The sequence below is a fragment of the uncultured Caulobacter sp. genome, assembly GCF_947036865.1.
Lineage (GTDB): Bacteria > Pseudomonadota > Alphaproteobacteria > Caulobacterales > Caulobacteraceae > Caulobacter.
The window spans coordinates 1-55,531 of sequence record NZ_CAMQSF010000021.1; the positions used below are offsets into that span (position 1 = coordinate 1).

At 69.8% G+C, this 55,531-nt stretch carries 53 protein-coding genes; 21 read left to right on the plus strand and 32 right to left on the minus strand.

The annotated features are described in order from the left end of the window. Positions 1-562 precede the first annotated feature (562 nt). The 6 genes from Q0V34_RS12555 to sdhC all read right to left on the minus strand — a co-directional run bounded on the left by Q0V34_RS12555 (position 563) and on the right by sdhC (position 5,700). The gene (locus Q0V34_RS12555) at positions 563-883 is read right to left on the minus strand and encodes a 2Fe-2S iron-sulfur cluster-binding protein (protein WP_297512346.1); all 321 of its coding nucleotides are present in this window, start codon (positions 881-883) and stop codon (positions 563-565) included. A gap of 27 nt (positions 884-910) precedes the next feature. Next, on the minus strand, positions 911-2,149 hold the full coding sequence (locus Q0V34_RS12560; RefSeq protein WP_297512349.1) for an FAD-dependent oxidoreductase: 1,239 nt from the start codon (positions 2,147-2,149) through the stop codon (positions 911-913). A gap of 141 nt (positions 2,150-2,290) precedes the next feature. Then, positions 2,291-3,073, minus strand: a complete 783-nt coding sequence (locus Q0V34_RS12565; protein ID WP_297512352.1) for a succinate dehydrogenase iron-sulfur subunit — start codon at positions 3,071-3,073, stop codon at positions 2,291-2,293. 7 nt (positions 3,074-3,080) lie between these two features. Continuing rightward, positions 3,081-4,868, minus strand: coding sequence for a succinate dehydrogenase flavoprotein subunit (gene sdhA, locus Q0V34_RS12570; protein WP_297512355.1), 1,788 nt, complete (start codon positions 4,866-4,868; stop codon positions 3,081-3,083). Further along, entirely contained in the window at positions 4,868-5,326 is a 459-nt protein-coding gene (sdhD, locus tag Q0V34_RS12575) for a succinate dehydrogenase, hydrophobic membrane anchor protein (RefSeq protein WP_297512496.1), read from the minus strand. The genes sdhA and sdhD overlap by 1 nt, the downstream gene beginning before the upstream one ends. After that, positions 5,293-5,700, minus strand: coding sequence for a succinate dehydrogenase, cytochrome b556 subunit (sdhC, locus tag Q0V34_RS12580; protein ID WP_297512358.1), 408 nt, complete (start codon positions 5,698-5,700; stop codon positions 5,293-5,295). Before sdhC ends, sdhD begins: the two co-directional genes overlap by 34 nt. Positions 5,701-5,880: 180 nt before the next feature. Here sdhC and Q0V34_RS12585 point away from each other — a divergent pair, with 180 nt between their 5' ends. Then, positions 5,881-7,320 (plus strand): sensor histidine kinase, encoded by a 1,440-nt coding sequence (locus Q0V34_RS12585; protein WP_297512361.1) that lies wholly within the window; start codon positions 5,881-5,883, stop codon positions 7,318-7,320. 7 nt (positions 7,321-7,327) lie between these two features. Here Q0V34_RS12585 and Q0V34_RS12590 read toward each other — a convergent pair whose 3' ends face one another. Both Q0V34_RS12590 and zapE read right to left on the minus strand, forming a co-directional pair. After that, positions 7,328-7,912 (minus strand): NUDIX domain-containing protein, encoded by a 585-nt coding sequence (locus Q0V34_RS12590; protein ID WP_297512364.1) that lies wholly within the window; start codon positions 7,910-7,912, stop codon positions 7,328-7,330. Between the two features lie 10 nt (positions 7,913-7,922). Beyond that, positions 7,923-9,041 carry a cell division protein ZapE gene (gene zapE, locus Q0V34_RS12595; RefSeq protein WP_297512367.1) on the minus strand — a complete coding sequence of 373 codons (1,119 nt, stop codon included), beginning with the start codon at positions 9,039-9,041 and terminating at the stop codon, positions 7,923-7,925. Between the two features lie 86 nt (positions 9,042-9,127). Between zapE and tsaE the strand changes: the two genes are divergently transcribed. The 6 genes from tsaE to trxA all read left to right on the plus strand — a co-directional run bounded on the left by tsaE (position 9,128) and on the right by trxA (position 18,445). Further along, on the plus strand, positions 9,128-9,574 hold the full coding sequence (tsaE, locus tag Q0V34_RS12600) for a tRNA (adenosine(37)-N6)-threonylcarbamoyltransferase complex ATPase subunit type 1 TsaE (protein ID WP_297512370.1): 447 nt from the start codon (positions 9,128-9,130) through the stop codon (positions 9,572-9,574). Then, complete coding sequence (gene amgK / locus Q0V34_RS12605) at positions 9,564-10,655, plus strand: N-acetylmuramate/N-acetylglucosamine kinase AmgK (RefSeq protein ID WP_297512498.1); 1,092 nt, start codon at positions 9,564-9,566, stop codon at positions 10,653-10,655. The genes tsaE and amgK overlap by 11 nt, the downstream gene beginning before the upstream one ends. Next, positions 10,652-11,377, plus strand: coding sequence for an N-acetylmuramate alpha-1-phosphate uridylyltransferase MurU (gene murU / locus Q0V34_RS12610; protein ID WP_297512373.1), 726 nt, complete (start codon positions 10,652-10,654; stop codon positions 11,375-11,377). Before amgK ends, murU begins: the two co-directional genes overlap by 4 nt. After that, positions 11,374-14,361, plus strand: coding sequence for a double-strand break repair protein AddB (gene addB, locus Q0V34_RS12615; protein WP_297512376.1), 2,988 nt, complete (start codon positions 11,374-11,376; stop codon positions 14,359-14,361). The genes murU and addB overlap by 4 nt, the downstream gene beginning before the upstream one ends. Positions 14,362-14,524: 163 nt before the next feature. After that, positions 14,525-17,992, plus strand: a complete 3,468-nt coding sequence (gene addA, locus Q0V34_RS12620; protein ID WP_297512379.1) for a double-strand break repair helicase AddA — start codon at positions 14,525-14,527, stop codon at positions 17,990-17,992. Between the two features lie 120 nt (positions 17,993-18,112). Then, on the plus strand, positions 18,113-18,445 hold the full coding sequence (gene trxA / locus Q0V34_RS12625; RefSeq protein WP_297512382.1) for a thioredoxin: 333 nt from the start codon (positions 18,113-18,115) through the stop codon (positions 18,443-18,445). 176 nt (positions 18,446-18,621) lie between these two features. Here the strand turns inward: trxA and Q0V34_RS12630 are convergent, their stop codons facing one another. The 7 genes from Q0V34_RS12630 to Q0V34_RS12660 all read right to left on the minus strand — a co-directional run bounded on the left by Q0V34_RS12630 (position 18,622) and on the right by Q0V34_RS12660 (position 26,704). Beyond that, a complete protein-coding gene (locus Q0V34_RS12630; protein ID WP_297512385.1) occupies positions 18,622-19,938 on the minus strand; it encodes a folylpolyglutamate synthase/dihydrofolate synthase family protein in 1,317 nt (438 codons plus the stop codon). Positions 19,939-20,009: 71 nt separating this feature from the next. Beyond that, a complete protein-coding gene (accD, locus tag Q0V34_RS12635) occupies positions 20,010-20,936 on the minus strand; it encodes an acetyl-CoA carboxylase, carboxyltransferase subunit beta (RefSeq protein ID WP_297512387.1) in 927 nt (308 codons plus the stop codon). 12 nt (positions 20,937-20,948) lie between these two features. Then, positions 20,949-21,776, minus strand: coding sequence for a tryptophan synthase subunit alpha (gene trpA, locus Q0V34_RS12640; RefSeq protein WP_297512390.1), 828 nt, complete (start codon positions 21,774-21,776; stop codon positions 20,949-20,951). Positions 21,777-21,936: 160 nt separating this feature from the next. Next, complete coding sequence (gene trpB, locus Q0V34_RS12645; RefSeq protein ID WP_297512393.1) at positions 21,937-23,157, minus strand: tryptophan synthase subunit beta; 1,221 nt, start codon at positions 23,155-23,157, stop codon at positions 21,937-21,939. Between the two features lie 13 nt (positions 23,158-23,170). Beyond that, positions 23,171-23,812: a phosphoribosylanthranilate isomerase gene (locus Q0V34_RS12650; protein WP_297512396.1), complete on the minus strand. Its 642-nt coding sequence runs from the start codon at positions 23,810-23,812 to the stop codon at positions 23,171-23,173. A gap of 49 nt (positions 23,813-23,861) precedes the next feature. Then, positions 23,862-24,131, minus strand: coding sequence for an usg protein (locus tag Q0V34_RS12655; protein WP_297512399.1), 270 nt, complete (start codon positions 24,129-24,131; stop codon positions 23,862-23,864). Between the two features lie 299 nt (positions 24,132-24,430). After that, positions 24,431-26,704 (minus strand): NADP-dependent malic enzyme, encoded by a 2,274-nt coding sequence (locus Q0V34_RS12660; RefSeq protein ID WP_297512402.1) that lies wholly within the window; start codon positions 26,702-26,704, stop codon positions 24,431-24,433. 251 nt (positions 26,705-26,955) lie between these two features. Here Q0V34_RS12660 and dapB point away from each other — a divergent pair, with 251 nt between their 5' ends. Genes dapB through Q0V34_RS12680 form a run of 4 tightly spaced genes read left to right on the plus strand, consistent with a single transcriptional unit; the run spans position 26,956 to position 31,585 of the window. Next, positions 26,956-27,729 carry a 4-hydroxy-tetrahydrodipicolinate reductase gene (dapB, locus tag Q0V34_RS12665; protein ID WP_297512405.1) on the plus strand — a complete coding sequence of 258 codons (774 nt, stop codon included), beginning with the start codon at positions 26,956-26,958 and terminating at the stop codon, positions 27,727-27,729. Between the two features lie 53 nt (positions 27,730-27,782). Then, on the plus strand, positions 27,783-30,998 hold the full coding sequence (locus tag Q0V34_RS12670) for a YdbH domain-containing protein (protein WP_297512408.1): 3,216 nt from the start codon (positions 27,783-27,785) through the stop codon (positions 30,996-30,998). 35 nt (positions 30,999-31,033) lie between these two features. Further along, positions 31,034-31,213, plus strand: a complete 180-nt coding sequence (locus tag Q0V34_RS12675) for a YnbE family lipoprotein (RefSeq protein ID WP_297512411.1) — start codon at positions 31,034-31,036, stop codon at positions 31,211-31,213. A gap of 15 nt (positions 31,214-31,228) precedes the next feature. Further along, positions 31,229-31,585, plus strand: a complete 357-nt coding sequence (locus Q0V34_RS12680) for a YdbL family protein (RefSeq protein ID WP_297512414.1) — start codon at positions 31,229-31,231, stop codon at positions 31,583-31,585. 4 nt (positions 31,586-31,589) lie between these two features. Here Q0V34_RS12680 and Q0V34_RS12685 read toward each other — a convergent pair whose 3' ends face one another. Then, positions 31,590-33,170, minus strand: coding sequence for an alpha-L-arabinofuranosidase C-terminal domain-containing protein (locus Q0V34_RS12685; protein ID WP_297512417.1), 1,581 nt, complete (start codon positions 33,168-33,170; stop codon positions 31,590-31,592). A 113-nt stretch (positions 33,171-33,283) separates the two neighbouring features. Here Q0V34_RS12685 and Q0V34_RS12690 point away from each other — a divergent pair, with 113 nt between their 5' ends. Then, positions 33,284-34,159, plus strand: coding sequence for a DMT family transporter (locus Q0V34_RS12690; protein ID WP_297512420.1), 876 nt, complete (start codon positions 33,284-33,286; stop codon positions 34,157-34,159). Here Q0V34_RS12690 and cysQ read toward each other — a convergent pair. Both cysQ and Q0V34_RS12700 read right to left on the minus strand, forming a co-directional pair. Next, positions 34,156-34,935 (minus strand): 3'(2'),5'-bisphosphate nucleotidase CysQ, encoded by a 780-nt coding sequence (gene cysQ, locus Q0V34_RS12695; RefSeq protein ID WP_297512422.1) that lies wholly within the window; start codon positions 34,933-34,935, stop codon positions 34,156-34,158. The two genes, Q0V34_RS12690 and cysQ, sit on opposite strands and share 4 nt — an antisense overlap. Beyond that, positions 34,932-35,123, minus strand: a complete 192-nt coding sequence (locus Q0V34_RS12700) for a DUF3553 domain-containing protein (protein ID WP_297512425.1) — start codon at positions 35,121-35,123, stop codon at positions 34,932-34,934. Before Q0V34_RS12700 ends, cysQ begins: the two co-directional genes overlap by 4 nt. A gap of 65 nt (positions 35,124-35,188) precedes the next feature. Here Q0V34_RS12700 and chpT point away from each other — a divergent pair, with 65 nt between their 5' ends. From chpT to Q0V34_RS12715, 3 genes are all read left to right on the plus strand, one after another. Further along, positions 35,189-35,875 carry a histidine phosphotransferase ChpT gene (gene chpT, locus Q0V34_RS12705; RefSeq protein WP_297512427.1) on the plus strand — a complete coding sequence of 229 codons (687 nt, stop codon included), beginning with the start codon at positions 35,189-35,191 and terminating at the stop codon, positions 35,873-35,875. 115 nt (positions 35,876-35,990) lie between these two features. Further along, positions 35,991-36,368 (plus strand): response regulator, encoded by a 378-nt coding sequence (locus Q0V34_RS12710; protein WP_297512431.1) that lies wholly within the window; start codon positions 35,991-35,993, stop codon positions 36,366-36,368. Continuing rightward, complete coding sequence (locus Q0V34_RS12715; protein WP_297512434.1) at positions 36,365-37,192, plus strand: protein-glutamate O-methyltransferase CheR; 828 nt, start codon at positions 36,365-36,367, stop codon at positions 37,190-37,192. Before Q0V34_RS12710 ends, Q0V34_RS12715 begins: the two co-directional genes overlap by 4 nt. A gap of 77 nt (positions 37,193-37,269) precedes the next feature. On the opposite strand, the gene Q0V34_RS12720 is transcribed toward Q0V34_RS12715, so the two are convergent. The 4 genes from Q0V34_RS12720 to Q0V34_RS12735 all read right to left on the minus strand — a co-directional run bounded on the left by Q0V34_RS12720 (position 37,270) and on the right by Q0V34_RS12735 (position 39,983). Continuing rightward, on the minus strand, positions 37,270-37,404 hold the full coding sequence (locus tag Q0V34_RS12720; protein WP_297512436.1) for an entericidin A/B family lipoprotein: 135 nt from the start codon (positions 37,402-37,404) through the stop codon (positions 37,270-37,272). Positions 37,405-37,498: 94 nt separating this feature from the next. After that, a complete protein-coding gene (locus tag Q0V34_RS12725) occupies positions 37,499-39,193 on the minus strand; it encodes a histidine kinase dimerization/phosphoacceptor domain -containing protein (RefSeq protein WP_297512439.1) in 1,695 nt (564 codons plus the stop codon). Further along, entirely contained in the window at positions 39,190-39,795 is a 606-nt protein-coding gene (locus tag Q0V34_RS12730; protein WP_297512442.1) for a sigma-70 family RNA polymerase sigma factor, read from the minus strand. The genes Q0V34_RS12725 and Q0V34_RS12730 overlap by 4 nt, the downstream gene beginning before the upstream one ends. A gap of 2 nt (positions 39,796-39,797) precedes the next feature. Next, complete coding sequence (locus Q0V34_RS12735; RefSeq protein WP_297512500.1) at positions 39,798-39,983, minus strand: NepR family anti-sigma factor; 186 nt, start codon at positions 39,981-39,983, stop codon at positions 39,798-39,800. A 227-nt stretch (positions 39,984-40,210) separates the two neighbouring features. Here Q0V34_RS12735 and Q0V34_RS12740 point away from each other — a divergent pair, with 227 nt between their 5' ends. Next, on the plus strand, positions 40,211-41,017 hold the full coding sequence (locus Q0V34_RS12740) for a response regulator (protein ID WP_297512445.1): 807 nt from the start codon (positions 40,211-40,213) through the stop codon (positions 41,015-41,017). A gap of 82 nt (positions 41,018-41,099) precedes the next feature. Here the strand turns inward: Q0V34_RS12740 and Q0V34_RS12745 are convergent, their stop codons facing one another. The 3 genes from Q0V34_RS12745 to Q0V34_RS12755 form a co-directional block, all read right to left on the minus strand. After that, positions 41,100-41,363, minus strand: coding sequence for a hypothetical protein (locus Q0V34_RS12745; protein ID WP_297512448.1), 264 nt, complete (start codon positions 41,361-41,363; stop codon positions 41,100-41,102). Between the two features lie 518 nt (positions 41,364-41,881). Next, positions 41,882-42,352: an OmpA family protein gene (locus Q0V34_RS12750; protein ID WP_297512450.1), complete on the minus strand. Its 471-nt coding sequence runs from the start codon at positions 42,350-42,352 to the stop codon at positions 41,882-41,884. An 89-nt stretch (positions 42,353-42,441) separates the two neighbouring features. After that, positions 42,442-42,786, minus strand: coding sequence for a YMGG-like glycine zipper-containing protein (locus tag Q0V34_RS12755; protein ID WP_297512452.1), 345 nt, complete (start codon positions 42,784-42,786; stop codon positions 42,442-42,444). 120 nt (positions 42,787-42,906) lie between these two features. Between Q0V34_RS12755 and Q0V34_RS12760 the strand changes: the two genes are divergently transcribed. Next, complete coding sequence (locus Q0V34_RS12760; RefSeq protein WP_297512454.1) at positions 42,907-43,758, plus strand: diacylglycerol kinase family protein; 852 nt, start codon at positions 42,907-42,909, stop codon at positions 43,756-43,758. After that, the gene (locus tag Q0V34_RS12765; RefSeq protein ID WP_297512456.1) at positions 43,755-44,552 is read left to right on the plus strand and encodes a metallophosphoesterase; all 798 of its coding nucleotides are present in this window, start codon (positions 43,755-43,757) and stop codon (positions 44,550-44,552) included. The genes Q0V34_RS12760 and Q0V34_RS12765 overlap by 4 nt, the downstream gene beginning before the upstream one ends. Positions 44,553-44,556: 4 nt before the next feature. Here the strand turns inward: Q0V34_RS12765 and Q0V34_RS12770 are convergent, their stop codons facing one another. The 4 genes from Q0V34_RS12770 to Q0V34_RS12785 form a co-directional block, all read right to left on the minus strand. After that, positions 44,557-44,724 carry a DUF1328 domain-containing protein gene (locus tag Q0V34_RS12770; RefSeq protein WP_297512458.1) on the minus strand — a complete coding sequence of 56 codons (168 nt, stop codon included), beginning with the start codon at positions 44,722-44,724 and terminating at the stop codon, positions 44,557-44,559. Between the two features lie 94 nt (positions 44,725-44,818). Continuing rightward, positions 44,819-45,436, minus strand: coding sequence for a superoxide dismutase (locus Q0V34_RS12775; RefSeq protein ID WP_297512461.1), 618 nt, complete (start codon positions 45,434-45,436; stop codon positions 44,819-44,821). Positions 45,437-45,654: 218 nt separating this feature from the next. Beyond that, a complete protein-coding gene (locus Q0V34_RS12780; protein WP_297512463.1) occupies positions 45,655-46,053 on the minus strand; it encodes a hypothetical protein in 399 nt (132 codons plus the stop codon). Further along, positions 46,050-46,394 carry a hypothetical protein gene (locus Q0V34_RS12785; RefSeq protein ID WP_297512465.1) on the minus strand — a complete coding sequence of 115 codons (345 nt, stop codon included), beginning with the start codon at positions 46,392-46,394 and terminating at the stop codon, positions 46,050-46,052. The genes Q0V34_RS12780 and Q0V34_RS12785 overlap by 4 nt, the downstream gene beginning before the upstream one ends. A gap of 228 nt (positions 46,395-46,622) precedes the next feature. Between Q0V34_RS12785 and Q0V34_RS12790 the strand changes: the two genes are divergently transcribed. Both Q0V34_RS12790 and aac(6') read left to right on the plus strand, forming a co-directional pair. Continuing rightward, on the plus strand, positions 46,623-48,461 hold the full coding sequence (locus Q0V34_RS12790; protein WP_297512467.1) for an HWE histidine kinase domain-containing protein: 1,839 nt from the start codon (positions 46,623-46,625) through the stop codon (positions 48,459-48,461). Continuing rightward, positions 48,458-48,898, plus strand: a complete 441-nt coding sequence (gene aac(6') / locus Q0V34_RS12795; RefSeq protein WP_297512468.1) for an aminoglycoside 6'-N-acetyltransferase — start codon at positions 48,458-48,460, stop codon at positions 48,896-48,898. Before Q0V34_RS12790 ends, aac(6') begins: the two co-directional genes overlap by 4 nt. Before the next feature lie 12 nt (positions 48,899-48,910). On the opposite strand, the gene Q0V34_RS12800 is transcribed toward aac(6'), so the two are convergent. Then, positions 48,911-50,107 carry a CaiB/BaiF CoA-transferase family protein gene (locus Q0V34_RS12800; protein ID WP_297512470.1) on the minus strand — a complete coding sequence of 399 codons (1,197 nt, stop codon included), beginning with the start codon at positions 50,105-50,107 and terminating at the stop codon, positions 48,911-48,913. A gap of 124 nt (positions 50,108-50,231) precedes the next feature. Between Q0V34_RS12800 and Q0V34_RS12805 the strand changes: the two genes are divergently transcribed. Then, a complete protein-coding gene (locus Q0V34_RS12805) occupies positions 50,232-50,864 on the plus strand; it encodes a DUF4142 domain-containing protein (RefSeq protein WP_297512472.1) in 633 nt (210 codons plus the stop codon). A gap of 59 nt (positions 50,865-50,923) precedes the next feature. On the opposite strand, the gene Q0V34_RS12810 is transcribed toward Q0V34_RS12805, so the two are convergent. Continuing rightward, a complete protein-coding gene (locus tag Q0V34_RS12810) occupies positions 50,924-54,502 on the minus strand; it encodes a M1 family aminopeptidase (RefSeq protein ID WP_297512474.1) in 3,579 nt (1,192 codons plus the stop codon). A gap of 14 nt (positions 54,503-54,516) precedes the next feature. Then, positions 54,517-55,395 carry an ABC transporter ATP-binding protein gene (locus Q0V34_RS12815; RefSeq protein WP_297512475.1) on the minus strand — a complete coding sequence of 293 codons (879 nt, stop codon included), beginning with the start codon at positions 55,393-55,395 and terminating at the stop codon, positions 54,517-54,519. Positions 55,396-55,531 lie beyond the last annotated feature (136 nt).

Below are 55,531 nucleotides of genomic sequence, written 5' to 3' on the forward strand. Positions count from 1 at the left end.
GGCTATCTAGCGAACCACCATCACCATGTCAAATCGTTTTTTCAAACTTTTTGACCTGGATCGGCGAACCCTGGAAATCCAGGAAGCGCCGAGGTGGCGAGCTTCTAGAGAAGCCAACCAAGTCGGTCAAGCATCTATTTTGAGAAGATCTCAAAATCTCTACTTAACCAGTTCATCATCGCGCCGCTGAATTCTTGCGAAATCTTGGCGGCGATGACCGGAGCGGCGCTTCTAAAGAGGCGACATTCCGAAGTCAACCAACTCTTTTCGACTTTTTCGCGTCGCCGGAAACCCGGGAACGAAGAGACAAAAAGAAGACCCTCAGGGCTGCCGAAGCCGCCCTCGCGGATCCTCATCGAGTCGATTGGAGCGCGGTGTTTAGCCAAGCGTCTTGAGCGATGCAAGCGCCCTTTCGGGGCCGCGTCGTCCGGTCGCGAAGCCGTTCCGAGCGAGGCGTTGATCTAGTCCCCGCCCCGCGCTCTGGCAACCCCCTCGCGACAATATAACGACGCTCTTTTGACGAGGCCGGGAACGAACCGGCGCGGACGACATCCGCGACGCCTCAGTGCTGGCTCTCGGGGAGACGGACCACCAGGCCGTCCAGCGCGTCGGACACCTTGATCTGGCACGACAGGCGGCTGTTGGGCTCGACGTTCTCGGCGAAGTCGAGCATCGACTCCTCCATGGCCGACTTGTCGCCGGTCTTGGACAGCCAGGCTTCGTCCACATAGACGTGGCAGGTGGCGCAGGCGCAGGCGCCGCCGCAATCGGCGTCGATGCCCGGCACGTTGTTCTTCACCGCGCCTTCCATGACGGTCAGGCCGGGCTTCACGTCGATCGCGTGCTCGGTCCCGTCGTGCTCGATATAGGTGATCTTGGCCATGTGTTTCCTGTTACCCCTGGCGCGACCTTAGGCCGCCACCTCTTTCATGGACACCGATGAATCGGCGAGCTTGTCGACATCAACCGGCGCGCGCTTGGCGATCAGCTGCTTGCCGGCCATGAACTCGGGCGGCGCGTTGATCGCCTCGACCGCCTGGATCAGGTCGCCCTTCAGATGGAAGACCGCGAACTTCGCCGCCGCCGGATCGCCGCGCACGACTTGGCGGTCCGCCTCGAACGGCAGGCCGGCGATCTGCAGCTTCAGATCATACTGGTCGGACCAGAACCACGGGACCTCGGGCGCCGGCCCGGGCCGGCCGAGGATCGCGGCGGCCGCCTGCTTGGCCTGTTCGAGGGCGTTGGGCACGCTCTCGAGCCGGAACCTGCGGTCATAGAGCGGCAGCGGCCGGTGGGTCACGTCGCCGATCGCGAAGATCGACGGATCGCTGGTCCGGGCCTCCAGATCCACCACCACGCCGCCGGCGGTCTCCAGACCCGCGTCCTTGGCCAGTTCGTCATTGGGAACCGCGCCGACCCCGACCAGGGCGACGTCGCAGGCCACGGCGCGCCCATCGGCGAACCGCACCGCCCTGACGTGGCCGTTCTCTCCGTCGAAGCCGGCCACGCCGGCGTTCAGTTCGAACGCCACGCCGTGCTTGGCGTGATAGGCCTGGAAGAAGGTCGACAAGGTTTCGCAAGCGACGCGGGCCAGGACCCGGCTCTCGCGCTCGATGACCATGGCGTGGCTGCCGAGCGCGCGGGCCGAGGCGGCGGCCTCCAAGCCGACATAGCCCCCGCCGATCACGGCCAGGCGCTTGTCGGCCCCCAGGGCGTGCTTGAGACGCTCGGCGTCGGCGGCCGTCCGCAGCGACAGGACGCCGGCCAGATCCGCGCCCGGGATCGGCAGCGCGCGGGCGCGGGCGCCGGTGGCCAGGATCAGAAAGTCGTAGGAAATGACCTCGCCAGAGGCCAAGGTCACCGTCTTGGCCGAGCGATTGATCCGCTCGGCCACGCCTTGCAGGCGTAGGGAGACATTGTTCTCGGCGTACCACTCGGCGGGTTTCAGCGAGAGCGAGTCGGCGTCGGCCTCGCCCTTCAGCCAGGCCTTGGACAGGGGCGGACGTTGATAGGGCAGGAGCGGCTCGTCGCCGATCAGAACGATGCGGCCCTCGTGACCATATTGACGCAGGAACGCGGCGGCCGAGCCGCCGGCGTGACCCGCGCCGATAATGACGACGCACGCGTTCTGATTGGCTTCAGCGCTCAACGACGCCCTCCCTTTCGTCAAAAATGACGGCGGCGTCACCTATTGGCAAGCGCCTTGATCGCGGCGGATAGATAGACAGGAAAACGGCGGCCGAAACCCAGTTTCGGCCGCCGTTTCGCGGACTCAACGAACCATCGCCCGTCAGACGACGCGCTCGACCATCATCTTCTTGATCTCGGCGATGGCCTTGGCCGGGTTCAGGCCCTTCGGGCAGACCTGGGCGCAGTTCATGATCGTGTGGCAGCGATAGAGCTTGAAGGGGTCCTCAAGCGCGTCGAGGCGGTCGCCGGTCGCCTCGTCGCGGCTGTCGATCAGCCAGCGATAGGCGTGCAGCAGGGCCGCCGGACCCAGATACTTGTCGCCGTTCCACCAGTAGCTGGGGCACGAGGTCGAGCAGCAGGCGCAGAGGATGCATTCGTAGAGACCGTCGAGCTTCTCGCGGTCCTTCGGGCTCTGCTTCCACTCGGTCTGCGGCTCGGGCGTATCGGTGTGCAGCCAGGGCTCGATCGAGGCGTACTGCGCGTAGAACAGCGTCAGGTCCGGGATCAGGTCCTTGACCACCGGCATGTGCGGCAGCGGGCTGATCTGCACGGCCTTGCCCGGGACCTCTTCCCAGCCATGGGTGCAGGCCAGGGTGTTGCGGCCGCCGATGTTCATCGCGCAGGAGCCGCAGACGCCTTCACGGCACGAGCGGCGGAAGGCCAGGGTCGGGTCGATGCTGTTCTTGATATAGAGCAGAGCGTCCAGCACCATCGGGCCGCAGGCGTCGACGTCGACGTCGTAGGTGTCCCAGCGCGGATTGCCGCCCGTTTCCGGGTCGTAGCGATAGATCTTGAAGGTCTTGACCTTCTTGGCGCCCGCCGGAGCCGGCCAATGCTTGCCCGACTTGATCTGCGAGTTTTTGGGGAGAGCGAGTTCGACCATCGGACCCTCAGTAGACCCGTTGCTTCGGCGGGATATAGGCGATGTCGTCGGACATCGTGTAGCTGTGCACCGGGCGGTAATCGATCTTCACCGCGCCGGACCGAATGTCGAGCCAGGCCAGGGTGTGCTTCATCCACTCGGCGTCGTTGCGGTCGGCGAAGTCCTCGCGGGCGTGGGCGCCGCGGCTCTCGGTGCGGTTGGCCGCGCCGTTCACCGTGACCACCGCCTGGCCGATCAGGTTGTCGAACTCCAGGGTCTCCATCAGGTCGGTGTTCCATACCAGACCGCGATCGCTGACCTTGATGTCCGCCGCCTTGTCCCAGACGGCCTGGAGGCGCTTGACGCCGCTTTGCAGGCTCTCACCGGTGCGGAACACCGCGGCGTCCTCCTGCATGGCCTTCTGCATCTCGAGGCGCAACTCGGCGGTGCCGGTCGAGCCCGAGGCGTTGCGGAAGCGGTCGAAGCGCGTCAGGTGGGCTTCGGTCTGGGCGTCCTTCAGCTCCGGCTGCTTGGCGCCCGGCTTGACGATCTCGGCGCAGCGCAGGGCCGCGGCGCGACCGAACACGACGAGGTCGATCAGCGAGTTCGAGCCCAGGCGGTTGGCGCCGTGCACCGAGACGCAGGCCGCCTCGCCCACGGCCATCAGGCCCGGGATCACCTGGTCGGGATTGTCGCCCGCCTTGGTGACGACCTCGCCGTGATAGTTCGTCGGGATGCCGCCCATATTGTAGTGGACGGTCGGCAGCACCGGGATCGGCGCCTTGGTGACATCGACGCCGGCGAAGACCTTGGCGGTCTCCGAAATGCCGGGCAGGCGCTCGGCCAGGATCTTGGGATCCAGGTGGTCGAGGTGCAGGAAGATGTGGTCCTTGTTCGGACCAACGCCCCGGCCCTCGCGGATCTCGATCGTCATCGCGCGGCTGACCATGTCGCGGGGCGCCAGGTCCTTCACGGACGGCGCATAGCGCTCCATGAAGCGCTCGCCCTCGGAATTGGTCAGGTAGCCGCCCTCGCCGCGCGCGCCCTCGGTGATCAGGCAGCCCGCGCCGTAAATGCCGGTCGGGTGGAACTGCACGAACTCCATGTCCTGCAGCGGCAGGCCGGCGCGCAGCACCATGGCGTTGCCGTCGCCGGTGCAGGTGTGGGCCGAGGTGGCCGAGAAGTAGGCGCGGCCATAGCCGCCGGTGGCCAGCACGACCATCTGCGCCTGGAAGCGGTGCAGGGTGCCATCGTCGAGCTTCCACGCCGTCACGCCGCGGCAGACGCCGCCGTCCATGATCAGGTCGAGGGCGAAGTACTCGATGAAGAACTCGGTGTCGTGGGCCAGCGACTGGCCGTACATCGTGTGCAGCATGGCGTGACCGGTGCGGTCGGCCGCGGCGCAGGTGCGCTGGATCGGGGCCTCGCCATAGTTCTTGGTCATGCCGCCGAAGGCGCGCTGATAGATCTTGCCGTCGGCCGTGCGCGAGAAGGGCACGCCCCAGTGCTCGAGCTCGTAGACCGCCGCCGGGGCGTTGCGGGTCAGGTACTCGATGGCGTCCTGGTCGCCCAGCCAGTCCGAGCCCTTGACGGTGTCGAACATGTGCCAGCGCCAGTCGTCCTGGCCCATATTGCCCAGCGAGGCCGAGATGCCGCCTTGGGCCGCCACCGTGTGGCTGCGGGTCGGGAACACCTTGGTGATGCAGGCGGTCTTCAGACCGGCCTGGGCGCAGCCCAGCGCGGCGCGCAGGCCAGAGCCGCCGGCGCCGACGACGACGACGTCGAACTTGTGATCGATGAACTTGTAGGCCGACATCAATGGGCTCCGGTCACGGTCAGGGCGGCAACCTTGAGGATCGAGAAGATCCCGACGGCGCCGGCCGCCACGCAGACGAACAGATTGCCGATCACCAGGAACGACTTGGTCGTGAAGCGATGGATGTAGTCCTCGATCACCACCTGCACGGCGTTCTGCAGGTGCGTCAGGGCGGCCACCAGCAGCAGGGCCAGCAACACGGCGTTCAGCGGCTGGCCGAGCCAGGCGATCGCGGTGTGCTGGTCAGCGCCGATCAGTTTCAGGCCGGCGAAAACGCCCCACAGGCTCAATGGCGCCAGGGCCAGGCCCGAGACGCGCTCGGTGATGAAGTGGCTGACGCCGTGGTGCGCCGAACCCATGCCGCGCGCGCGCGACAGCGGCGTGCGGAACTGCTGGGGCTGGAAGAGGTCGTTCTTGCTCATGATCAGAACGCTCCGTTCGCGTGGGCGATGACCCAGGTGACGATCGTCGCCACGACCGCGAAGGCGATCGCCATGGCGCCGGTCATGTCGGCGAAGCGCGGCGTGAAGCCCTTGCCAGCGTCCCAGAAGGTCTGGCGGATCGTGTAGGCGACATTGAAGAAGACGGCGAAGGTCTCGCCCAGCAGGACGAGCTTGCCGATCGGCGAGCCGATCACGGCGAGATAGCCGGCATAGGCTTCCGGGCTGGTGGCCAGGGCGGCGACCCAGCCCGCCAGGATCACGGCGCCGACCCACAGCCCCATGATGCAGCCGCGATGCAGGATCGAGCACGCCATGGTGATATGCCAGCGCCAGACGGAAAGGTGCGGCGACATCGGGCGCTCAGGCAGCCCCCGGCTCGTGTCGGTCATGAAAGGTCCAACCTCAGTAGCCTTTGTGCGTTGCGGGACGCTTTTAAGCGCGGGGGCGGGGGTGTCAATTAAACGGCGCCCTGTTGAGAAACGTTTGCAATTGGCGATCCAAACGCGCTTGGAACCATTAAGGTCAAGCTTGCGTTATCGTCGGTCGCTAACGGGGAAGCGGGCGCGGCGATGCATGATCCGATCGACTTCAGGGCGGTGTTCGATCGGATACCGACCCCCTACATGATGATGGACCAGGATCTGGTCATCGTGGAGATGAACCAGGCCTATCTGGACGTCACCGCCCGCCCTCGACACGAGATCGAGGGCCGCTACGTCTTCGACGCCTTCCCCTCCGAGGGCGAGAGCCGGCGGCTGCTGGAGGAATCGCTACGCCGCGTGCTCGACACGGGCGAGAACGATGTGATCGCGGTCCTGCGCTACGCCATTCCGCGTCCCAAGGAAGCGGGCGGAGGCTTCGAGGACCGCTACTGGAGCTGCACCCATACCTGGGTCCCGCGAGCGGACGGCGGCGGCTTCATCCTTCAGAACACCCAGGACATCACCGACCTGCGCCGCCTCAAGGACGAGGCGTTCCGGCCCGAGGCGCCGGCCACCACCGCCATGCTCGGCGATTCGGTGCTGCGACGGGTGGAGACGCTGCAATCCCAGAGCTTCCAGATCCGGCGGCTCTTCATGCTGGCGCCGAGCTTCGTGGCGGTTCTGCGGGGACCGAACCACGTCTTCGACTTCGCCAACGAGTCCTATCTGCGGCTGATCGGCCGGCGCGACATCGTCGGGCGGCCCTTGCGCGAGGCCCTGCCCGAGATTCGCGATCAGGGCTTCATCCCGCTGCTGGACGAGCTGCTGCGCTCGGGTCAGCCCTTCATCGGACGGGACGTGCCGGTGATGCTGGCGCGCAGCCCCGGAGAGCCGATGGAGGAGCGCTTTCTCGACTTCATCTATCAGCCGATCCTGGGCGAGGACGGCGGCGTGTCCGGCATATTCGTCGAGGGCTCGGACATGACCGAGCGGGTTCTGGCCAACCAGCGCCAGCGGCTGCTGCTGGACGAGCTGAACCACCGGGTCAAGAACACCCTCGCCACGGTGCAGGCCATCGCCCAGCAGACGCTGCGCGGCGCGACCACGCCCGAGAGCTTCGCCGCGGCCTTCGAGTCACGGCTGCTGGCCCTGTCCCAGACCCACAACGCCCTGACCGACAGCCAGTGGGCGGGGGCGGGTCTGCGGCAGATCCTGATCCAGGAGCTCGGCCCCTACGGCGCCGAACGGGTGTCGTTGGACGGGCCGGACGTGCATCTGCCCGCCCGCGTGGCGCTGTCTCTAGGCATGGTGTTCCACGAACTGGCCACCAACGCCGCCAAGTACGGCGCCCTGTCCAACGCCGGCCGGCTGGCCCTGACCTGGTCGGTGACGGAAGACGAGAACCTCGTGTTCGAGTGGCGCGAAACCGGCGGGCCGCCCGCGCGGCGGCCGGAGCGGCGCGGCTTCGGCTCCCGCCTGATCGAGCGCAGCATCTCCGGCGAACTGCGGGGCCGCATCGACACCGACTATGGTTCGACGGGGCTGGTCGTGCGCTTCGACGTGCCGCTGGCGCGCGATTTCGACTGACCTGCCCTCAGGCCCGGAACGTCGTCAGCGCCAGGTGCTGCAGCAGCATGATCGTCTTGGCGTCGCGGATCCGGCCATCGGCGACCATGGCCAGCGCCTCGTCGATCGTGGGCTCCAGCACCTCGATGTCCTCGCCCTCCTCGGGGTGGCCGCCGCCCTCGCCGATCCGCATCGAAGCGTCGTAGGGCGCCACGAAGAAGTGCAGGATCTCGGTCACCGAGCCCGGGCTCATGAACGCCTCGAACACCTTGCGCACCTCGCCGAGGCGATAGCCGAGCTCTTCCTCGACCTCGGCGCGGATCCGGGTCTCGGGTTCGGCGTCGTCCAGCAGGCCGGCCGCCGCCTCGATCAGCAGATCGTCATGGCCGTTCACGTACGCCGGATAGCGGAACTGCTTCACCAGCAGCACGGTGCGGCGATCCAGATCGTAGGGCAGCAGGACCGCCCCATTGCCGCGGTCGTAATGCTCGCGCGACTGGGTCTGCCAGCGCCCGTCCCGCCGCTTCCAGTCGAAGGTCGTGGTCTTCAGGACGTACCAGTTGTCGGACAGCAGCTTGGTCTCGCGAACACGGATCCGGTCCTGGATGGTCATCGCCTGCTCCTTAGTCCCGCACCCGCGCCACATAGTCGACCGAGCGCATTTCCTGCAGCCGCGAAACGGTCCGCTCGAACTCGAAGGCCCCGTCGCCCTCGGGATAAAGCGCCTCCGGCTCGGCCTCGGCCAGGGCCACCAGCTTGACGTTGGCTTCGTAGAGCGCGTCGATCAGGGTGTTGAAGCGCTTGGCCGCGTCGCGCTTGGCCGGCGAGAGGACCGGGATGTCCTCGATGAAGATGGTATGGAAGCGCTCGGCGATGGCCAGATAGTCCTGCGGTCCCAGCGCCTGCTGGCAGAGGCTGGCGAAGGACGAGCGCAGCAGCCCGCCGGCGGCGCGGGGCAGGCGCATCTTCCGGCCCAGCACCTCCAGGGTCGCGCCGGTCTCTGGCGCGCCGTCCAGCATGTCGCTCCACAGGCGGTCGAACTCGGCCTGGGTCGCCTTGTCGTTCGGCGCCAGCCACAGCCGCGCCGCGCGGAGCCGATCCAGCCGGAAGTCGACGGGGCCGCGCACCGCCACGATGTCCATCGCCGACTTCAGCATGTCGATGAACGGCAGGAAAAGCTGGCGGTTGATGCCGTTCAGATAGAGATCCTCCGGCGGCCGGTTCGAGGTGGCCACCAGGGTGACGCCCCGCGCGAACAGCGCCTCGAACAGCCGCCCCAGGATCATGGCGTCGGCGATGTCGGTGACCTGCAGCTCGTCGAAGCACAGCAGCCGCGCGCCGTCGGCGATCAGGGCCGCGGTCGGGGCGATCGGATCGTCGCCCTTGTGCTGGCCAAAGCGCGCCTTGCGCGCCGCCGCGTCGCCTTTGCGCCAGGCGTCGATGTCGCGATGAACCTCGGCCATGAAGGCGTGGAAGTGGATGCGCAGCTTCTTCTGGGTCGGGGCGCTCTCGAAGAAGAGGTCCATCAGCATGGACTTGCCGCGCCCGACCGGCCCCCACAGATAGACGCCCCGCTGGCTCTTGGGCTTGCGGCCGAACAGCGAAAAGCCCGGCTCGCCGGCGTTGTCGAGATCGGCCTCCAGCCGCGACAGCGCCTCGACGGCGGCGGCCTGAGCGGCGTCGGGCTTGATCTCGTCCTGGGCCAGGCGCTGACGATAGGCGGTGCGGAGGGATGTCGGCATCGAAGACTGCGGTTAGCGCGGCGGCGGCGCGGGGGAAAGGGCCTTGCGCCCTCAACATCGGCCCAGCGACGCGCTATGGGGTGGGCATGACCATCCTCCGCCTGCCGGACGAGGCCGCGACCCAGGCGCTGGGACGGCGCCTGGCCGCCGTTCTCCAGCCCGGCGACGCCCTCTGCCTGACCGGCCCGCTGGGCGCGGGCAAGTCGACCCTGGCCCGCGCCCTGATCCGCGCCCTGACCACGCCGGACGAGGAGGTCCCCAGCCCGACCTTCACCCTGGTGCAGTTCTACGAGGCTGCCGGATTTCCGCTGGCCCATTTCGACCTCTATCGCCTGAGCGACCCGGACGAGGCCTACGAGATCGGCCTCGACGAGGCGCTGGACGGCGGCGTCGCCCTGATTGAGTGGCCGCAGCGACTGGAAGGGCGTTTGCCGGCGAATCGGCTCGATATAGACATCGCCCTCGACGGCGACGCGCGGCGCGCCGTGATCGTGGGGCATGGACGGTTCGAAGGGCGTGATCTTGAGTTCTGAGCGCGAGGCGGCCAAGGCCGCGTTCCTGGCGGCGAACGGCTTCGGCGGCGTCCGGCGCCAGTTCCTCGGCGGCGACGCCTCGACGCGGTCGTACGAGCGGCTGCATCGCGACGGCGGCGACACGTTCATCTTCATGGACCAGCCGCCAGCCCTGGAGAGCGTCGTCTGCCCGCCGGGCGCGACCGACGCCGAGCGGATCGCCCTGGGCTACAACGCCGCCGCGCGCCTGGCCGCCGGCTCGGTCGCCGCCTTCGTCGCCACCGCCGACTATCTGCGCCAGCGCGGCCTCTCGGCGCCGAGGATCTTCGCCTACGACGTCGTGCAAGGCCTGGCCGTGCTGGAGGACCTGGGCGATGGCCTCTACGCGACCCTGATCGCCGAGGGCCAGGACGAACGCCCGCTCTACGAGGCCGCCGTCGACCTGCAAGTGGCCCTGCACGCCGAGACGCCGCCCGAGGTGCTGGCCGTCGACGACGTTCAGTGGCCGTTGCTGACCTACGACACCCTGGCGCTGAAGCACGCCACCGACACCTTCCTGGAATTCTGGCCGCGTTTCGCCGGCATTGACGCCTTCGGCCCCGAGGCCGTGGCCGAGTGGGACGCGCTGTGGGCGCCGGTCTGGGTGCGAGGCGAAGGCGGCGCTAGCGTCTTCACGCACCGCGACTATCACGCCCAGAACCTCTTGTGGCTGCCCGAGCGTGAGGGCGTGGCCCGCGTCGGCCTGCTGGACTTCCAGGACGCCCTGCGCGCCCACCCCGCCTGGGACCTGACCCACCTGCTGCAGGACGCCCGCCGCGACGTCTCGCCGGACCTGGAGGCGGCCATGCTGGACCGCTATCTGGCCGCCCGACCGGCGGTCGATCGCGGAGCCTTCCTCGCCGACTACCGCGCCCTGGCCGCCTCGAACGCCGCGCGGATTCTGGGCCGGGTCTTCGCGCGCCAGGCCCTGCTGGGCCGCCGCCAGTACGAGGCCTACATGCCGCGCACCTGGCGCTATCTGGAGCGGAACCTCGGCGATCCGGCGCTGGCGGGCCTCAAGGCCTGGTTCGACGCCCACGTGCCCGCGGAGTCCCGCCGATGAGCGCCCCCAAGATCGCGATGGTGCTGGCCGCCGGCCTCGGCACCCGCATGCGGCCCCTGACCAACGACCGGCCCAAGGCCCTGGTCGAGGTCGCCGGCAAGGCCCTGATCGACCACATGCTGGACCGCCTGGCCGCCGCCGGGGTCGCGACCGCCGTGGTCAATGTCCACTATTTCGCCGACCTCGTCGAAACCCACTTGCGCGCCCGCGAGGCCAGAGGTCTTGGCCCGCGCATCGTCATCTCCGACGAACGGGTCCAGGCCCTGGAGACCGGCGGCGGGATCAAGCATGCCCTGCCGCTGCTGGGCGAAGGGCCGGTGTTCGTGGCCAATATCGACTCCATCTGGCTCGAACACGGCGGCGCGGCGATCGACGCGGTGGCGGCCGCCTGGGATCCGGCCAGGATGGACGTCTGCCTGATGCTGGCCTCGACCAGCGGGTCGCTCGGCTTCCACGACACCGGCGACGTCTTCCTCGGCGATGACGGCGTGGTGCGCTTCAAGGACGCCGGCGAGATGGCCCCGCTGGTCTATGTCGGCGTGCACATCTGCAAGCCGGCGATCACCGCCGAAGGCCCCGAGGGGCCGTTCTCGCTGCTGCCGCTGTGGAAGCGGTTGGCCGTCGACCACCGCGTCCATGGGGTCGCGCCAGAGGGCCTATGGATGCACGTGGGCGATCCGGAGGCCAAGATCGTCGCCGAGACCAGGCTCGCCCAGGGATGAGCGCCCCGGCCCCCTTCTTTGATCGTGAGGGGCCGCGCTGGTTCTCGATCCCCGCCCACCGTCCGTTCGTCGACGACCTGGCGCGCGGCCTGCTGAACACGCTGGAGCCCCTGGGTCCCGAGGCCCTGCCGCGCGCCACGATCCTGACCCCGACCCGCCGCGGCGCCCGCGCCCTGGCCGACGCCTTCCTGGCCGTGACGGGCGGGCGGGCCCTGCTGCTGCCGCAGATCCGGCCGCTGGGCGACCTCGACGAGGGCGAGCCGCCGTTCGAGCCCGGCGATCTGGTCCTCGACCTGCCCCCGGCCATCTCGTCGCGACGCCGCCGGTTCGAGCTGGCGCGACTGGTCGTCGACCATGGCGACAAGCTGTCGTTCGAGCCCGGTCCGGTCCAGGCCCTGGAACTGGCCAAGGCGCTCGCCGACTTCCTCGACAGCTGCCAGATCGAGGAGATCGCGTTCGAGGACAAGCTGGACGGCCTGGCCGACGGCGATCTCGCCGAGCACTGGCAGGTCTCCGCGCGGTTCCTGAAGGCGGTGCTGCGCGCCTGGCCGGAGCGGTTGGAGGCCCTGTCGCTGATCGACGTCTCCGAGCGCCGCGTGAAGCTGCTGCGCGCGCTGGAGCGGCAATGGCGCGACCATCCGCCGAGCGAGGTCCTGGTCGCCGCCGGCTCGACCGGCACGGCGCCGGCCACCGCCGACCTGCTGGCCGTGATCGCCGCCGCCCCCAGGGGCGCGGTGGTCCTGCCCGGCCTCGACGAGGATCTGGCCGACAGCGCCTGGGCCAAGATCGAGGACACCCCGGGCGAGCAGCATCCGCAGGGCGCGATGAAGCGCCTGCTGGACCGGGCCGGCGTGTCGCGCGCCGACGTCCGCCCGTGGGTTCCCGAGGTCGACAGCCGGGGCCGCTGGCGGCGGCGGATCATCAACGAGGCCCTGCGCCCGGCCGAGGCCACGGCCGACTGGCTGGCCCAGATCGCCGCCCTGCGCGCCGAGGCGCCGGGCCTCGATCCCATCGCCGAGGGCCTGTCGGGGCTGTCGGTCATCGCCGCCCGCGCCGAGGAGGAGGCCGCCGGCGCCTGCGCCTTGCTACTGCGCGAGGCGCTGGAGGATCCGGAGCGCACCGCCGCCCTGGTCACGCCCGACCAGACCCTGGCCCGCCGCGTGATGACCCGCCTGCGCCGCTGGGGCGTGATCCCCGACAGCTCGGCGGGCGCGCCGCTGGCCGCCGCCGGCGCGGCGATCCTGGCTCTGCACCTGGCGCGCCTGGTCGAAGAGCCGCTGAACCCGGTGCGGCTGCTGGCCCTGGCGAAGCACCCGCTGGTGCTGGCGGAGGACGAGACGCCCGCCGCCGCCCTGCTGGAGCGCAAGGGCCTGCGCGGCGCGGCGCCGGGATCGAAGACGGTCCTGCGCGCACGGTTGCGCGAGTTCCCCGAGGCGCTGGCCCTTTGCGATAGGGTCCTCGCCGCCATCGACCACGCCGCCGCGCCCTATCGCGACAACCTCGCTCGCCCCTGCCACGCGGCCCAGGCCCTGGTCGAGGCGCTGGAAGGCCTGGTCGCGCCGAACCGCCTGTGGGCCGGCGGCGCGGGCGAATGCCTCGGCGCGCTGATGGCCGCCCTGATCCAGGACGGCGAGCCCCTGCCCGACGCCTCGCCCCAGGCCTTCGCCGACATTCTCGACCGCCTGGTCAACGAGGAGACCGTGCGCGTCGGCGGCGCCACCCATCCGCGCCTGCGGATCCTGGGCGCCATCGAGGCTCGACTGGTCCGCGCCGACCGTCTGGTGCTGGCCGGGCTGGAGGAAGGCGTCTGGCCGCGGGGCGCGCCGATCGATCCGTTCCTGTCGCGGCCCATGCGCAAGCGCCTGGGCCTGCCGCCGCCGGAGCGCCGCGTCGGTCTCACCGCCCACGACTTCGCCCAAGCCGCCAGCGCGCCGGACGTGGTGCTGGTCCACTGCGAGCGGCGCGGCGGCGCGCCGGCCGTGGAGTCCCGCTGGCTGTGGCGGCTGAAGACCCTGGCCGCCGGCGCGGGCCTTGCCCTGCCCCGCCGTGACGACGTGCTGGACTGGGTCCGCGCCATGGACGCGCCCGATCCCTACGCCCCGATCAAGCGCCCCGAACCGCGTCCGCCGGTCGAGGATCGCCCGCGCAAAATGGCCGTCACCCGGATCGAGGCCCTGACCCGCGATCCCTACGCCGTCTGGGCGCGGGATATCCTCAAGCTCTATCCGCTGGAGCGCCCGGACGAGCCGGTGGAGGCGCGGGCGCGGGGCACCGCGATCCACGCCGCGTTCGAGGCCTTCGCCGAACGGTTCCCCGACGCCGTGCCAAGCAACGCGGCGGCCGTGTTCGAGCAGCTCTATGTCGACGCCCTGGTCGCGGCCGGCATGCCGCCAACGGCCCTCGCCCGCGAAAAGGCCCTGGCCCGTGAGGCGGCGCTGTGGGTGGCCGACTGGGAGCGCCATCGCCGCGCGACCGCCCGCCGGGTCGTGGTCGAGGCCGAGGGCCGGCTCGAGCTGTCGATCAACGGCCGTCCCTTCACCCTGACCGCCAAGGCCGACCGCATCGAGCCCACCGCCGACGGGACCGCCCACATCCTCGACTACAAGACCGGCGCCGCGCCGTCCCAGAAGCAGGTCGACACCGGCTTCTCGCCGCAGCTGACCTTGACCGCCGCCATCCTGATGAACGGCGGCTTCCCGGATCTGGGCGCCCCCGCGCCGGGCGACTTGACCTATGTCCGCGTCACCGGCCGGAGACCCGCCGGCGAGGAGCAGGTCCGCGCCCTGGCCGGCGGCGAGAGCGAGGAGGCCGCGCGCAAGGCGATCGACGGCCTGGTCAAGCTGATCGCCCGCTATGATGATCCGGACGAGCCCTACCGCTCGCGGGTCGCCCCGCAGTTCGTCAAGGAGCACCCCGGCGACTACGCGCATCTGGCGCGGGTGTTCGAATGGTCGACCAGCGGCGATGATGGGGAGGGCGAATGAGCGCGCTTGTCGAGATCCTCCCCTTCTGGGGGAGGTGGCCCCCACGGGTCGCGCGAATCGCGCGCCCGAGGACAGGCTCCGGGCCGGAGGGGGCAGCTCGGCCCGCGTCCAGCTGCCCCCCTCTGTCGCTCCGCGACAGCTCCCCCAGCGGGGGAGCAGCTTCATGACGCTCGACCCCCAAAGCATCGCCGCCGACCCGGCGATCTCGGCCTTCGTCACCGCCAACGCCGGGTCGGGCAAGACCAAGACCCTGATCGACCGGGTCGCGCGGCTGCTGCTGGCCAAGGTCCTGCCCGAGGCCATTCTGTGCGTGACCTACACCAAGGCCGCCGCCGCCGAGATGCAGCGGCGCCTGTTCGAGCGCCTGGGCAAATGGTCGGTGACCAGCGACGCCGATCTGCGAGCGGAACTGGCCAAACTGGTCGGCGCGCCCGAGGAGGCCTATGACGCGCGCCGCCTTTCGGAAGCGCGCGCCCTGTTCGCCCAGGCGCTGGAGACGCCCGGCGGGCTGAAGATCCAGACCATCCACGCCTTCTGCGAAAAGCTGCTGCGGCGGTTTCCGCTGGAGGCGGGCGTGTCGCCCAGCTTCACCGTCATGGACGACCAGGCCGGCGCCGCGATCGCCCGCGCCGCCCGCCGCGCCGTCGCCGCCTGGGTCGACACGCACGACGACGCCTTCGCCCGGGCCTATGCCCGCTTTTCGGTGGCGCTGGATTTCCAAAGCTTTGAGGCGATGTTCGACGGCTTCGAGGCGCGGCGCGGCCAGATCATCAGTTACTTCGATCGTTGTGGCGGTCCCTCGGGGGCCGTCGCCGATGTTTGGAAGAACTGCGGCTTCGAGGCGCCTACCTCGGCCGAGGACCTGGCCGCCGAGGCGATGTCGCGCCTCGACCTCGGCGCCTGGCGCGCGGCGGCTACGGTGCTGTTCGACGGCGGCGGCAAGCAGGACGCCAAATACGCCGAGGCCCTGGCCGCCGTCGCCCGCGATCCCGACGCGACGCTGGACCTGGCCCTGCGCGCCCTGTTCACCGAAGGCGGCGAGGGAACGGCTGCCACCTGGCCCGCCAAGACCTCGGGCCTGAAGAGCCGCGAGGACCTGCGCGAGGCGCTGCTGCTGGAACAGGCCAAGCTGGAGGCCGCCCGCGAACGGGTCCGCGCCGCCAAGGTGGCCGAGGACACCCAGAACGCCCTGCTGCTGGCCGGTCTCTATATCGAGCGGCACATGGCCGAGAAGGCGGCGCGCGGGGCGCTGGACTTCACCGACCTGATCGACAAGACCCGCGTCCTGCTGACGCAAAAGGTTCAGGCCGCCTGGGTGCTCTACAAGCTGGACGGCGGCGTCGACCACATCCTGCTGGACGAGGCGCAGGACACCGCGCCCGAGCAGTGGGAGATCCTGCGCGCCCTGACCGCCGACTTCTTCTCGGGCGAGAGCGCCGAGGGCTGGCGCGGCCAGCGTCGCGCCGAGCGGACGCTGTTCGTGGTCGGCGACGAGAAGCAGTCGATCTATTCGTTCCAGGGCGCGGACCCCACGCGCCTCTTGGAAGAGACCCAGGGCTATATCGCCCGGATCGAGGCCGTCGGCGCGGTGGGCAAGGGCGTGCCGCTGACGGTGTCCTACCGCTCGACCCGCGAGGTCCTGAGCTTCGTCGACGCGCTGTTCTCCGATCCGGAGACGCGGCAGGGCGTGCCGCCGCCGGTGGGACAGGACCTCGTCCGCCACCAGCTCTTCCGCCACGGCCATCCGGGCTGCGTCGATCTCTGGCCGCTGACCCGCGAACCGCCCGGCGAGGACCGCGAGGCCTGGGAGGCGCCGCTGGACGCCGAGGGCGAACGGAGCGCCAACCGCCGCCTGGCCGAAGCGATCGCCGCCGAGACGAAAGCGATCCTCGATCGCGGCGACGCGGTGTTCGACAAGGACCTTGGCCGCCACCGCGCCGCCCACGCCGGCGACATTCTCGTCCTCGTCCGGCGGCGCAAGGCGCTGTTCGAGGAGATCCTGCGCGCCCTGAAGCGGCGCGGCGTGCCGGTCGCCGGCGCCGACCGGCTGTCGCTGTCCAGCCATATCGCCTTCGAGGACCTGCTGGGCCTGGGCCGGTTCGTGCTGTTCCCCGACGACGACCTCACCCTGGCGGCGCTGCTGAAGACGCCGTTCTGCGGGCTGGCGGACGAGGACGTGTACGCCCTGGCCAAGGGGCGGCGCGCCACGCTGTGGACCGAGCTGCGGCGCCGCGCCGAGGAACGCCCCGCGTGGGCCGCCGCCAAGACGGTGCTCGACTGGGCGTTGGCCGAGGGCCGCCGCCGGCAGCCGTTCGAGTTCTTCGCCGGCTGGCTTGGCCTGACCGACGACACCGGGCGCTCGCATCGCGCCAAGGTGCTGACCCGCCTGGGGGCCGAGGCCGAGGAGGCGCTGGACGAGTTCCTGGCCCAGGTGATGGAGGCCGAGCAGCGGGGCGTGCGGGACCTGGAGGCCCTGGTCGCCGACTTCGCGGCCCTCGACATCGTGGTCAAGCGCGAGATGGAAGGCGCCCGCCGCGAGGTGCGGGTGATGACCGCCCACGGCTCCAAGGGGCTGGAGGCGCCGATCGTCTTCCTGCCGGAAACCACGGTGAAGCGCGGCGCGGGCGGCTCGCCGCTGCTGGTCACCGAGGACGGCGCGTTGCTGTGGTGCGCCAGCGGCAAGGGCGACTGCGAGGTCTCGGCCAAGGCGCGCAAGCTGCGCGAGGACAAGGAGAGCCAGGAGGCGCTGCGCCTGTTGTACGTCGCCCTGACCCGCGCGCGGGACCGGCTGATCCTGTGCGGCCGCATCGACGCGCGGACCAAGGACGACAAGGTCGGCGGCTGGTACGCGGCCGCGCGCGCCGCCTTCGCCCATGCCGACATCGCGCCGGAGGTCCGGACGATCGGCGAGGGCGAGACGGCCTTTCTGCGCTACGGCCCCGATCCGGTTCCCGCGCTTCGCGTCGTGTCGAGCGGCCCCGTTCCGGTCATGGCGCCCGCCTGGATCGCGCGACCCGCGCCCGCCGAACCCGCCGCCGCCCGCTACGCCGCGCCGTCGCGGCTGGAGGACAACGCCCGGGTTCCGGCGCCGTCGCCTCTGGCCAGGGTCGCGGGTCTGGGCCGCTATCGGCGCGGCGAGCTCGTCCACAAGCTTCTGCAGCTGCTGCCCGATGTCGCGCCCAGCCAGCGGGCCGACGCCGCCCGCCGTCTGCTGGCCGCCGAGCGCGACCTGACCGACGTCCAGCGCGAGGAGATGGCGGCCGCCGCCTTCGGGGTGCTGGACGACGCCCGCTTCGCCGCCGTGTTCGGTCCCGGCTCCCGGGCCGAGGTCGCCCTGGCCGGGACCAGCGCCCACCTGCCGCAAGGCCTGGCCGTCTCCGGCCGCGTCGACCGTCTGGTGGTGGACGAGACCCGAGTGCTGGTCGTCGACTACAAGACCAATCGTCCCTCGCCCGATCGCATCGAGGACGCCGATCCGGCCTATCTGGCCCAGATGGCGGTCTATGTCGCGGTGCTGCGCGAGGTGTTCCCAGGTCGGGCGATCGAGGCGGCGCTGGTCTGGACCGACGGTCCCAAACTGATGCCCGTTCCAGAAAAGGTGATGACCGACGCGCTGGCGGCCCTGGTCTAGACCGTTGCCGGTCTAGCGCCGTCCTCCTACATCTTGCACAAGCGCCCGGAACGAATCCGGGGAATCGGATCTTATCGCGTCCTCCGCGCCGCCGCGCGCGACGCCAGACTGGAGCAAGCCATGAGCACCGTTGCGGTGACCGACGCCACCTTCGAAGCCGACGTCCTGAAGGCCAGCAAGCCCGTGCTGGTCGACTTCTGGGCCGAGTGGTGCGGTCCCTGTAAGCAGATCGCCCCGGCCCTGGAGCAGCTCTCGGAAGAGCTGGCCGACGTGGTGACGATCGCCAAGGTCAATATCGAGGACAGCCCGACGACCCCCTCGCGCTATGGCGTCCGCGGCATCCCGACCATGATGCTGTTCCGCGACGGCCAGATGACCTCGATGAAGGTCGGCGCCATGCCCAAGGCCAAGATCCTGGAATGGCTGAACGAAGCCGGCGTTCAGGCGGCCTAAGGCCCCTCTTCCGCTGAAGTTCGAAGCGCCCGTCCCGGTCCGTCCGGGGCGGGCGTTTTCGTTCCACCGAACCCGATCTTCCCGGCGAACGCCCGGACCCAGATCGCGCCCCTCGTCGCTCCAGATGAATCTGGACCCCGGCATTCGCCGGGGAAATCGGATTTGAGGCCGAGCCTTTAGGTTGGCCAGGTCTCCGGACTCATCGCCAGCACCTCGCCGGCCAGGTACAGCGAGCCGCAGATCAGCACGTGCGGCGTCGGCTCCAGCTGAAGGGCGCGCTCCAGGGCCTGTTCGACGCCAGCGCAGGCCGTCGCGCGCAGGCCAGCCAGTTCGGCGGCGGCTGCGGTCTCGGCGGCGCTGGCGGCGGCGTGGCCTTCGAAGGTCACGGTGAAGACCTTGGCCGCCACCTCGCGGAACGGCGCGAAGAAGCCGGTAGCGTCCTTGTTGGCCAGGAGGCCCGCGATCAGCGCCACCGGCCGGCCATCCCTCGCCGCCAGCTCGGCCAGGGCCCGCGACACCGCGCGGCCGGCGTGCGGATTATGGCCGCCGTCCAGCCAGAGGTCGGCGCCGGCGGCCTTGGCGCGCTCGGCCAAGGGCCCTGCGGTCAGGCGCTGGAAGCGCGCGGGCCAGACGGCGCTGGCGATCCCCCGCCCCATGGCCGCCTCGTCGATGCGCCGATCACCCAGCGCCAGCAACGCCGCGACCGCGAGGCCGGCATTGGCGAACTGGTGCTCGCCCGGCAGCGAAGGAGCCGGCAGGTCCAGCAGGCGATCCTGGGTCTGCACCAGCAGCCGGCCGCGCTCGCTCCAGGCGTCGAAGTCGCGGCCCATCAGGGTCAGCGCGACGCCGGCCAGGGCGGCCGTGGTCTCCAGCACGTCCTCGGCGTCGCCGTGCTGGCGGGCCGAAACGACGGGCGATTCCGGCTTGATGATCCCGGCCTTCTCGACGGCGATCTTGGCGATGGTGTCGCCGAGGAACTCGCGATGGTCGATGTCGATCGGGGCGATGACGCTGACCGCCGGCTTGGCGATGACATTGGTGGCGTCCAGCAGGCCACCCAGCCCGACCTCGAGGATACAGAGATCGGCGGGGATCTCCGCGAAGGCGACGAAGGCCGCCGCCGTGGTGATCTCGAAAAAGGTGATCGGCAGGCCGGCGTTGGCGCGCTCCACGCGATCAAGAACGTCGGCCAGATGGTCGTCGGTGATCAGCGTCCCCGCCAGGCGAATGCGCTCGGCGAACCGCACCAGATGCGGCGAGGTGAAGACGTGGACCTTCAGACCCGCCGCCTCGGCCATGGCGCGCAGATAGGCGACGGTCGAGCCCTTGCCGTTGGTGCCCGCCACGTGGATCACCGGCGGCAGGCGGTCCTGCGGATCGCCCAGGGCGGCGCAGAGCCGCCGCATCCGATCCAGCGACAGGTCGATCAGCTTGGGATGCAGCGCCTTCAGCCGCTCCAGGGCGGCGTCGTGGGCGCGGAGGTGCTCGGTCATGTGGGCGAAGGCCCCCTCCACCGCCGTCCGGCGGTCTCCCTCCCCCAAGGAGGGGGAGGAAGGCTTTCGTCTCAGGCCGCCTTGCGGGCGCGGCCCATCATCAGGGTGCCCAGGATCGAGCCCAGCACCTGCGGCAGCTCCTTGCGGTGCGTGACGCGGTCGACCATGCCCTTCTCGACCAGATATTCCGAGCGCTGGAAGCCCGGCGGCAGGGTCTCGCGGATGGTCTGCTCAATGACGCGCGGACCGGCGAAGCCGATCAGGGCGCCTGGCTCGGCCAGGTGGATGTCGCCGAGCATGGCGTAGGAGGCGGTGACCCCGCCGGTGGTCGGGTCGGTCAGGACCACGACGTAGGGCAGGGCCGCGTCCTTCAGTTCGTTGATGGCCAGGGTCGTGCGGGCCATCTGCATCAGCGACAGCGCGCCCTCCTGCATGCGCGCGCCGCCGGCGGCGGTGAAGGCGATCAGCGGGGCTTCACGCTCGAGCGCGGCCTTGGCGGCGGCGATGAAGCCCTCGCCGGCGGCCATGCCCAGCGATCCGCCCATGAAGGCGAAGTCCTGCACCAGCACCACGGCCGGAACGCCGCCGACCTTGCCATGGGCGATGGCCATGGCGTCCGGCTCGCCGGTGGCCTTGCGGGCGGCGGCCAGCCGGTCCTTGTAGGGCTTGCCGTCCGAGAACTTCAGCGGGTCCTCGACCACGGCCGGCGTCGGCAGAGCCTCGTACTGGCCCTCGTCGAAGGTGAACTTGAAGCGGTTCTCCGGCCCGATCCGCATGTGGCGACCGGCCGGCGTGACCCACAGGGCCGCCTCCAGGTCGGCGCGGAAGATCATCTCGCCCGTGTCGGGGCACTTGATCCACAGGTTCTCGGGCGTCTCGCGCTTGGCGAAGGCGCCGCGTACGCCCGGGGCGATCCGCGACAGCCAGCCGCCGCGGCGGCCCTCGGCCGGAGCCTTCTTGTCGCCCTTCTTCGGGTCCTGGGGTTCAGCCATAGCCATAGCCTTAAAGCCTCACTTCGTCCCGACTCGCGCCGATCGCACAGCCTTAGCCAGCGCCGACGCCTTGAGAAGAACCTTCTCGGTCACGTTTTCGTTCAACTGGGCCGCCGCCTCGATTTCATCCACCAACGCCGAGCCCACCACGGCGGCGTCGGCGATGCGGGCCACGGCCGCGGCCTGGTCGGGCGTGCGGATGCCGAAGCCGACAGCGACCGGCAGGCCCGAGGCCTTGCGCAGGCGCTCGACGGCGGGCGCGACCTCGGCCGCGTCGGCCGACTTGACGCCCGTCACCCCGGCGACCGAGACATAATAGACAAAGCCCGAGGTGCGGCGCAGCACCGCCGGCAGGCGCGCGTCGTCGGTGGTCGGCGCGGCCAGGCGGATCAGGGCGATCCCCTCGGCTTCCAGAGCGTCCGACAGCGGGTCGGCCTCTTCCGGCGGGCAATCGACGATGATCAGCCCGTCGACCCCGGCGGCGGCGGCCTCGGCGGCGAAGACCTCGAAGCCCTTGTGCAGCACCGGGTTCAGATAACCCATCAGGATGATCGGCGTATCCTGGTCGCTCTCGCGGAAGGCGGCCACGAGGTCCAGCGTCCCCCGCAGGGTCATGCCCGACTTCAGGCCCCGCTGGGCGGCGCGCTGGATGGTCGGCCCCTCGGCCATCGGGTCGGAGAACGGAAAACCCAGCTCGATCAGATCGGCGCCGGCGGCGGGCAGGCCCTTGAGCACGTCGAAGGTCGTGGCCGCGTCAGGGTCGCCGGCCATCACATAGGTCACGAAGGCGGCGCGGTTCTCGGCCTTCAGCGCCGAAAAGCGGCGGTCGATACGGTCTTTGGTCATGAATTCGCGTTCCCCGAGCCCTCCCCCTTGATGGGGGAGGGTTGGGTGGGGGTGATGCAGTCGTCAACGCCGCACAGGCTCGCCGGTCGACGTCGTGCGAGCACCCCCATCCCCGACCCTTCCCCCATCGAGGGGGAAGGGAGCTTAAAAACGTCACCGATCAAATCGAGCGTCCCAAGGCTTCGGCCACCGTGAAGATGTCCTTGTCGCCGCGGCCGCAGAGATTCATCACCACGATCTTGTCCTTGCCGAGCTCGCGGGCGATCTCGCCGACGCGGGCCAGGGCGTGGGCGGGCTCCAAGGCCGGGATGATGCCTTCCAGGGTCGAGCACAGCTGGAACGCCGCCAGGGCCTCCTCGTCGGTGGTCGAGACATATTCGGCGCGGCCGATCTCGTGCAGGAACGAATGCTCCGGCCCGATGCCCGGATAGTCGAGACCGGCCGAGATCGAGTGGGCGTCGATGATCTGGCCGTCTTCGTCCTGCAGCAGATAGGTGCGGTTGCCGTGCAGCACGCCGGGACGCCCGCCGGTCAGGGAAGCCGCGTGCTTGTCGGTCGAGACGCCATGACCGGCCGCCTCGACGCCGATCAGGCGAACGCCCTCGTCGTTCAGGAACGGGTGGAACAGGCCGATGGCGTTGGAGCCGCCGCCGATGCAGGCGACCACCGCGTCGGGCAGGCGGCCTTCCATCTCCAGGATCTGCTGGCGGGCCTCGGTCCCGATCACGCTCTGGAAGTCGCGGACCATCACCGGATAGGGGTGCGGGCCGGCCGCCGTGCCGATCAGGTAATAGGTGTCGTGCACGTTGGTGACCCAGTCGCGCATCGCCTCGTTCATGGCGTCCTTGAGGGTGCCCGTCCCGGAGCTGACCGGCCGGACTTCCGCCCCAAGAAGATTCATGCGGAAGACGTTGGGCTTCTGCCGCTCGACGTCGGTGGCGCCCATATAGACCACGCAGGGCAGGCCAAAGCGCGCGCAGACGGTGGCGGTGGCCACGCCGTGCTGGCCGGCGCCGGTCTCGGCGATGATCCGGGTCTTGCCCATGCGCATGGCCAGCAGGATCTGGCCCAGCGCGTTGTTGATCTTGTGCGAGCCGGTGTGGTTCAGCTCGTCGCGCTTGAAATAGATCCTGGCCCCGCCGAAGTGCTCGGTCAGGCGCTCGGCGAAATAGAGCGGGCTGGGCCGGCCGGCGTAATGGGTGTTGTAGCTCTTCAGCTGGGCCTGGAAGTCCGGATCGGCCTTGGCCTCGGCATAGGCCTTGCCCAGGTCGAGAACCAGCGGCATCAGGGTCTCGGCGACATAGCGACCGCCGAACCCGCCAAAGCGGCCTTCCGCATCGGGATAGGCCGAATAGTCATTGGGTTTCGCAGGAGCGTTCACGAGCTCTCCAGCCTCAAGCGCGTTTGACGGCGTCCAGGAACGCCGTGATCAGAGCGGGGTCCTTTAGGCCGGGACCACGCTCCACGCCAGAGGAAACGTCCACGAGGGGCGCGCCGGACACGTTGATCGCCTCGACGACGTTCCAGGGATCGAGGCCCCCGGCCAGGAAATGCGGGCGGGCGAACCGCCGTCCCGACAGCAGCCCCCAGTCGAAGCGCGCGCCGGTGCCGCCAGGCAGGGCCGAACCCTCGACGGGCTTGGCGTCGAACATCAGGTGCTCGACGACGGGCTCGAAGGCGGCGGCCTGGTCGACATCGGCGGCGCTGGACACCGAAAAGGCCTTGATCACCCCCACCCCGGCGCGGGCGGCGATCTCGCGGACTCGCGAGGGCGTTTCGCGGCCGTGGACCTGGATCAGATCCGGCTTCATCGTGGCGACGAGGCGATCGATCAGGGCGTCGTCGGGATCGACCGTTACGGCGACGGTCTTCACGCCCCGGCCCCGCGCCGGCGCGACCAGGCGCGCGGCGGCCTCGGGCGTGACGTTGCGCGGGCTCTTCTCGAAGAAGACGAAGCCCAGAAAAGCCGCGCCGCCGTCGAGGGCGGCCGCGACCGCCTCGGGCGTCAACAGTCCGCAGATCTTGGCCTTGGTCATCGGCCGGGGAGTTACGGTCCCCAAGGCCCCGGCGCAACCCCAGCAATTCTCATTGCAGCGTGAAGACCCCGTTCACGACCCGCCATTCGCGCGGGTTAATCAGGCGGTTGTGGGCGACGCGCACCGAGTGCAGCACGCCATCCAGCTCCTTGGCCCAGAAATCGAGGAACCCCTTTAGGGTCGGGAATTTCGGGGCCAGATCATACTCCTGCCAGACATAGAGCTGCAGCAGGTGGGGATGGTCGGGCATGTGGTAGTGGATCTCGGCCGTGGTCAGGCCGTAGCCCATCATCTGCAGTTCGAACGCCTTACTCGCCATCGAATAACCTCCGACAAACGCGCCGATGACGGAACGTTTGACCGAGGCCGCGAGTCGCGCAAGCGCCGCGATGTCGCGGGCCAGGGACGCGCCAAGCTCTGCTGAAAAAGGCGGCCCTTCGCCCCGCTTCCGGGGAGACGTCGAAAGCGGGGCGCGCAAGGGCCGGCCGGCGCCGCAAGGGAAAGGCGCCGGCCGGAGGGCTTTACGCACCGGCTTACTCTTGCCGGCTCGCGTCAGATGGGTAGTCGCTGATCCGTCGCTAGACGATGTGACGCCCTGTCGCGGAGGTTGCGGCCAAGCTATTCCAGCGGCTGATCGTAGGCCGCCATCATCGCCATGTTCAGGATCTTGGACACCGAGGCCGACAGGGGCGCGATCTGGATCGACTTCGACAGGCCCAGCAGCACCGGACCGATGACCGTGGCCCCGCCCAGCGACTGCACCAGCTTGGTCGAGATCGAGGCGGCGTGAATGGCCGGCATGATCAGGATGTTGGCGCTGTCGGTCAGACGCATGAACGGATAGTTGGCGCGCTTCTCCGGATCGAGCGCCAGTTCCGGCGGCATTTCGCCCTCGTACTCGAAGTCGACGTCCATCTCGTCGAGCATGGCCACGGCCTCGCGCACCTTTTCCGAGCGCAGGCCCATCGGGTTGCCGAAGGTCGAATAGCTCATGAACGCCACGCGCGGCTTGAAGCCCAGGCGCTTGACGGCGCGGGCGGCCTCGCAGGCGATATCGACCAGCTCCTCGGCCTCGGGCAGTTCGGTGACATTGGTGTCGGCCACGAAGATCGTCCGGCCCTTGGCCAGCACGACCGACATGCCCATGATCCGCCCGCCGGGCGCGGGATCGACGACGCGGAGAACCTCCTCCAGCGCCTGGTCGAAGCTGCGGGTGACGCCGGTGATCATGCCGTCGGCCTCGCCCAGGGTGACCATCGAGGCGGCGAAGCTGTTGCGGTCCTGGTTGATCAGTCGCTGGACGTCGCGCTTCAGATAGCCCTGGCGCTGCAGGCGGGCGTAGAGCGCGTCGACATAGTCCGGATTGCGGTCGGACAGGCGGGCGTTGATGATTTCCAGGCCGGCGGTCTCGGGATCGAGACCCACGAGCTTCATGTTCTCGTGCACCAGGTTCTCGCGGCCGCACAGGATGGCCTTGCCGTAGCCGCCGGTCTGATAGGCGTAGGCCGCGCGGATGACGCTGGGATCCTCGCCCTCGGCGAAGACGATGCGCTTGGGATTGGCCAGCACCGAGCCCTGGATCTTCTGCAGGAAGCCCGCGGTCGGATCGAGGCGCTGGGCGAGGCTCGCCCGATAGGCGTCCATGTCGGCGATCGGCCGGCGCGCCACGCCAGTGTCCATCGCCGCCTGGGCCACGAACGGCGGCACGTACCAGATCAGGCGCGGGTCGAAGGCCGACGGGATGATGTAGTCGGGGCCGAACTTCAGCTGCCGGCCGTGATAGGCGGCGGCGACCTCGTCCGGCACGTCCTCGCGAGCCAGCATGGCCAGGGCCTGGGCGCAGGCCAGCTTCATCTCGTGATTAACGCGCCGGGCGCGCACGTCCAGGGCGCCGCGGAAGATGTAGGGGAAGCCCAGGACGTTGTTGACCTGGTTGGGATAGTCGCTGCGGCCGGTGCCCATGATCGCGTCGCCGCGAACCCGTTTGACCTCTTCCGGCGTGATCTCGGGATCCGGATTGGCCATGGCGAAGATCACCGGGTTCGGCGCCATCGAGGCGATCATCTCGGGGGTGAAGGCGCCCTTGGCCGACAGACCGAGCAGGACGTCGGCGCCGGCGACGGCCTCGGCCAGCGTCCTCTTGTCGGTCTCGACCGCGTGGGCGCTCTTCCACTGGTTCATCCCCTCGGTGCGGCCACGATAGAGCACGCCCTTGGAGTCGACGGCGATGCAGTTCTCAGCCCGCACGCCCATGGCCTTGATCAGCTCCAGCGAGGCGATGCCGGCCGCGCCGGGGCCGTTCAGCACGACCTTCACGTCCTCGATCTTCTTGCCGGTGATGTGGCAGGCGTTGATCAGGCCGGCGGCGCAGATGATGGCGGTGCCGTGCTGGTCGTCGTGGAACACCGGGATGTCGAGCAGCTCCTGCAGCTCGGTCTCGATGCGGAAGCACTCCGGGCTCTTGATGTCCTCAAGATTGATGCCGCCGAACGTGACGCCGATGTTCTTGACCACCGTGATGATCTCGTCGGGGTCCTTGGAGGTCACCTCGATGTCGATCGAGTCGACGTCGCCGAAGCGCTTGAAGAGAACGCTCTTGCCTTCCATGACCGGCTTGGAGGCCAGGGCCCCGAGATCGCCGAGGCCGAGGATCGCGGTGCCGTTGGAAATGACGGCGACCATGTTGCCCTTGGACGTATACTCGTAGGCCGCGTCCGGATCGGCGGCGATGGCGTGGACCGGCACGGCGACGCCGGGCGAATAGGCCAGGGACAGATCCCGCTGGGTCGCCATCGGCTTGGTCGGGGTCACCGCCAGCTTTCCCGGCTGGGGGTAACGGTGGAAGGCCAAGGCCTCCTCGTCCGTGAAGGTCTTGCGTTCCGCGTCGCTCATCCGGCGTTTCCCATTCCTGCTGCGCAAGTCGATGAAGGGGCGCGCCGATCGATGCGAACGCGCCCTTATGTCCGGACACCGTAGCGACGGGAACGGACGGTCACAACCACGCGCGGGCGGGAAAAGGCCCGCAAACGCTTGTTGGAATTGGCGTTGCGTCATGCTCGCCGGCCGACCGCCGACGCCGCCGAGGTTGACCGCGCGGGGCGGATTGGGCGAATTGCGCGGGTAGGTTTCCCGTGGAGCGCGCCTTGTCCCAGCCCGTGAAGATCGCGATCGCCGGCGCGGCCGGCCGCATGGGCCGGGCGGTGGCCGAGGCGCTGGAGGGCCGGTCCGACGCCGTCATCGCCGCCCGCTTCGACCGCCCCGGCGCCGAAGGCGAGGGCCTGGTCTCGCGGGAGGAGGCGCTTTCGCTGGCCGATGTCGTGATCGACTTCACCCTGCCGGAAGCCTCGGTCGACCTGGCCAAGACGGCGGCTTCGACCGGAGGTCCGGCCCTGGTCATCGGCTCGACCGGCTTTTCCGCCGAGCAGCTGGCGCGGATCGACGAAGCCGCCAAGACCATCGCCATCGTCCGCTCGGGCAACTATTCGCTGGGCGTCAACATGCTGATGGGCCTGGTGCGCCAGGCCGCCGCCGCCCTGCCGGCCTCGGACTGGGACATCGAGGTCTTCGAGGCCCACCACAAGCGCAAGATCGACGCGCCCTCGGGCACCGCCCTGATGCTGGGCGAGGCCGCGGCGCGGGGGCGCGGCGTCGATCTCGCGGCGGTCGCCGACCGGGGTCGCGACGGCGTGACGGGGCCTCGCCAGGACGGCGCGATCGGCTTCTCGGTCGTGCGCGGCGGCGGGATCATCGGCGAGCACAGCGTGATCTTCGCCGGCGAGTCCGAGAGCCTGACCCTGTCGCATTCGGCCATCGACCGGGGCCTGTTCGCGCGCGGGGCCATCGCCGCCGCCGTCTGGGTGAAGGGCAAGCCGCCCGGTCTTTACGACATGCAGGACGTGCTGGGATTTTCGAAGTAGGAAACCAAAGCTTGGCCGGGGGGCTTCTTTAAGGATCTAGACCACGGGACCCGATGGCCGAGCCTGCCCCCGCCCCCTCCTCGACACGCCGCGCCCGCCTGGTCGACCTCGGCCTCGAGGCGGTATCGCTGTCGATGCTGGCCTTCATCGCCACGGGTCTCGTCACGTGGTCCGGCCGGCGAGAGATCGGCCGCGACCTGGCCGAAGCCTGGCTGCGCGACCATGGCGTCGAGGCGGTCGTGGCGCTGGACGAGGTCGACGCCACCGGGTTTACGGGCAAGGTGCGCCTGGGTCCGCGCAACGCGCCGGTCTTCGCCGCCGACCGCTTGGAGGTCGCCTACGACCTCTCGACGCCCTGGGCCGGCGGCGCCTTCGGCTTTCGGACCCGCGCCGTGCGCCTCGTGCGGCCGCGCGTTCTGGCCAGCCTGGACGCCGAGGGCCGCCCGCGTTTCGGGGCCCTGCAGCCGCTGATCGACCAGGCGCTGAAGGCGCCGCGTCGGCCCAACGTCCCAGGACCCGCGATCCTGATCGAAGACGGGCGCCTTGATCTGACGACGCCCGGCGGTCTGGCCCGGATCACCGGCGACGCCAGCCTCGACGACGGCCAGTTGCTGCGCTTCGATGGGCGGCTGGCGCCGCTGCGCTACGCGGCCTCCGACCTCGTCCTGGACGGTCGAGGCGCCAGCGCCTCGGCGCGCAAGCGCGGGGACCGGCTGACGGTCGAGGCGATGCTGAGCATCGACAGCCTGGAGTCGCGCGCCGCGGACCTCACGGACGCCACGGCCAAGCTGTCGGCCGACCTGCCCTATCCCGATCTGGCGACCCGACGCGCCAGCGGCCCGCTGGAGGCGCGGCTCAGCGTCCGCGCCGCCGACGGTCGCCTGAGCGACAACGGCGCCGAGGATCTGGCCGGCGATCTCGTCCTGACAGGCCGTGTCGACGGCGGCCCGGCGGCCTTCGCGTTCCTGGGCCGCGCGCGCGGCGCGTTGCGAAGCGGTCGGCTGTCGGCGCCGACCTTGGACGCGCGCGACGCGGGCCTGACCTTCGACGCGTCACGGATCGTCGTCGGCCGCCGGGAGGGTAGGACCACCGGCCGCGGCGCGGTGTCCGCCGAACTGCGCGCCGGCCAGGCCCTGGCGGCCGGGACCGCGACGCGCGACCTGACGGCCAGGGCCGCCTCGTCGAACCTGGCCTTGGTGCTGGCCCCCGACGGCGCGGCGCTGAACGGTCCCTTGGAGCTGAAGGCCGAGGCCGGACGCGCGGCGCGCGGCGCGCTGGCCTTGTCGGCGGCGAGGCTGAACGCGCGAGGCCGGATAGACCAGCGCCGGGGCGACCTGACCTTGGCGCTGGCCGGCGATCTCACGGGTCGCAGCGGCGTCTCGCGCCCGGACGCCGAGCGGCTGGCCGCCCGGATTCCGAATCCCGGCTACGCCAAGCCGCTGAGCGAGGCGCTTCGGACGTTCACGCTTTCGGCGCCGGCGATGGATTTGTCGGTCAAGAGCGGTCGAACCCGGCTCATGCTCGGCCGCGACGCTCGCGTCGTCGCCCCCAACGGCGCGTCGTTGACCGTCGCCGCGCCGGGGGGGCCGCTGCTGGACGCCGGACCGGAAGGCGCGCGCGGCGTGCTTCGAGCGGATCTGTCGGGCGGCGGCCTACCGAAGATCACGGCCACGGCGCCAGGATGGCGCGCGGCCGGCGGCGTCGTGACCTCGCCGCTCGCCTTGCGGATCGAAGGGTTCGACCTCCCGCCGATCCGGGGCGTGAGCGGCGCGATAGACGGGCGGGCGCGATTCGCCGACGGACGGTTTGTCCTGACCACCGCGCGTTGCGTCCCGGTCACGGCCAAGACCTATGCGCTGGGCGAGAACCCGGTGACCGATCTCGCCGCCAGCCTTTGCCCGGCCAAGGCGCCGCTGGTCACGGCCAGCGCCGCCGGCTGGAGCGCCGCCCTGCGGTTCGAGGACGGGCAAGGGACCATGAGCGCGGCTCAGGCCAAGCTCCAGGGCGGCAAGGGCGAAGCGAGTCTGGGCGGATCCCATGGTTTCGAGCGCGCCATCGTGCGCATGGACAGCGGGGCGGTCGCCGACGCCGCGCCCCAGCGGCGGTTCAACCCCATCCTGGCCAAGGGCGCCCTCGCGCTCGCCGACGGCCTGTGGAGCGGGACCTTCCAGGCCGCCACGCCGGTCGGCGCGCCGCTGGGCGAAATCCGCCTGCGCCACGTCGTCGCCACCGGCCAGGGCCAAGCCGACATCGATGCCTCCAAACTGACCTTCGCTCCGGGCGGACTGCAGCCGGCGGACCTGACGCCGATGGCGGCCTTCGCCCGCGACGCCAAGGGGCCGGCCAGCTTCGCCGGCGTCTTCGCCTGGGACAAGCAAGGCGTGACCAGTCGCGGCCGGCTGGTGGCCGACCGCATCGACTTCACCAGTCCGATCGGCTTCGTGGCCACGCTGGACGGCGCGATCGACTTCGACGGTCTGGCGCCGCTCAGCACACGGCCCGGCCAGAGCCTGCGCGTCGTGAAGATCGACTCGCTGGTGCCGCTGACCGGAGTCGAGTCGGTGTTCCAACTCGGGGCCGATGTCCTGCACGTGTCGAAGGCCACCTTCGAGGCCGCCAAGGGTCGGGTGTCGATCGAGCCGATCGACGTGCCGCTGGGCGTCGACAAGACGATCAGCGGCGCGATCGTCATCCAGCACCTGGATCTGGGCGAGCTGATCGCCGCCTCCTCGGTGGCTGATAAGGTCAAGCTGGACGCCATCGTCGATGGTCGCCTGCCGTTCACCTTCGGACCGGAGGGCCTGCGCTTCCACGAGGGCCGGATCAGCGCCGTCCAGGCCGGTCGGGTCGAGATCGCCCGCACGGCCCTGACGGGCGTCGCCGCCAGTCCCGCCGACAGCCCGGGCGCGCCGCCCAAGCCGCCGGCCCAGGTCAACGCCATTCAGGACTTCGCCTACCAGGCGATGGAGAACCTGGCGTTCGATCAGCTGGAGGCCGGGGTCAACAGCACCGACCAGGGGCGCCTGTCGATCCTGTTCCACATCAAGGGTCGGCACGATCCCAAGGTGGCCGAGAAGGCTCGCGTCGGCATCCTCGACCTGCTGCGCGGCCGCGCCTTCAACAAGCGCATCGCCCTGCCGGCCAAGACGCCCGTGGACCTGACCCTGGACGCGTCGCTGAACTTCGACGAGCTTCTGGCGGCCTGGCGGCGGACCTTCGCCGTCGATCAGGCGGCGGCCAAGACCCGTTCAGGTCCGGTTCAACCGTGACCCGACATCCTGAGCAAGAACTGGAGACTTCACGCATGACAAAGCGCGCCCTCTTGATGGCCCTGCTGGCGACCGGAGCGCTGGCCGCCTGCACGCCCACCGTTCGCGTGAAGGTCGACCCGATCAACATCTACGCCAAGCTGGACGCCGACGTGCGGGTGCGGCTGGACAAGGAAGTCCAGTCGCTGATCCAGCAGAACCCCAACCTGTTCTAAGCGAGGAGGACCGACATGATCCGCAAGACGATGACGGTTCTGGCCCTGGGCCTGACCTTGACCGCCGCCGGCGCCAGCCTGGCCCTGGCCCAGTCCCCCGCCGCCAAGGCGGCCGTCGACGCCGGCAAGGCCGCCGGGACCGTGGGCGAGCAGGCCGACGGCTATCTGGGCATCGTGTCCGGCGGCGACGCGGCGCTGCGCGCGGCCGTGGCCGAGATCAACACCGGCCGGGCCGCCGCCTACAAGGACATCGCCGCCAAGACCGGCGTGACCGCCGAGGCCGCCGGCCAGGCCACCGCCAAGCAGCTCTACGCCCGCCTGGCGCCCGGCCAGTATTGGAGGCCGCTGGACGGCGGCTGGGTGAAGAAATAGCCGGTCAGGGCTCCAGCCCGACCACGGCCACCGAGGCGGGCGGCAGCGTTAGCTGAACGCGTCCGCTCTGGACCGCGACCTTGATCGGCCGCGGGACGACGACGTCGGGCTTGTCGAAGGTGTTGACCGCGTCCACCCGAGGCGCGGTCAGCACCTCGCCCCGCGCGGCGCGGGCCGAGAAGCCCGTCAGCGCCGCATCGATCGGGACCGACGTGTTCGGGTCGAGATTGACCAGCGCCAGCCACAGCTTCCCCGACGTGTCCCGCGCCGCCATGGCGTCGACCCCCGGCAGCGATTTCGCCCCGTGAGCATAGCGGGGCGCGTCGAGGGTCATCGGCATGGCGGTCGCGCCCTGGAACGGCGTGTAGAGGCGGTACACCTGGTAGGTCGGCGTCAGGACCATGCGGGGGCCATCGGTCAGCACCATCGCCTGCAGGACGTTGGTCATCTGGGCGATATTGGCCATCCGCACCCGGTCGGCGTGGCGCATGAAGATGTTGAGATTCAGCGCCGCCAGGATGCCGTCGCGCAGCGAGTTCTGCTGCTGCAGAAAGCCCTTCGGGCTGCCGGGCGTCGCGGCCAGCCACGCGCCCCACTCGTCGACGACCAGGGCCAGCTTCTTGTCGGGATCGTAGCGGTCCATGATCGCCGTCTCCCGCGCGATCTTGGGCTCCATGGTCAGCGCTTCGTCGAGCAGGGCGACATAGTCGTCCTCGCCGAAGCCGGTCGCCGGCAGGTGCGGCGGCCAGCCGCCCACGGCGTAGAAGTGCATCGAGATCCCTTCGAGATCCCAGCTATAGACCTTGCTCTTCCAGGCCTTGAGCACGGCTTCGGTATAGTCGCTGTCGCCGCCGTCCCAGCCGACGGCGATCCGCCGCGTGGCCGTCTCGCCGGACTGGGCCGGGTCGAGATTGCGGGCGTAGTGGCTGAAGCGCTTCATCTCCTCGACATAGTGGTCGGTCGACATCGCCCCGCCGCAGCCCCAGTTCTCGTTGCCGAGACCCAGATACTTGACCCGGTAGGGCGCGGGATGGCCGTTGCGGGCGCGCTCCTGGGCCAGGGTCGTCGGCTTGTCGGCGGTCATGTACTCCATCCAGTCGGCCGCCTCCTCGGCGGTCCCGGACCCAACATTGACCGAAACATAACCCTCGGCCCCGATCTGGCTCAGAAAGTCCATGTACTCGTCCGTGCCGAAGCTGTTGGGCTCCAGCACCCCGCCCCAGCCGGCGTTCAGCGTGACGGGCCGCCGGTCGGCGGGACCCACGCCCTTGCGCCAGTGATAGTCGTCGGCGAAGCAGCCGCCCGGCCATCGCACGACCGGCGTCTTGATCGCGCGCAGCGCCGCGACGACGTCGCTGCGAATCCCCCGGACATTGGGAATGGGCGAGTCGCGTCCGACCCAGACGCCGCCATAGATGCCGGTCCCCAGATGCTCGGCGAACTGGCCGAAGATCTCCGGCGCGATCCGGGGGCCGGGCGCGCCGGCCTGCACCACCAGCCTCGCGGCCGGCGTCTGGCCATGGGCGGCAAAGGCCAGTCCAACCATCGCCGCCGCCAGGGCCAAGGCCCGCGCGCACCGTCCCATCCTACGTCCTCCCAAACGTTCCTTGTCGCGATGGTAGCGCTATCAGGCCGCCCAGGTCCACCGTGACGCGGCGCGGGGGTGACGTTCGGGCGCGACGCCCGTACAAGCCGGGCATGTCCGCCACGCGTCCGCGTCTCCTGCCCTATGCGGCCCTGCTGGGCGCCATCGTCACGCTGTGCGTCGGCGCCTCGTTCGCCAAGAGCCTGTTCCCGGCCGTCGGCGCCCAGGGGACCAGCGCCTATCGTGTCGGCTTCTCGGCCCTGATCCTGCTGACGGTTTGGCGGCCCTGGCGCTGGCCGCTGTCACGCGCGGACCTCGCCAAGGTCGCGGCCTATGGCGCGGTGATGGGGCTGATGAACCTGTGCTTCTACATGGCCATCCGCACCGTACCGCTGGGCTTGGCGATCGCCATCGAGTTCACCGGCCCGCTGGCCGTGGCGGTGTCGAGTTCCCGCAAGCTGATCCACTTCGTCTGGATCGGCCTGGCGGCTTTGGGACTGGCCCTGTTGCTGCCGATCAATCCCGGCATGGCGCGGCTCGACCCCGTCGGCGTGGCCTTCGCGGGCGCCGCCGCGGTGCTGTGGGCGCTCTACATCCTGCTGGGCAAGCGCACCGGCCATCTGCACGCGGGCCGGACCGTGGCCCTGGGCATGGCGACCGCCGCCCTGATCGTCGCGCCGATCGGCGTCCTGTCGGCTGGCGCGACGCTGTTCCAGCCCCGGCTGCTGGCCCTTGGGGCGGCGGTGGCGGTGCTGTCCAGCGCCATTCCCTATTCGCTGGAGATGATCGCGCTGCGCGGCATCCCCAAGCGCAGCTTCGGCGTCATGCTGAGCCTGGAGCCGGCGGTCGGAGCCCTGGCCGGCCTGGTGATGCTGCACGAGCGCCTGGTCCCGACCCAGATCCTGGCCATCGCGGCGATCGTCTCGGCCTCGGTCGGCACGATCCTGACCACGCCGCCTGGGGCGGCGGCCGAGGAGGCCGCGCCCTAACCGCCGCGCGCCACGAACCAGCCGTTGCGGAAGGCCTGATCGGCCTTGCCATAGAGGAACGGCGCGCCATCGGGCTGGGTGAAGGTCCCGCCCGCGGCGACCAGCACCGCGTGGCCGGCCGCCGTGTCCCATTCCGACGTCGGGCCATGGCGCGGATAGATGTCGGCCGCGCCCTCGGCGATGCGACACATCTTGATCGAGCTGTCCATCGGGGCGCGCAGGTCGAAGCCGTATTCGGCGGCGAGCTCGGCGGCCTTCTCCTCGCGCATGGTGTGGCTGACCAGACCCAGCACACGGCCGGGGACGCGGGCGCGGACGCCGATCGGGCTTTCCGGCCCGCCCGCCGCCGCGCGCTTCGCCGCGCCGGACGCCGTGGTGAACCAAGTCTCGCCGGTGGCGGGGGCGCAGACGGCGCCGGCGACCGGAACTCCATCCTCGATCAGGCCGATATTGACCGTGAAGTTGGGATCGCCGCGCACGAAGGCCTTGGTGCCGTCGACCGGGTCGACCAGAAAGAACCTCGGCCCGATGGCCTCGGGCGTGCCGAATTCGCTGGCGTATTCCTCGGAGATCACCGGCACCTCGGGCCAGCGCTCGGCAAGGCGGCGCAGGATCAGCCGCTCGCCCGCGCGATCGGCCTCGGTGACCGGGCTCTCGTCGGCCTTCTGGGCCACGGCCAACTCGGTCTTCCAGAAGGGCAGGATGACGGCGGCGGCGTCCTCGGCGATATCGGCCAGGGCGCGGCCCCAGTCAGCGAGAGTCTCGGTCACCTTCACCCCTGTCCTCTGGGATCGTCGCCGACGAAGACCAGGCGCACGCGGGTGGCGTCGAGGGTCTGTTTGCCGGCGTCTTCGAAATTGACGGTCACGCGGTGTCCGATCACGGACTGAACCTGTCCCAGCCCCCAGTCGGGCTGATCGGGATGGCGCACCAGGACGCCGGGCTCTAGAAACGGATCGATCACGGAGGCCTTCAATAGAGGGCGCGCCCCGTTTGCCAAAGCCTCAAATCACGGCAGAGTTCGCCGCCATGACCGACACCGCCTCCGCGAACGCCCCCGCGCCCTCGACGCCGTCCCCCGAGACGGACGTCAACGGACCCGACTTCGCCGCCATGCTGGCCGCGCGCCTGTGCCACGACTTCATCAGCCCGGCCAGCGCCATCGTCTCGGGCCTTGATCTGCTCGAGGATCCGGCGGCCCAGGATATGCGCGACGACGCCATGAACCTGATCGCGTCCTCGGCCCGCAAGCTGGCCGATCTGCTGCAGTTCACGCGGGTCGCGTTCGGCGCCTCGGCCTCGGCCGAGAACTTCGACTCCCGCGAGCTGGAGAAGCTGGCCCAGGGCGTGTTCGCCCACGTCCGGCCGACCCTGGACTGGCAGATCGAGCCGCAGTCGATGAACAAGCCGGCCTCGCGCGCCATTCTCAACATCGCCCAGATCGCCGCCAGCGCCCTGCCGGCCGGCGGCGTGGCCACGGTCAAGGGCGTCGCCGCCGACGGCCGGTTCTCGATCATCGCCGACGCGGCGGGTCCCCGCGCCCGCCTGCGCCCCGAGGTGCTGGCGGGGCTGAAGGGCGAGCCGCTGGCCGAGGGGCTGGGCGGTCCCTGGGTCCAGGCGGCCTATCTGAACGCCCTGGTCCGCGCGGCCGGCGGCCAGATCGCCGCCGAGGTCGGCGAGGATCGCGCCAGCATCGCGGCCTGGGTCCCGGCCTGACCGCCGAGGCGTTACGAGCGACTTTCCCGTTCGGCGCAAAAAGTGCGCGTCGAGGCTCCGATCCCGGTTCGGCAAACCGCTCCTTAACCAGAAGGCGTCAGGGTGGCGGCCTGGAGTGGAGCGCGCCGTGAAGACCTGTCTGGTGGTCGACGACAGCCGGGTGATCCGCAAGGTCGCCCGCCGGGTCCTCGAGGACATCGGTTTCGAGATCGCCGAGGCCGCCGATGGCATGGAGGCCCTGGCGTGGTGCCGCGCGGCCATGCCCGACGCGGTGCTGCTGGATTGGAACATGCCGGTGATGAACGGCATCGACTTTCTTCGCCAACTGCGGGGCGAGCCCGGCGGCGAGACGCCGAAGGTGATCTTCTGCACGGTCGAGAACAGCGCCGACCATATCCGCGCGGCGCTGGACGCCGGCGCCGACGAATACATCATGAAGCCCTTCGACGGCGACATCATCGAGGCGAAGTTCGCCGAGGCGGGCCTGCTGTGACCCCCGAGGACATGGATCTGCTGGCCGCCCTGGGCCGCGCCCGGGCCGGCGTGCGGGTCGAGACCGAAAAGCCCTATCTGGTCGAGAGCCGCCTCGCCCCGCTGGCGCGCCGCGAGGGCTACGAATCGATCGACGCGCTGATCGCCGCCCTGCGCGCGCAACGCGAGGAGCGCCTGATCTGGGCCGTGGTCGAGGCGCTGTGCCGCAGCGAAACCACCTTCTTCCGGGGCCGCGAAACCTTCGCCGCCCTGCGCGACGAGGTGCTGCCGGCGCTGTCGCACCGCCGCCGCGAAGCGCCCGTCAGGCTCTGGAGCGCGGCCTGCGCCACGGGCCAGGAAGTCTACTCGCTGGCTATCGCCGCCAACGAGGCGTCGGAGGTGGCGGCCGGGACGCGGTTCGAATTCTTCGGCTCGGATCTCTCCGAGCGCTGCCTGGAGAAGGCCCAGGCCGGCATCTACACGCAGTTCGAGGTCCAGCGCGGCCTGCCGATCCGCCTGCTGGTCAAATATTTCGAGAATCAGGACGACACCTGGGCGATCTCGCCGCGGATCCGCCAGCTCGTGCGCTGGAAGCGGATCAATCTGCTGGCCGATCTTTCGCCCATGGGCCGCTTCGACGTGATCTTGCTCCGCGGCGTGCTCAGGACCATGGACGCCGCGCTGCGCGGCAAGGTCCTACAAAGCCTGGTCGAGCGCCTGCCCAGCGACGGCGTGCTGGTCCTGGACCCCGAGGACGACGTCTCCGGCTTCGCCGATGTCCTGGCGCCGGGGCCTGGCGGCGGCGTCTATCTGCGCGACCCGACGACCCTCTCGGCCGCGGCTTAGAGGCTGACCGATCCGGAAAGCGAAAAGGCCCGCCGGCTGCGCCGACGGGCCTTACGATATCCGAACGGGACCTGGCCTTACTTGGCGTCCTTGGCCGTGTCGCTGACGGCCTTGCCGGCCGATTCGACGTCCTTGCCGGCGCCTTCGACGGTGTTGCAGGCCGCGACCGACAGGGACGCGAGGGCGGCGGCGATCATCACGAGCTTACGCATAGTCTTCTCCGCTGTTCGCCCCGGAAAAGGGGAGGAGGGGCGTTTGATCCATTGCCCGGAGAGAACGCCAGCGGCTCAGCTCGGTTCCGGGGATTCAGCCGGCCGGCTTCAGGGCCTGGGGCGTCGGGAAGGTCAGGCGCACGCGAAGCCCGCGGGGGGCGTTGGTCTCGAACGCCACCTTGCCGCGCAGCTGGCGGGCGAAAGCGGTCATCAGCGTGCGACCGACGCCGCCGCCCAGACTGTCGGCGGCGCCGGGGCCATCGTCGCTGATCGACAGTTCGGCCTCTTCGCCGCGCACGTGGAAGCCCACGCTGAGCACCCCGCCCTGCGGGCCGAAGGCATGCTTCTGAGCATTGGTGATCGCCTCCACGGCGAACAGGGCGATCGGCGCCAGCCGGTCGGGATCGATGACCAGCGGATCGGCGTGCACCTCGGTGCGGACCAGGGGCGAGGTGGTCATGTCGTTGGCCAGCAGCTGGGCGGTCAGTTCCTCCAGGAACGGCCGCAGATCCACCCGCTTGAGGTCCGGGCCCTGATAGAGCGCGCGATAGATCTGGGCGAGCGCCGTGATCCGCTGGCGCGTGTCGTTCATCGCCGCCTTGGCGGCCGGATCGCTGAGCGCCCGTTGCTGCATGTTCAGCAGCGAGGTGATGATCTGCAGGTTGTTCTTCACCCGGTGGTGGATCTCGCGCATCAGCGCGTCCTTCTCGGCCAGGCTGTCGCGCAGCGAGGCGTCGCGGGCGACGATGCCCCCGGCCATGGCGTCGAGGGTGGCGGCCAGTTCACGGATCTCGGGCGGGGCGCGCTCGGCCTGCAGCGGCCGCACGGTGAAGCGCCCGCGCGCGTAGATCGCCGCGACCCGCTGCAGATAGATGATCCAGCGGATGACCCCGCGTTCGGCGGCGTAGAGCACCGAGGCCAGGGCCAGCATGAACGCCAACAGCGGCAGCAGCAGGCGCGAGATCGGATTGATCAAGGCCCAGGACAGCAGCCCCGGCGCGGGGGCCGACAGGATGACGAAGACATCGTCGCCCACCAGGCGGGCGGCCGAGTAGCCGCGGCCGCGATGGTCGCCGTCGTCGCCGCTCCAGGTCGTCGAGCCGCGCTGCCTGATCGTGGCCAGCCACCCTTCCGGCGGCGGCGCGAAGGCGTGCGGATTGGTGCTGGCGAAGATCATCCCGCGCGAGTCGGCGAGCGCCACCTCGGCGCCCTGCGGCAGGAAGCGGTTGGCGGTCTCGAGCTTCAGGTCGGACAAGGTCAAGACGGCGGCCATCGCCCCTTCGAAGTTTCCCGGCGGCCCGGCCCGCACGGCCGCGAGCACCGAGGGACCCTCGGCATAGACCGCGCCCGGCGCGCTGGCCACGACGATGGCTTCGCCGGCGCGCAGCGCCTGGAACCAGGGTCGCGCGCCGCGTTGCGCGTCGAGCGGGGTGGTCGCCGCGGCGCAGGCGACGCGCCCGCGGGCGTCGAAGCGAATGAGATTGGCGTAGCCGGGCAGGCGCGCGCGAACGTCGGCCAGACGCTGGGCGCATTCCAGTCCCACCGAGCCGGGTCCCAAGGTCTGCAGAAGCACCCCGGCCGACTCGATGCGGGCGCGGGCGATGGCGGCGCTGCGCCCCGCCGCCAGTTCGAGGCTCTGACGCTGTGAATCGGCCTCGGCGCGGAAGGCGAAGATCGACTGCAGCACGCCGAGCAGCAGCACGGGCGCCAGCGCCAGGCTCAACGCGAGCGCCAGGCGGACCCGGATCGAGGTTACGGCCTGCGCGGCGCGGCCGGTCAGGGCGTTCACCGAAGGGAGCTCAATCGCTCCGCGTCGGCCAGGATCGCGTGCATGGCGTCGCCCGCCGCGCCGCCGTCGCGGTCATAGGCGCCCGCCTCCAGGATCGCCTGCAAGGCCCGTCGCGCGCGGCTGACCCGGCTCTTCACCGTACCCACCGCGCAGCCGCAGATGTCGGCGGCCTCCTCGTAGGCGAAGCCGCCCGCGCCGACCAGGATCAGCGCTTCGCGCTGCTCGGCCGGCAGCATGGCCAGGCCCAGGCGCAGTTCGTCCAGCGCGACCGGGGCCTCGGGATCGTCCACCGCCACCAGGGTCCGCTCGGCGGCTTCCTGATCGAGCTGGCTCTGGCGCCAGCTGCGGCGCTTTTCGGAATAGAACTGGTTCCGCAGGATCATGAAGGTCCAGGCCTTCATGTTGGTGCCCAACTGAAAGCTGGCCCGGGCGTCCCAGGCCTTCATCATCGCGTCCTGGGCCAGATCGTCCGCCGCCGTCGGGTCGCCGGTCAGGGTCCGGGCAAAGGCGCGCAGATGGGGGATCAAGGTGACCAGCTCGCGCTTGAAGGCGGAATCGCGCACGGGATCGGGCGGCGAGCGCCCGGCTTTCTCCTGGGTCATGCTCACTGGCCTCCGGCCGGAGGCTCGGCCTTGCGCAGGATGTCGAGGAATTCGTCGGGCACGGGCTCGTTGACGACCTCGTCGAACATCTGCCGCAGCTTCACGCCGATCGCCTGCTGACGCAGGCGCGCCTCGTCCAGCGCCGCGGCGCTCTTGCGTTTGTCTTCCATGGGTACGTGTTCGATCATGTCCTCGACACCGAAGTTCATCGGCGCCCGCCCCCTTTGGCCGAATGTCTTTCCGCCAGACGACAACGTGGTTTTCCGTACCGGGTTCCATAAGCTTCAGCGTAAGATGTCAAAATTCCACGCTCGGCGGAACCGCTGAGTTGAGGCGGCGTTATCGACGTTCGACGGAACGGCCCAGCTTCACCGTTCGTTGGTATGTTTTTCGAAGACACCTATCGGGAGGGGTCATGAGTCTTCTTGCTCGTCTGGCGCCGCATCTGCCTTACATCCGCCGCTACGCCCGCGCCCTGACCGGCGACCAGTCGACCGGGGACCACTATGTCCGCGTGGCGCTTGAAGCCCTGGCCGCCGGCGAGCGATCGCTGGATGCCGACCTGTCTCCGCGCGTCGCCCTCTACCGCGTCTTTCACGCGATCTGGCTCAGCTCGGGGGCGCAGCTGGAAGCGCGCCGCGACGATTCTCCGGGGTCCGGCGCCGCCGACGACGCGGCCCAACGCTTGATGCGGATCGCGCCGCGCTCGCGGCAGGCCTTCCTGCTCACCGCGCTCGAGGGCTTCACCCCCACCGAAGCCGCGCAGATCCTCGATTGCGACTTCGGCGAGGTGGAACGGCTGATCGCCGACGCCCAGGCCGAGATCGACGCCGAACTGGCCACAGAGGTGCTGATCATCGAGGACGAGCCGGTCATCGCCGCCGATATCGAGGCCCTGGTGCGCGAACTGGGCCACGAGGTCACCGACATCGCCGCCACGCGCGGGGAAGCCGTCGACGCCGTCGCCCGTCGCACGCCGGGCCTGGTGCTGGCCGACATCCAGCTCGCCGACGGCAGCTCTGGCATCGACGCGGTCAAGGACATTCTGGGGCGCATGGACGTGCCGGTGATCTTCATCACCGCCTTCCCCGAGCGCCTGCTGACCGGCGAGCGGCCGGAGCCGACGTTCCTGATCACAAAGCCGTTCCAGCCGGAGACGGTGAAGGCGGCGATCGGCCAGGCGCTGTTCTTCCATCCGCGCCGCGCCCGCAAGGCGGCCTGAGGCGCCTTCAGGGCCTCGGCTAGTCCCATGGAAAAGGGCGGTCGCTTTCCGGCGGCCGCCCTTTTTCTGTAACGATATCGGCTTAGGGCCGCTGGCGCGCCGGTTGCGGCGGGGTGTCGTAGCGCTGGGCCTCGGCCGGCGTCGTGGCGCCGTTGTTGACCTCGACGGCCGCCAAGTCCTTGGCGCGATAGGTCCAGGCGCCGAATAGCGCCAGAGCCGCCAGCACCGTCGAGACCACCAGCACCCAGAACACGTGGCGCCCCCAACGGCCTTGGCGAGCGCGGGTGGCGTCGACGCGGGGCGGGGGGGCCTCCGAGCCGGCCGGCTGATGAATGTCGGTGGGCATGATGTCCTGCTTTCTAAGGCGTCCAAATCCTGGCGGCGTCCGCGCGCTCCCGCGCGTTGAAGGCCTGCACCGTCCCGGCGGAGGCTCCGACGGCGATGATCACGACAAGCGCCATGATCCGCGACCGCCTCCTTTGCTGACGCCGTGTCGGCGTCGAAACGAAAACCATACCGCCATGTTCGGCCTGGTAAGTCCGGATCACGACGTTGCTCCCCAGCCCCGGCGACCCTCCTGTCGCCTCGGGAAATCAACGTCTTCCGTTGTCCGCCGTTCCGCGTCGGCCCGCCCCGCGAAGACGTGAAAAATTCTCGCGCGGCGCGGGAACCGTTTTCACGCCGCGCCGTTTTCATCAGTGCGAAGGCGGCGACGCCCCCCCGACTTGAGGCTGGCGATAGCCGGCCTTGCCGCCTTCGCACCCCCCTTTGTTGATGCGAACTCCAGCGGGCCGGCCTCCGGTCCGCTTCTTCTTGCCGGCTTGAAGGCGTTGGCGGACCAGCGCGCCGGTCCGCCTCGCGAATCTATTTGGCCGCCAGGTCGAAGAGGATGTCGGCGCGCCGGCGCAACGGCGCCGCGGCGCCCGACGGGGCGACCGCGCCGGCGTCGCCGACGGCGACCCGGTCGATGTCCACCTGGGCGAAGCCGTGCTTGGCGAGCGCCGCGGACACCGCCTCGGCCCGCCGGCGCGACAGGATCAGGTTGGCCTCGGACGCGCCCACGGCGTCGGCCAGCCCGACCACGCGCACGGACTTGACCGCGCAACCGCGCGCCTGGTCGCGCGCGCCGGCCAGCACCATGCGCGCTTCGGGAACCAAGGCGGCGCTGTCCTGCTCGAAATAGACCGAGACCTGGAAATCGGCGCAGCTCGGCGGCGCGGCGGCGACCGGCTTGCGCAGCGTCCGCCAGGGACCATCGGCGCTGGCGCAGCCGGCCAGCACCACGGCCGTCACGCTGATCGCCTGCACCGAGGCGATGATCTTCGTCGTCTTCATGCGAACCCTCCTTCACATCTGGCGAACATGCAAAAAGGCGACCGGCCGCCCGGCCGATCGCCTTTTGATACACGGTGTCGGCGACGACCCTAGTAGCGCGGGCTGCCGTCTTCCCAATAATAACGGCCGCTGCGGGCGTCGTAATAGTAGTAGCGACCGGCGCGCTCGTCGTAATACTGGCGACGGTTGACGCTGGTGGCGCCGCAGCCGCCGTCCTCGCGACAGCCCTTCACCGCCCCGGCCGTGCCGCCGATCGCCGCGCCGATCGCCGCGCCGGTCCCGGCGCTGCCGCTGCCCACATTGTTGCCGATCACGGCGCCGGCCAGGGCGCCGAGCGCGGCACCGCCGGCGGCGTTGCGCTCCACATTGCCGGTCGAGGTGCACGCCGAGGCGAGCACACCGACACCCATCAGGGCGATCAAGGTCGTTTTCATCTTCGCTCTCCGAGCTTCCTGTCCCCGTGTGCTGCAAACGACTCCGCGCGGCGACGGTTCCGGAACCGTGGCCATATCCGAGCCGTTGCCTCCCCCGAAGCAAAGGCCGAGGAGGGGCGGATGAAGCGTATCGAGGTCGTGGCCAACGTCGCCTCCGGGTCGGTGGGAGCGGACGCGCCGGCGGCGGCCGAGCGGCTGCTGGCCCAATACGGCGTTTCGGGCGCGGTCCACGCGCCCCAGCCGAGCGAGCTGACCGACTGCCTGAGGACGGTGATCGACGGCGCGCCCGACGCCGTGCTGGTGCTGGCCGGCGATGGGACCGCCCGGGCGGCGGCCGAGATGGCCGGCCCCGACGGTCCGTTGATCGCCGCCCTGCCCGGCGGGACCATGAACATGCTGCCCCGCGCGCTCTATGGCGATCGCACCTGGGAGGAGGCGATGGCCGCCTGTCTCGACGGCGGCGAGGCGCGGATGATTTCCGGCGGCGAGGTCGGCGGACGCCTGTTCTTCGTCGCGGCCATCCTGGGCAGTCCGGCGCTGTGGGCGACCGCGCGGGAGGCGGCTCGCGAAGGTCGCTTCGACATCGCCCTGGCCCGCGCGCGTCGCGCCTTCCGCCGCGCCTTCTCCGGCCGCCTGAGATTCACATTGGATGGTCGACCGACCGGCAAGGCCGAGGCCCTGACCCTGATGTGCCCCTTGGTGTCCACCGCCCTGGACGCCGAAGAACGCGCCTTGGAGGCCGCCGCCTTGGACCCGACCAGCGCCCTCGACGTCTTTCGCCTCGGCTTCAACGCCGCCCGCGGCCAGTGGCGCGAGGATCCTTCGGTGGCGGTGGGCCGCTGCCGGATCGGCCGCGTGCGCGCCAACGGCCGTATTCCGGCGATCCTGGACGGCGAGCCGGTCCGCTTCGAGCCCGAGGTGGCCATCCGCTTCCGCCCGAAGGCGTTCAAGGCTTTAGTGCCCGCCGCATGAAGCTGATCCAGCTCTCCGATATCCATTTCGGCGGCGAGAACCGCGACGCCGTCGCCGCGGCCGCCGACTGGATCGGCGAGGCCAGGCCCGACCTCGTCGTCGCGGCCGGCGATCTGACGCTGGACGGCAAGACCACGGAGTTCGACGCCGCGGCGGCCTGGCTGGCGATGCTCCCCGACCCCAAGCTCGTCGTGCCGGGCAACCACGACACGCCCTTCGTCGGTCCGGCCGAGCTCTTCGCCCGCTTCGTTCGCGGCTGGGGACGGTTCAAGGATCGGTTCGGCGACGAGGACGGCGCCTGCTGGCGGGCGCCGGGCGTCAGCGTGACCTCCCTCAACAGCGCCCGCGTGGCGCAGCTGCGCTGGAACTGGTCGAAGGGCGCTGTGTCGCGGGCTCAGATCCGCCGCGTGGTCCGGGATCTCGAAGACGCCCCCGCCGGCGACCTGCGCGTCGTGGTCTGCCACCACCCGCTGATGGAGATCCTGGGCGGGCCGATGACGGCGCGGGTGCGCGGCGGCGTCGACGCCGCCAACCATTTCGTCCAGGCCGGGGCCGACATCATCCTGTCGGGACACATCCACCTGCCGTTCGTCACGGCGCTTCCGTTCGGGGACGGCAAGACCCAGGCGATCGGCTCGGGCACCCTTTCGCTGCGCGAACGCGGGGCGGCGCCCGGCTTCAACGTGATCGAGGTCGAGCCTGGCTGCGTGCGGGTCCAGGCGATGGCCTTCGAGCGCGGGCGCTTCGAGGTCTGGCGAACCTGGGCCTGCGACCGTCGCGCCCGGCCCGTCTGAACGCTCAGGCGCCGCCGCGAAAGAGATAGCGGATCAGCGACAACACGAAGAGCGCCAGGAAGACGTAGCAGGCGATCTTGGCAGCGGCGATCGTCACGCCGGCGATGCTGGTGAACCCCAGCACGGCCGCGATCAGGGCGAGCAGCAGGAACACCACGAGCCAGTTCAGCATCGACTTCTCCGAAACGCCCGGCGGGGAGCCGGGGGCGCCTGTTCCGCGAGGGAAACGCTCAGGCTTGACCGGACGTTCCGGAGACGGACGAGCCCTATTCCGGAGCCGGATAGGCCCAGCCCTGCGCGCCCGCCTTGGCGGCGGCGTATTGGCTGTCGGCGAGGGTCCAGTTGGCGAGCTTGTCGAAGAAGGCTTCCAGGAAGGCCTTCCGCAGGTTCTGATAGTCCAGATAGTAGGCGTGCTCCCAGACGTCGCACACCAGGAGCGCGGTCAGGCCGTGGGTGACCGGGCTGTCGGCGTCGTGGGTCGAGATGATCTTCAGCGCGCCCGAGGCGTCGGAGACCAGCCACACCCAGCCCGAGCCGAAATGACCGACGCCCTCGGCGACGAACTTTTCCTTCAGCTGATCCAGCCCCCCGAACGTCGCGTCGATGGCCGCGGCTAGGTCCGCGCCGGGCGCGGTCTTGGTCGGGCTCATGCCATCCCAGAAGAAGGCGTGGTTCCAGGCCTGGGCGGCGTTGTTGAACACCTTTCCGGGACCGGCGGCCTTGATCACCGACTCCAGCGAGCCTTGATCGTCGCCGTTCAGCAGACCGTTCAGGGCGGTGACGTACGCCGCGTGGTGCTTGTCGTGGTGGAAATGGAGGGTGTTGGCGGAGATCGTCGGCTCCAGCGCGTCATACGCGTAGGGCAGGTCCGGCAGCTTGTACATGTTCACTCCGTGGGAAGGCGTTCCCAGGAAGGGAGGAACGGGAACGCGCGGGGAAGCATCTAGAGCGCGCCCGGCGAAAGCGTAAGCGCCCGCGCGGTTTGATCACGCTCAAATTTTAGAGATAAATTCCCTTTGAAACTTGGGGTTTCCGGGACTTGCGAAGACCAAACGCCGCCGAGGCGACTCGGCGGCGTCGGGTCTTGGACAAGGCGGCGCGGTCAGCGCTGCGGCGGCTTGGGATCCAGGAAGGCCTTGGCGACGGTCGCGGTCAGGCTGGGATTCTTCAGCGCGAAGATGCCCGCGGCCAGGCCCAGACCGATCGACATCAGCGGCCGGTCCCGAACGATCTCGATGACCTTGCCCGTCACGTCGAAGCCCTGCTGCGGCGTCGGCTGATGATGGTTATGACGGCCCTCGACCTTGCGCGCGGCGAACAGGCCGGCCACGGCGACGATGAGCGCGGCGACGGCCGACACGATCGCCGCGGCGCCCGCCGCGGTGACCAGCGGAACCAGCACCGCGTAGAGCGCGAAGGCGGCGGAGACGACGGCCACCGCGGCGGCGGCGGCGATCGCCGCGGCCGCGGCCAGCGTCATCAGGGTTTTTTCGAAGATCACCGGTCGTTGCTTCGGCCGCCGGCGATCAGCAGACCGATCAGCACGCCGACGCCGAGGCCGGCGAGGGTGGCGGTGATCGGACGCTCGCGCACCTTCTCGGAGACGTAGCGCTGGGCATCCTCGAATTGCTGGCCCGCGTTGTCGGTATAGGCGCGGCTCTGGGCCCGCAGGGTCTCGAAGCCCTCGGCGACAGACTTCTCGACCCGCTTGGCGGCTTCGGTCAGCGAGACGCGCGCGGCGTCGGCGGCCTGGGCGAAGCTGCGTTCGGCGTGTTCGACGGCGTCCAAGGTCGAGCTCTTGGCTTTTTCGGCTTCCTTGGCGGCGGGGGAACTGGCGGGCATCATCATCTCCTGTTCGCGACGCGACCGACCGGGGGACGCTTAGGGCCGCGCCCCGACAACGCCGAGTTCAAGGTCGCGGTTCCACGTTAGCCCAAGGGGTCGAGCTTCACCACTAGCGATTCCCCCTAGGGCGCCGCTCGCGATCGCGGGAGTTGACGCCGGCAGCGCTGTCTACCGTCCAACCAAAGGCGCTCGCGCATGACGCGAAGCCGGTCTAAGGTCCCGAACATGGAGGACGCCCCCATCGTCATCGACAGCGGCCGGGAAGCCGCCCGACTCGCCGCCTTGCGCGCGCTCGGCGTTCTGGACGGCCCGGTCAACGCGCCGCGTTTCCACCGCCTCGCGCGCCTGGCGGCCCGCGTGTTCGACGCGCCGAAGGCCGCCATCGTCCTGGTCGACGAGCATCGCGTCTGGCGCAAGGCCCAGGTCGGCTACGCGGGGGCCGAGGCGCCGCGCGCCGGCGATCTGGCCGACCAGGTGGTGGCCGCGAACGGCCCGGTGGCTTTCGCCGTCCCTCTGCGGGACCACCAGGGATACGTGCTGGGCGCTCTGGTGGTCGAAGGCCCAGGCCTGAGCGGCCTGCCCTCGGACGAGGACCGTCAGGCGCTGGAGGACCTGGCCGAGCTCGCCGTGGAAGCCCTGCTGGCCGCGCCGCGTCAGGATCCGTCGCTGGAAAGCGAACGCCTGAACCTGGCCATTTCCGCCGCCAGCCTCGGCGAGTTCGAATGGGACGTGAAGCGCGACGTCTTCAAGATCAGTCCGCGCCTGGCCAAGCTGTCGAACGTCGAGCCGGGCGAGATTCCCGGCGAGGGCGGCGACGCGCTCTATCCCTATGTCCACGAAGAAGACCGTGAGTGGGTGCGCCGGTCGATCGACGAGCAGCTGCGCGACACCGGCCGCTACGAGGTCGAGTATCGGCGCCCTCCGGGGCCAGACGGCCGCGAGATCTGGAATCACAGCTCCGGCGTGATGCTGCGCGACGCCGACGGGCAGTCGGCCTATCTGATCGGCGTGATGCAGGACATCACCGAGCGCAAGGCCGAGGAGGAGGCGCGCGAGGGCCTCGTCGCCGAGCTGGACCACCGCATCAAGAACCTGCTGGCGGTCGTCCAGTCGGTGGCGGCGCAGTCGGCGCGCAAATCGGCGTCGCTGGACGTGTTCCTCAAGACCTTCGCCGCGCGGCTCAAGTCGATGAGCTCGGCCCACGATCTGTTGAGCGCCGCCCGCTGGCGCGGCGCGACCCTGGCGCGAATCGCCGCCGCCGAGCTCGGGGGCCTGGCGCCCACCCAGACGCGCTGGGACGGCCCGGAGCTGTTCCTGACCCCGCGCGCGGCGGCGGCCTTGTCGCTGGCCTTGCACGAGCTGGCCGTCAACGCCGTGCGCTACGGCTCGCTGTCCACCGAGACCGGCAAGGTCGAGGTGGTCTGGCGGCGCGCGCCCGACGGCGGCTTCGCGCTGGAGTGGCTTGAAACGGGCGGCCCGCCGGCCAATCCCCCGGCGGCGAAGGGCTTCGGCGCCACCCTGATCGAGGACGTCGCGGGCCGCGAACTGGGGGGCTCGGCCAAGATCAATTATCGGCCGAGCGGCGTCACGGCGATGATCCAGGGCTCGGCCGAGGCCCTGGCCGACGCCCCGCCGGTCGAGCCGGTCAGCGCCGAGCCCCAGCGGATCGTCGAGACCGTGGTCGCCGCCGACGAGACCGTGCGGCCCGGCGCGATCGCCGGCCTGAAGGTGCTGATCGTCGAGGATTCGCTGCTGCTGGCCCTGGAGTTGGAAGCGGGCCTGGAGGACGCCGGGGTCGACGTGGTCGGCTGCGCGGCCGAACTGGGCGAGGCGCTGTCGATGGTCGACAAGGACTTCGACGTGGCGGTGCTGGACGCCGACCTCAACGGCCAGTCCGTCGCCCCGGTGGCCGAGATCCTGCGCGGCATGGGCCGGCCGTTCGTCTTCGCCACCGGCTATGCCGACAAGGCCGCGCCGATGGGCTTCGACGCGCCGATCGTGCGCAAGCCCTACAACGTCCACCAGATCGCCCGCGCGGTGGCCGGGGTGACGGGACGGGCATGATCGCGCGGCGGGCTCGCGAGGCCGATCTCGAGGCGTGGGCGCGGATGCGCGCGGCGCTGTGGCCCGAGCTCGACCTTGACGAACATCGCGCGGAAGCCGTCGAGGCCTTGGCCGCCGACGATGTCGCCGTCTTCGTGGCCGAAGGACCTGACGGATCGCTGGCGGGCTTCGGCGAGGCGGCGCTGCGCCACGACTACGTCAATGGCTGCGACACCTCGCCGGTCGCCTTCGTCGAGGGGGTCTATGTGCGCCCGGAACACCGCCGGGCCGAGGTGGGTCGCGCGCTCTGCGCCGCCATCGCCGATTGGGGCCGGGCGCGAGGATGCGTCGAGCTGGCCTCCGACGCCCTGCTCGACAACACCGAGAGCCACGCGTTCCACGCGGCCGTCGGCTTCGAGGAGACCGAGCGGGTGGTGTATTTCCGCCGGGCGCTGTAGCGCCGCGGCGCTTCAGATCACCTTCTTGGCCCGCAGGCTGGCCAGCGCCTCGCCATCGAGCCCCGCCACCTCGGCCAGCACCGCGTCGGTATGCTCGCCCAGGGTCGGTCCCGGCCAGCGGACGCCGCCGGGCGTGTCCGTCAGCCGTGGAAAGGCGTTCTGCATCTTCACCGCGCCGAACACGGGATGCGGAACGGTGACGATCGACTCGCGCGCGGCGAACTGCGGATCGGCCAGCATGTCGGGCGCGCGATAGATGCGGCCGGTCGCCAGGCCCGCGGCTTCCAGCCTCGGCAGCAGGGCCTCGATCTCCTGGTCGGCGGTCCAGGCGGCGATCCGCGCGTCGAGCTCGGCCTGGTGCGCGCCGCGCGCGGCGTGGTCGCGATAGCGCGGATCCTCGGCCAGGTCCGGCCGCCCCATCAGATCGCAGAGCCGCCTGAACAGCGTGTCCTGGTTCGCGCCGATCAGCACCAGTTCGCCGGACTTGGTCGGATAGACATTGGACGGCGCGATGCCGGGCAGCACCGCGCCCGACCGCTCGCGGACATGGCCGGTCAGGTCGTATTCGGTGATCAGGTTCTCCATCACCGTCAGCACGCTCTCATAGATGGCCGCGTCGACCACCTGGCCCTTGCCGGTGCGCTGGCGGGCATGCAGGGCCATCATCACCCCAAGCGCGGCGTTCAGGCCCGAGAGGCTGTCGCCGATCGAAATTCCCGCCCGGGCCGGCGGGCGGTCGGGCTCGCCGGTGATGTGGCGAAGACCGCCCATCGCCTCGCCGACCAGGGCGTAACCCGCGCGGCGGGCATAGGGGCCGGTCTGGCCGAAGCCCGACACCCGCGCCAGCACCAGGCCCGGATTGTCCTTGGCCAGGGCCTCGTAGCCCATGCCCCACTTTTCCAGGGTGCCGGGCCGGAAGTTCTCGACCACGACGTCGGCCTTGGCGATCAGGGCGCGGGCGAGATCCCTGCCCTCGTCCGTCCGCAGATCCAGCGTCACCGACTTCTTGTTGCGGCCGATCACCGGCCACCAGGGCGACAGGCCCTTGGGCTTGGAGCGTCCCCACTGCCGCATCGGATCGCCGACGCCGGGGTCTTCCAGCTTGATCACCTCGGCGCCGAAGTCGCCCAGCACCTGGCCGCAGAAGGGCCCGGCGATCAGCGAGCCCATTTCGATCACCCGCAGCCCGGCCAGCGGTCCCTCGGCCATATCGCGTTCCCTCGACTATCAAACGGAACCGTTCACGGCCCCGTGAGGTTTTGTTGATCGCCGGCGCGATGCGCCGTCGAGCTTGCCTCACCTCTAAGAAAAACGCCTAGGGAAAGACAGAGCCATGACCCGTCACCTCATGATCGTGGGCGCCGCGTTCGCCGCCCTCAGCCTGGCCGCCTGCGGTCAGAAGTCGGACGAAACCAAGGGCGCGGCCACGCCGGCCGAGCAGGCCGCGACGCCGGACGCCAACCCCAGCGCCACCGTCCCGACCCCGTCGGACGAGACCAAGGCCGACGTCTTCGCCATGAAGGCCGCCGACAGCGACATGTTCGAGATCCAGGCCGGCAAGCTGGCCCAGACCCGGTCGAGCAACGCCTCGGTCAAGAAATTCGCCGCCGAGATGGTCAAGGCCCACACCGCCACCAGCGAAGGCCTGAAGAAGGCCATCACCACGGCCGGCGCTTCGATCACCCCGCCGACCACCCTGTCCAAGGACATGCAGGACAAGCTGGACGACCTGACCAAGGCCGACGCCAAGGACTTCGACAAGAAGTACGCCGACGCCATGGTCGACGCCCACCAGGCGGCCCTGAACCTGCTGCAGCGCTACGCCCAGGACGGCGACACCCCGGCGCTGAAGACCTTCGCCGCCGACACCGCGCCCAAGGTCCAGGAGCACCTGAACATGGCCGAGGGCCTGAAGAAGGGTTTCGACACCGGCGAGGACGTCGCCAAGGACAACGCCAAGCACTAAGCCCTCGTCCTAGAGACCGAACGACCCGCCGCGCCTCCGGGCGCGGCGGGTTTTTCGCGTCAGCCGCCGACCTTGATCGTGTTGTCGTCGCCGTTGCGGTCGATCACGGTGTTGTAGGGGTCGATGCCGGCGAACTTCGGCGCCTGGACGACCGTGAAGGTGAAGCTCTGCACGCCCGAGCGGATCGGCCGGCGCGCATAGGCCACCACGCTCTTGGCGTCGAAACCCTTCTTGCCCGGCTCGGCCGTGAACAGGCCGATGTCCATGGTCTCGTTCAGCGGCGCGGTCGTCTCCTTGCCCTTGCCGTCGGCGTACTTCTTCTGGGCGTCGACGGTGACGGTGACGTCGTACTGGCCATCGGCCCGCTTCTTCACCGTCGCGCTCTTGGTCTTGAGGTCGTAGAGCGTGATCTTCTCGAAGAGGTCGGTGATCAGCGCCTGCTTGTCGGCCGGGGCGTGAGCGCGGAAGGCCGCCACGACGTCGAGCATGGTCGGATAGGGCGCGGCCTTGAAGGCGTACTTGGCCAGCAGATCGCGCAGCGCCGCGTTGACATTGGCCTCGCCGATCTGGTCCGCCAGCCGGTACATGACCAGCGAACCCTTGTTGTAGTGGATGTAGGGCTGGTTCTCGACCCGCTCCAGCGGCAGTTCCTCGATCACCTCGCCGCCGCGCGCGCGCAGATAGCGGTCCAGCTCGTACTTCAGGAACTTGCGGATCATCGGCTCGCCATAGGTCCGCTTCATGACCATCAAGGCGGAGTACTGGGCCAGGGTCTCGGCCATGGCCGAGGCGCCCTGTTCGTCGGCGCCGACCAGCTGGTGCGCCCACCACTGGTGGCCGATCTCGTGGGCCCCGACATAGGTGACCATGTCGATCTTGGTCGGGTCCTTGTAGTCGGCGACGAAGCCGAGGTTCTCCGACCACGGAATGGTGTTGGCGAAGGATTGGGCGAAGTCGGCATAGCCCGGGAATTCCAGGTAGCGCAGCTGGCGGAACTGGTAGGGGCTGAAATTGGCCTGGTCGTAGTCGAGCGACGCCTTCATCGACCGCATCATCCGGTCGATATTCCACGGGTGCTTGGCGTCGTAATAGATCGACAGCGCGATCCCCTTGTAGGTCTCGGACTTGATCGCGTAGCGCGCCGACTGGATCGAGAAGAAGTGCAGGATCGGCGCCTCGGTCTGGAAGCGCGCCGTGCGACGACCGCCGGCGGTGACGTCCGAGACCTTGTAGCCGGGTGCGATCGGCGTCTGATCGGCGTCGGTGGTGACGGTGATGTCGGCGGTCACCCAGTCGCTGTCGCGACGCAGGACATTGTGGGCCTCGGCGTCGGGATCGCCCAGCTTGGCCGGACGCGGCAGAGGCGGCAGCTTGTACTTGCGGCGCTTGGCGCTGTCCTTCATCAGGCCCTCGCGGCTCATGCCCAGGCCCGGGGCCAGTTCCTGGTCGTTGAGGAACGTGCCGTTGTCGACCAGCCGGGTGTCGTTGCCGCTGTTCTTGAAGCCGATCTGCCGCCGGACCGTCGAGAACGACATCGTCCGCGTCTCGCCCGGCGCCATGGGCGAGTCGAAGGTGAAGATCCGGTAGTTGAAACGGTCGAAGGTCTTCTTGGGCCGCGCGCCCTGGATCGAGAGGGCCGAGACCTTCAGATCGCGGTCGAACCGGACATGGATCTCGCGCAGCGCCCGGTCCGTGCGGTTCTGGATCTCGTAGACGCCCTTGGTGGTCGCGATCGACTCATGGGGCTTCAGATCGACCTCGAGCTTGACCTTGGCGATCGTCGGCTGCGGAACCTTCTCGAACGGCAGCAGGGTCTTTTCGTAGTCGGCCAGCCAGCGCTCCTCGTCGAGGCGGGTGCGATAGGTGTTCCAGACGTTGGTGTTCAGATAGACGAAGGACCCCGTCGCGACGAACACGCCGGCGGCGAGCAGCGCCACGACGGCGGTCGCGCCGCGCAGCCGGCGCGGAATGGCCGCGAGCCTGGGCCGCAGACGGCTCTCGGTCCCGCGCCGCCACAGCACGTGGCACAGCACCAGCAGGATCACCGCGAAGGCCGACCAGTAGAGCCGCAGCCACCACGCGCCGACCCAGAAGTGGCCGAGCCCGTTCATGTCCGAGCGCGGCACGCCGGGACCGAAAGGATAGCTGTAGAGCACGTGGTCGAGGCCGAAGTTGCCAGCGACGATCTGAGCGATGATGTAGGCGACCATCACGCCCCAGCCGACGAACTTGTGCGGCGACAGCACCTGGATGAACACGGCCAGCACGGCCAGCAGCAGGCAGTCGACGGTCTGGGGCAGCACCCACCAGACCAGATAGTTCGTCAGCTCGAAATGCGTGTAGCCCTTGACGAGCTGGACGGCGATGGCGACCAGCACGCTGACGACGAAGGTCGAGGTCAGCACCAGGGCGATGGCGATGGTCTTGGGGATGACGAACGCCCAGTCCGGGATCGGGGTGGCGTCGATGATCTCGTGGGTCTTGCGGTCCTGCTCGCGCCAGACCAGCTCGCCGGCGTAGAACGAGGCGATCACGATGGTCATGAAGACGAAGATGCCTTCCAGCGCGTCGATCATCGCCCGCGTCACCGGATAGATGCTGCCGCCATAGAGGCTGTCGTCGGCGGCGCGCCACAGATTGGCGATCGACAGCGCCACGGCCAGGCCCAGCAGGACGAGATAGGCGGGGCTGAGGAACACCTGGCGGGCGTCGAGGCGCGCTCGGGCCCAGAGCTGACCCAGGCGGCTGGCGCGATCGAAGCTGGGCGTCGCGCGCGGCGTCGCGGCCGGCGGCGGGGTGTCGAGGTCGGCGCCCTTGCTCGCCTTCTTGTCGGCGCGGCGGGCCGCCGGAGCCATCCGAAAGAGCGGATAGGCCGCCGCCGCGATCAGCAGCGAGAGGCCGATCCACAGCACGCGGTTCGCCAGAAGGTAGCCGGCCAAGGCCGGCAGCTGGGTGTTGCGCTCGGCGGCGGTCCAGTAGCGGGTCGCCAGGCCGAAGGCGGCCGCGCCGAAGGGCTCCCAGAGGGCGGCGATTTTCTCCAGGCCTGGCTGGCGCAGGAAACCCGAGCCGATCGTCTGCAGCACCATGAAGGCTATGACGCCGACATAGGTCCACATCATCGAGCGGGTGACCGTGGTCAGGGCGAAGAACACCGCCGAGGTCAGCAGCAGCGCGGGCAGAGCCAGCACGAGATAGGCGTAGAGATAGTGGTTCAGGACGAACGGCCCGATCGTCTCGGGATCCACCCACGGCATGACCGAGCCGATCACCATGCCCAGCGGCACGGCCAGGAACGACAAGGCCGCAGCCAGGAACGCGCCGGTGAACCGGCCATAGAGATAGTCGAACTTGGTGAGCGAGGTGGAGCGCAGGATGGCCCCGAAGCCGGTGTCGTCGTCGCGGACGATGATGTTGGCCACGAAGGCGGCGGTCACGAACATGTAGATGACCGCGAAGCCCAGAGTCACCTGGGCGATCGTGGTCGCCGCGTTCTTGTGGACGTTGGCCGTGGAGCCGATCTGGACGTTGCTGGACGCGACCGCGCCGAACGCCAGCAGGAAGAAGAAGCCGACCGCGACCCAGAAGACCGGCTGGCGGGTCTGATAACGGAACTCGAAGCCCGCGACCTTGATGAACATCGGACCGCTCCCCGTCAGGCCGCCCGCCGCGTGGTCGAGAGCGTGGAGAAGTAGACGTCCTCCAGCCCGCCCTCGACGGGCGTGAACCCGTCGCCGGGATGATCGTCCGCCAGGACGTGGATGACCGTGCGCCCGGCCAGCAGCCGGGTCGAGATGACCTTGTGGCTGGCCTTGGCGGCCTCGAGCTCGGTCTTGTCGATGACCTTCTTCCAGATCCGGCCCTTCAGCTGGGCGATCAGGTCGGCCGGCGCGCCCTCGCGCACGATGCGGCCGTCGCAGATGATGGCCATGGCCGGGCAGAGATCGGAGACGTCCTCGACGATGTGGGTCGACAGGATCACCACGACGTTCTCGCCGATCTCGGCCAAGAGGTTCAGGAAGCGGTTGCGCTCCTCGGGGTCGAGGCCCGCGGTGGGCTCGTCGACGATGATCAGGCGCGGATCGCCGATCAGGGCCTGGGCGATGCCGAAGCGCTGGCGCATGCCGCCCGAGAAGCCGGCGATGGCCTTCTTGCGCACGGTCCACAGATTGACCTGGTTCAGCAGGTTCTCGACCGTTTCCTTGCGCTCCTTCGGCCTCGAAATCCCCTTCAGCACGGCCATGTGGTCGAGCATGTCGTAGGCCGAGACGCGCGGGTAGACGCCGAAGTCCTGCGGCAGGTAGCCGAGCGTCTTGCGCAGTTCCTCGGGGGTCTTCAGCACGTCGATGTCGCCGAAGCGGATGTGGCCCGAGGTCGGGGCCTGCAAGGTGGCGATGGTCCGCATCAGGGTGGACTTGCCGGCGCCGTTCGGTCCCAGAAGGCCGTACATGCCGCGCGGGATCGTCAGGCTGACCTCGTCCAGCGCGCGCACGCCGTTGCCATAGACATGCGTCAGGTTCTCGATGATCAGCATGACTGCCCCCGATCCGAATGCGCCCAGTACCCCGCCGCCGACATGACGCGATGGCGGGTGTCCGGGCAAGTGAAAGAACGTTTAGCGCTCGCCTTCAAGCCACGCGCCGCCGTTCGAGGCGTTTCCACGCCAGACC

Bases quoted from the DNA above. Each gene is read 5' to 3' on its own strand.
- Q0V34_RS12555 (WP_297512346.1), bottom strand. From the start codon at position 883: ATGGCCAAGATCACCTATATCGAGCACGACGGGACCGAGCACGCGATC.
- Q0V34_RS12565 (WP_297512352.1), bottom strand. From the start codon at position 3,073: ATGGTCGAACTCGCTCTCCCCAAAAACTCGCAGATCAAGTCGGGCAAG.
- sdhA (WP_297512355.1), bottom strand. From the start codon at position 4,868: ATGTCGGCCTACAAGTTCATCGATCACAAGTTCGACGTCGTCGTCGTC.
- sdhC (WP_297512358.1), bottom strand. From the start codon at position 5,700: ATGACCGACACGAGCCGGGGGCTGCCTGAGCGCCCGATGTCGCCGCAC.
- Q0V34_RS12585 (WP_297512361.1), top strand. From the start codon at position 5,881: ATGCATGATCCGATCGACTTCAGGGCGGTGTTCGATCGGATACCGACC.
- Q0V34_RS12590 (WP_297512364.1), bottom strand. From the start codon at position 7,912: ATGACCATCCAGGACCGGATCCGTGTTCGCGAGACCAAGCTGCTGTCC.
- zapE (WP_297512367.1), bottom strand. From the start codon at position 9,041: ATGCCGACATCCCTCCGCACCGCCTATCGTCAGCGCCTGGCCCAGGAC.
- tsaE (WP_297512370.1), top strand. From the start codon at position 9,128: ATGACCATCCTCCGCCTGCCGGACGAGGCCGCGACCCAGGCGCTGGGA.
- murU (WP_297512373.1), top strand. From the start codon at position 10,652: ATGAGCGCCCCCAAGATCGCGATGGTGCTGGCCGCCGGCCTCGGCACC.
- addB (WP_297512376.1), top strand. From the start codon at position 11,374: ATGAGCGCCCCGGCCCCCTTCTTTGATCGTGAGGGGCCGCGCTGGTTC.
- addA (WP_297512379.1), top strand. From the start codon at position 14,525: ATGACGCTCGACCCCCAAAGCATCGCCGCCGACCCGGCGATCTCGGCC.
- trxA (WP_297512382.1), top strand. From the start codon at position 18,113: ATGAGCACCGTTGCGGTGACCGACGCCACCTTCGAAGCCGACGTCCTG.
- Q0V34_RS12630 (WP_297512385.1), bottom strand. From the start codon at position 19,938: ATGACCGAGCACCTCCGCGCCCACGACGCCGCCCTGGAGCGGCTGAAG.
- accD (WP_297512387.1), bottom strand. From the start codon at position 20,936: ATGGCTATGGCTGAACCCCAGGACCCGAAGAAGGGCGACAAGAAGGCT.
- trpA (WP_297512390.1), bottom strand. From the start codon at position 21,776: ATGACCAAAGACCGTATCGACCGCCGCTTTTCGGCGCTGAAGGCCGAG.
- Q0V34_RS12650 (WP_297512396.1), bottom strand. From the start codon at position 23,812: ATGACCAAGGCCAAGATCTGCGGACTGTTGACGCCCGAGGCGGTCGCG.
- Q0V34_RS12655 (WP_297512399.1), bottom strand. From the start codon at position 24,131: ATGGCGAGTAAGGCGTTCGAACTGCAGATGATGGGCTACGGCCTGACC.
- Q0V34_RS12660 (WP_297512402.1), bottom strand. From the start codon at position 26,704: ATGAGCGACGCGGAACGCAAGACCTTCACGGACGAGGAGGCCTTGGCC.
- Q0V34_RS12670 (WP_297512408.1), top strand. From the start codon at position 27,783: ATGGCCGAGCCTGCCCCCGCCCCCTCCTCGACACGCCGCGCCCGCCTG.
- Q0V34_RS12675 (WP_297512411.1), top strand. From the start codon at position 31,034: ATGACAAAGCGCGCCCTCTTGATGGCCCTGCTGGCGACCGGAGCGCTG.
- Q0V34_RS12680 (WP_297512414.1), top strand. From the start codon at position 31,229: ATGATCCGCAAGACGATGACGGTTCTGGCCCTGGGCCTGACCTTGACC.
- Q0V34_RS12685 (WP_297512417.1), bottom strand. From the start codon at position 33,170: ATGGGACGGTGCGCGCGGGCCTTGGCCCTGGCGGCGGCGATGGTTGGA.
- Q0V34_RS12690 (WP_297512420.1), top strand. From the start codon at position 33,284: ATGTCCGCCACGCGTCCGCGTCTCCTGCCCTATGCGGCCCTGCTGGGC.
- chpT (WP_297512427.1), top strand. From the start codon at position 35,189: ATGACCGACACCGCCTCCGCGAACGCCCCCGCGCCCTCGACGCCGTCC.
- Q0V34_RS12720 (WP_297512436.1), bottom strand. From the start codon at position 37,404: ATGCGTAAGCTCGTGATGATCGCCGCCGCCCTCGCGTCCCTGTCGGTC.
- Q0V34_RS12730 (WP_297512442.1), bottom strand. From the start codon at position 39,795: ATGACCCAGGAGAAAGCCGGGCGCTCGCCGCCCGATCCCGTGCGCGAT.
- Q0V34_RS12735 (WP_297512500.1), bottom strand. From the start codon at position 39,983: ATGATCGAACACGTACCCATGGAAGACAAACGCAAGAGCGCCGCGGCG.
- Q0V34_RS12740 (WP_297512445.1), top strand. From the start codon at position 40,211: ATGAGTCTTCTTGCTCGTCTGGCGCCGCATCTGCCTTACATCCGCCGC.
- Q0V34_RS12745 (WP_297512448.1), bottom strand. From the start codon at position 41,363: ATGCCCACCGACATTCATCAGCCGGCCGGCTCGGAGGCCCCCCCGCCC.
- Q0V34_RS12750 (WP_297512450.1), bottom strand. From the start codon at position 42,352: ATGAAGACGACGAAGATCATCGCCTCGGTGCAGGCGATCAGCGTGACG.
- Q0V34_RS12755 (WP_297512452.1), bottom strand. From the start codon at position 42,786: ATGAAAACGACCTTGATCGCCCTGATGGGTGTCGGTGTGCTCGCCTCG.
- Q0V34_RS12760 (WP_297512454.1), top strand. From the start codon at position 42,907: ATGAAGCGTATCGAGGTCGTGGCCAACGTCGCCTCCGGGTCGGTGGGA.
- Q0V34_RS12765 (WP_297512456.1), top strand. From the start codon at position 43,755: ATGAAGCTGATCCAGCTCTCCGATATCCATTTCGGCGGCGAGAACCGC.
- Q0V34_RS12770 (WP_297512458.1), bottom strand. From the start codon at position 44,724: ATGCTGAACTGGCTCGTGGTGTTCCTGCTGCTCGCCCTGATCGCGGCC.
- Q0V34_RS12775 (WP_297512461.1), bottom strand. From the start codon at position 45,436: ATGTACAAGCTGCCGGACCTGCCCTACGCGTATGACGCGCTGGAGCCG.
- Q0V34_RS12785 (WP_297512465.1), bottom strand. From the start codon at position 46,394: ATGCCCGCCAGTTCCCCCGCCGCCAAGGAAGCCGAAAAAGCCAAGAGC.
- Q0V34_RS12790 (WP_297512467.1), top strand. From the start codon at position 46,623: ATGGAGGACGCCCCCATCGTCATCGACAGCGGCCGGGAAGCCGCCCGA.
- Q0V34_RS12800 (WP_297512470.1), bottom strand. From the start codon at position 50,107: ATGGCCGAGGGACCGCTGGCCGGGCTGCGGGTGATCGAAATGGGCTCG.
- Q0V34_RS12805 (WP_297512472.1), top strand. From the start codon at position 50,232: ATGACCCGTCACCTCATGATCGTGGGCGCCGCGTTCGCCGCCCTCAGC.
- Q0V34_RS12810 (WP_297512474.1), bottom strand. From the start codon at position 54,502: ATGTTCATCAAGGTCGCGGGCTTCGAGTTCCGTTATCAGACCCGCCAG.
- Q0V34_RS12815 (WP_297512475.1), bottom strand. From the start codon at position 55,395: ATGCTGATCATCGAGAACCTGACGCATGTCTATGGCAACGGCGTGCGC.